The 54306-nt window shown below is 68.7% G+C and carries 54 protein-coding genes, 1 tRNA gene and 1 riboswitch (1 of these 56 only partly in view); of the genes, 30 read left to right on the top strand and 25 right to left on the bottom strand.

What is annotated here, in order from left to right; translation table 11 throughout:
• Positions 1 to 9 precede the first annotated feature (9 nt).
• The 9 genes from D6860_RS11550 to purU all read left to right on the top strand — a co-directional run bounded on the left by D6860_RS11550 (position 10) and on the right by purU (position 10581).
• Positions 10 to 903, top strand: coding sequence for a class II glutamine amidotransferase (locus D6860_RS11550; protein WP_076625161.1), 894 nt, complete (start codon positions 10 to 12; stop codon positions 901 to 903).
• A 44-nt stretch (positions 904 to 947) separates the two neighbouring features.
• Entirely contained in the window at positions 948 to 1613 is a 666-nt protein-coding gene (locus D6860_RS11545) for a GltB/FmdC/FwdC-like GXGXG domain-containing protein (RefSeq protein ID WP_371683196.1), read from the top strand.
• A gap of 11 nt (positions 1614 to 1624) precedes the next feature.
• A complete protein-coding gene (locus D6860_RS11540) occupies positions 1625 to 2950 on the top strand; it encodes an FMN-binding glutamate synthase family protein (RefSeq protein ID WP_017468711.1) in 1326 nt (441 codons plus the stop codon).
• A 155-nt stretch (positions 2951 to 3105) separates the two neighbouring features.
• On the top strand, positions 3106 to 4410 hold the full coding sequence (glnT, locus tag D6860_RS11535) for a type III glutamate--ammonia ligase (RefSeq protein WP_076625160.1): 1305 nt from the start codon (positions 3106 to 3108) through the stop codon (positions 4408 to 4410).
• A gap of 270 nt (positions 4411 to 4680) precedes the next feature.
• The gene (locus tag D6860_RS11530) at positions 4681 to 5931 is read left to right on the top strand and encodes a sarcosine oxidase subunit beta family protein (protein ID WP_076625159.1); all 1251 of its coding nucleotides are present in this window, start codon (positions 4681 to 4683) and stop codon (positions 5929 to 5931) included.
• Positions 5932 to 5938: 7 nt separating this feature from the next.
• On the top strand, positions 5939 to 6217 hold the full coding sequence (locus D6860_RS11525) for a sarcosine oxidase subunit delta (RefSeq protein WP_017468666.1): 279 nt from the start codon (positions 5939 to 5941) through the stop codon (positions 6215 to 6217).
• The gene (locus D6860_RS11520) at positions 6214 to 9144 is read left to right on the top strand and encodes a sarcosine oxidase subunit alpha family protein (RefSeq protein ID WP_076625158.1); all 2931 of its coding nucleotides are present in this window, start codon (positions 6214 to 6216) and stop codon (positions 9142 to 9144) included. Before D6860_RS11525 ends, D6860_RS11520 begins: the two co-directional genes overlap by 4 nt.
• Complete coding sequence (locus D6860_RS11515; protein WP_076625157.1) at positions 9137 to 9700, top strand: sarcosine oxidase subunit gamma; 564 nt, start codon at positions 9137 to 9139, stop codon at positions 9698 to 9700. The genes D6860_RS11520 and D6860_RS11515 overlap by 8 nt, the downstream gene beginning before the upstream one ends.
• Positions 9697 to 10581 (top strand): formyltetrahydrofolate deformylase, encoded by an 885-nt coding sequence (gene purU, locus D6860_RS11510; protein ID WP_076625156.1) that lies wholly within the window; start codon positions 9697 to 9699, stop codon positions 10579 to 10581. Before D6860_RS11515 ends, purU begins: the two co-directional genes overlap by 4 nt.
• A gap of 186 nt (positions 10582 to 10767) precedes the next feature.
• Here the strand turns inward: purU and D6860_RS11505 are convergent, their stop codons facing one another.
• Positions 10768 to 11706: a hydrogen peroxide-inducible genes activator gene (locus D6860_RS11505; RefSeq protein ID WP_076625155.1), complete on the bottom strand. Its 939-nt coding sequence runs from the start codon at positions 11704 to 11706 to the stop codon at positions 10768 to 10770.
• 180 nt (positions 11707 to 11886) lie between these two features.
• Between D6860_RS11505 and katG the strand changes: the two genes are divergently transcribed.
• Positions 11887 to 14082, top strand: a complete 2196-nt coding sequence (gene katG, locus D6860_RS11500; protein WP_076625154.1) for a catalase/peroxidase HPI — start codon at positions 11887 to 11889, stop codon at positions 14080 to 14082.
• Positions 14083 to 14619: 537 nt separating this feature from the next.
• Here katG and D6860_RS11495 read toward each other — a convergent pair.
• The 4 genes from D6860_RS11495 to ectA are packed head-to-tail and all read right to left on the bottom strand — an operon-like array spanning position 14620 to position 18317.
• Complete coding sequence (locus D6860_RS11495) at positions 14620 to 16047, bottom strand: aspartate kinase (RefSeq protein WP_076625153.1); 1428 nt, start codon at positions 16045 to 16047, stop codon at positions 14620 to 14622.
• A 3-nt stretch (positions 16048 to 16050) separates the two neighbouring features.
• Entirely contained in the window at positions 16051 to 16443 is a 393-nt protein-coding gene (locus D6860_RS11490) for an ectoine synthase (RefSeq protein WP_017467352.1), read from the bottom strand.
• A 6-nt stretch (positions 16444 to 16449) separates the two neighbouring features.
• The gene (gene ectB, locus D6860_RS11485) at positions 16450 to 17724 is read right to left on the bottom strand and encodes a diaminobutyrate--2-oxoglutarate transaminase (RefSeq protein WP_017467351.1); all 1275 of its coding nucleotides are present in this window, start codon (positions 17722 to 17724) and stop codon (positions 16450 to 16452) included.
• Between the two features lie 53 nt (positions 17725 to 17777).
• Positions 17778 to 18317: a diaminobutyrate acetyltransferase gene (gene ectA / locus D6860_RS11480; RefSeq protein WP_076625152.1), complete on the bottom strand. Its 540-nt coding sequence runs from the start codon at positions 18315 to 18317 to the stop codon at positions 17778 to 17780.
• 266 nt (positions 18318 to 18583) lie between these two features.
• Between ectA and D6860_RS11475 the strand changes: the two genes are divergently transcribed.
• Complete coding sequence (locus D6860_RS11475) at positions 18584 to 19084, top strand: MarR family winged helix-turn-helix transcriptional regulator (RefSeq protein WP_076625151.1); 501 nt, start codon at positions 18584 to 18586, stop codon at positions 19082 to 19084.
• Positions 19085 to 19116: 32 nt separating this feature from the next.
• Here the strand turns inward: D6860_RS11475 and D6860_RS11470 are convergent, their stop codons facing one another.
• Positions 19117 to 20724, bottom strand: a complete 1608-nt coding sequence (locus tag D6860_RS11470; RefSeq protein ID WP_076625150.1) for a transcriptional regulator — start codon at positions 20722 to 20724, stop codon at positions 19117 to 19119.
• 196 nt (positions 20725 to 20920) lie between these two features.
• Here D6860_RS11470 and D6860_RS11465 point away from each other — a divergent pair, with 196 nt between their 5' ends.
• A complete protein-coding gene (locus D6860_RS11465) occupies positions 20921 to 22018 on the top strand; it encodes a phosphatase PAP2 family protein (protein ID WP_017467928.1) in 1098 nt (365 codons plus the stop codon).
• Between the two features lie 84 nt (positions 22019 to 22102).
• On the opposite strand, the gene D6860_RS11460 is transcribed toward D6860_RS11465, so the two are convergent.
• Complete coding sequence (locus D6860_RS11460; protein ID WP_076625149.1) at positions 22103 to 24124, bottom strand: S8 family serine peptidase; 2022 nt, start codon at positions 24122 to 24124, stop codon at positions 22103 to 22105.
• Between the two features lie 370 nt (positions 24125 to 24494).
• Between D6860_RS11460 and D6860_RS11455 the strand changes: the two genes are divergently transcribed.
• The 3 genes from D6860_RS11455 (at position 24495) to D6860_RS11445 (ending at position 26834) form a co-directional block, all read left to right on the top strand.
• Complete coding sequence (locus D6860_RS11455; protein WP_093412137.1) at positions 24495 to 25898, top strand: bromoperoxidase; 1404 nt, start codon at positions 24495 to 24497, stop codon at positions 25896 to 25898.
• Positions 25899 to 25983: 85 nt separating this feature from the next.
• Positions 25984 to 26391, top strand: a complete 408-nt coding sequence (locus D6860_RS11450; protein ID WP_076625147.1) for a c-type cytochrome — start codon at positions 25984 to 25986, stop codon at positions 26389 to 26391.
• A gap of 14 nt (positions 26392 to 26405) precedes the next feature.
• Positions 26406 to 26834, top strand: coding sequence for a L,D-transpeptidase (locus D6860_RS11445; protein WP_076625146.1), 429 nt, complete (start codon positions 26406 to 26408; stop codon positions 26832 to 26834).
• 9 nt (positions 26835 to 26843) lie between these two features.
• Here D6860_RS11445 and D6860_RS11440 read toward each other — a convergent pair whose 3' ends face one another.
• The 5 genes from D6860_RS11440 to D6860_RS11420 form a co-directional block, all read right to left on the bottom strand.
• Entirely contained in the window at positions 26844 to 27527 is a 684-nt protein-coding gene (locus D6860_RS11440) for a hypothetical protein (RefSeq protein ID WP_017469152.1), read from the bottom strand.
• A 59-nt stretch (positions 27528 to 27586) separates the two neighbouring features.
• On the bottom strand, positions 27587 to 28291 hold the full coding sequence (locus tag D6860_RS11435; protein WP_076625145.1) for a DUF1194 domain-containing protein: 705 nt from the start codon (positions 28289 to 28291) through the stop codon (positions 27587 to 27589).
• Positions 28292 to 28388: 97 nt separating this feature from the next.
• The gene (locus tag D6860_RS11430; protein WP_076625144.1) at positions 28389 to 29030 is read right to left on the bottom strand and encodes an adenosylcobinamide amidohydrolase; all 642 of its coding nucleotides are present in this window, start codon (positions 29028 to 29030) and stop codon (positions 28389 to 28391) included.
• A 255-nt stretch (positions 29031 to 29285) separates the two neighbouring features.
• Entirely contained in the window at positions 29286 to 31244 is a 1959-nt protein-coding gene (gene parE, locus D6860_RS11425; protein ID WP_076625143.1) for a DNA topoisomerase IV subunit B, read from the bottom strand.
• Between the two features lie 195 nt (positions 31245 to 31439).
• Complete coding sequence (locus D6860_RS11420; RefSeq protein WP_076625142.1) at positions 31440 to 32039, bottom strand: outer membrane protein; 600 nt, start codon at positions 32037 to 32039, stop codon at positions 31440 to 31442.
• A 423-nt stretch (positions 32040 to 32462) separates the two neighbouring features.
• On the opposite strand from D6860_RS11420, the gene D6860_RS11415 reads away from it, so the two are divergent.
• Complete coding sequence (locus D6860_RS11415; RefSeq protein ID WP_017468616.1) at positions 32463 to 32897, top strand: DUF4168 domain-containing protein; 435 nt, start codon at positions 32463 to 32465, stop codon at positions 32895 to 32897.
• A gap of 129 nt (positions 32898 to 33026) precedes the next feature.
• Here the strand turns inward: D6860_RS11415 and lepA are convergent, their stop codons facing one another.
• Positions 33027 to 34829 carry a translation elongation factor 4 gene (gene lepA, locus D6860_RS11410; RefSeq protein ID WP_076625141.1) on the bottom strand — a complete coding sequence of 601 codons (1803 nt, stop codon included), beginning with the start codon at positions 34827 to 34829 and terminating at the stop codon, positions 33027 to 33029.
• Between the two features lie 162 nt (positions 34830 to 34991).
• Here lepA and D6860_RS11405 point away from each other — a divergent pair, with 162 nt between their 5' ends.
• Together D6860_RS11405 and D6860_RS11400 are read left to right on the top strand one after the other, a co-directional pair.
• Positions 34992 to 35270: an acylphosphatase gene (locus D6860_RS11405; protein ID WP_017470228.1), complete on the top strand. Its 279-nt coding sequence runs from the start codon at positions 34992 to 34994 to the stop codon at positions 35268 to 35270.
• Positions 35271 to 35378: 108 nt separating this feature from the next.
• Positions 35379 to 35717 carry a hypothetical protein gene (locus D6860_RS11400; protein ID WP_076625140.1) on the top strand — a complete coding sequence of 113 codons (339 nt, stop codon included), beginning with the start codon at positions 35379 to 35381 and terminating at the stop codon, positions 35715 to 35717.
• Between the two features lie 18 nt (positions 35718 to 35735).
• Here the strand turns inward: D6860_RS11400 and hisD are convergent, their stop codons facing one another.
• A complete protein-coding gene (hisD, locus tag D6860_RS11395; RefSeq protein ID WP_076625139.1) occupies positions 35736 to 37031 on the bottom strand; it encodes a histidinol dehydrogenase in 1296 nt (431 codons plus the stop codon).
• A 76-nt stretch (positions 37032 to 37107) separates the two neighbouring features.
• Here hisD and D6860_RS11390 point away from each other — a divergent pair, with 76 nt between their 5' ends.
• Entirely contained in the window at positions 37108 to 38076 is a 969-nt protein-coding gene (locus D6860_RS11390) for a LysR family transcriptional regulator (protein WP_076625138.1), read from the top strand.
• Positions 38077 to 38199: 123 nt separating this feature from the next.
• On the opposite strand, the gene D6860_RS11385 is transcribed toward D6860_RS11390, so the two are convergent.
• Complete coding sequence (locus D6860_RS11385) at positions 38200 to 38961, bottom strand: alpha/beta fold hydrolase (RefSeq protein ID WP_076625137.1); 762 nt, start codon at positions 38959 to 38961, stop codon at positions 38200 to 38202.
• A 126-nt stretch (positions 38962 to 39087) separates the two neighbouring features.
• Here D6860_RS11385 and D6860_RS11380 point away from each other — a divergent pair, with 126 nt between their 5' ends.
• Positions 39088 to 39462 (top strand): hypothetical protein, encoded by a 375-nt coding sequence (locus tag D6860_RS11380; protein ID WP_076625136.1) that lies wholly within the window; start codon positions 39088 to 39090, stop codon positions 39460 to 39462.
• A gap of 16 nt (positions 39463 to 39478) precedes the next feature.
• Here D6860_RS11380 and D6860_RS11375 read toward each other — a convergent pair whose 3' ends face one another.
• Together D6860_RS11375 and D6860_RS11370 are read right to left on the bottom strand one after the other, a co-directional pair.
• A complete protein-coding gene (locus D6860_RS11375) occupies positions 39479 to 40171 on the bottom strand; it encodes an NUDIX hydrolase (RefSeq protein WP_076625135.1) in 693 nt (230 codons plus the stop codon).
• A gap of 31 nt (positions 40172 to 40202) precedes the next feature.
• A complete protein-coding gene (locus tag D6860_RS11370; RefSeq protein ID WP_371683195.1) occupies positions 40203 to 40652 on the bottom strand; it encodes a DUF983 domain-containing protein in 450 nt (149 codons plus the stop codon).
• Positions 40653 to 40965: 313 nt separating this feature from the next.
• Between D6860_RS11370 and D6860_RS11365 the strand changes: the two genes are divergently transcribed.
• The 4 genes from D6860_RS11365 to D6860_RS11350 all read left to right on the top strand — a co-directional run bounded on the left by D6860_RS11365 (position 40966) and on the right by D6860_RS11350 (position 43163).
• Positions 40966 to 41589, top strand: a complete 624-nt coding sequence (locus tag D6860_RS11365) for an EF-hand domain-containing protein (RefSeq protein WP_083697960.1) — start codon at positions 40966 to 40968, stop codon at positions 41587 to 41589.
• A 94-nt stretch (positions 41590 to 41683) separates the two neighbouring features.
• Positions 41684 to 42268, top strand: coding sequence for an RNA polymerase sigma factor (locus D6860_RS11360; RefSeq protein ID WP_179949477.1), 585 nt, complete (start codon positions 41684 to 41686; stop codon positions 42266 to 42268).
• The gene (locus tag D6860_RS11355; protein ID WP_229743241.1) at positions 42261 to 42641 is read left to right on the top strand and encodes a hypothetical protein; all 381 of its coding nucleotides are present in this window, start codon (positions 42261 to 42263) and stop codon (positions 42639 to 42641) included. Before D6860_RS11360 ends, D6860_RS11355 begins: the two co-directional genes overlap by 8 nt.
• Before the next feature lie 45 nt (positions 42642 to 42686).
• On the top strand, positions 42687 to 43163 hold the full coding sequence (locus tag D6860_RS11350) for a periplasmic heavy metal sensor (protein WP_229743242.1): 477 nt from the start codon (positions 42687 to 42689) through the stop codon (positions 43161 to 43163).
• A gap of 28 nt (positions 43164 to 43191) precedes the next feature.
• Here D6860_RS11350 and D6860_RS11345 read toward each other — a convergent pair whose 3' ends face one another.
• Complete coding sequence (locus D6860_RS11345) at positions 43192 to 44625, bottom strand: diguanylate cyclase (protein WP_076625130.1); 1434 nt, start codon at positions 44623 to 44625, stop codon at positions 43192 to 43194.
• Between the two features lie 111 nt (positions 44626 to 44736).
• On the opposite strand from D6860_RS11345, the gene D6860_RS11340 reads away from it, so the two are divergent.
• The 5 genes from D6860_RS11340 to D6860_RS11320 all read left to right on the top strand — a co-directional run bounded on the left by D6860_RS11340 (position 44737) and on the right by D6860_RS11320 (position 47570).
• Positions 44737 to 45018: a DUF3572 domain-containing protein gene (locus D6860_RS11340; RefSeq protein WP_076625129.1), complete on the top strand. Its 282-nt coding sequence runs from the start codon at positions 44737 to 44739 to the stop codon at positions 45016 to 45018.
• A complete protein-coding gene (locus D6860_RS11335) occupies positions 45015 to 45713 on the top strand; it encodes an HAD family hydrolase (RefSeq protein ID WP_076625128.1) in 699 nt (232 codons plus the stop codon). Before D6860_RS11340 ends, D6860_RS11335 begins: the two co-directional genes overlap by 4 nt.
• A 99-nt stretch (positions 45714 to 45812) precedes the next feature.
• Positions 45813 to 46427, top strand: a complete 615-nt coding sequence (locus tag D6860_RS11330; RefSeq protein ID WP_076625127.1) for a heme NO-binding domain-containing protein — start codon at positions 45813 to 45815, stop codon at positions 46425 to 46427.
• Positions 46424 to 47413, top strand: a complete 990-nt coding sequence (locus D6860_RS11325) for a GGDEF domain-containing protein (protein WP_076625126.1) — start codon at positions 46424 to 46426, stop codon at positions 47411 to 47413. Before D6860_RS11330 ends, D6860_RS11325 begins: the two co-directional genes overlap by 4 nt.
• Before the next feature lie 82 nt (positions 47414 to 47495).
• Positions 47496 to 47570, top strand: a tRNA-Gln gene (locus D6860_RS11320).
• 228 nt (positions 47571 to 47798) lie between these two features.
• On the opposite strand, the gene cobF is transcribed toward D6860_RS11320, so the two are convergent.
• The 7 genes from cobF to cbiE form a co-directional block, all read right to left on the bottom strand.
• Positions 47799 to 48569 carry a precorrin-6A synthase (deacetylating) gene (cobF, locus tag D6860_RS11315; protein WP_076625125.1) on the bottom strand — a complete coding sequence of 257 codons (771 nt, stop codon included), beginning with the start codon at positions 48567 to 48569 and terminating at the stop codon, positions 47799 to 47801.
• Between the two features lie 62 nt (positions 48570 to 48631).
• Positions 48632 to 49306, bottom strand: coding sequence for an energy-coupling factor ABC transporter permease (locus D6860_RS11310; protein ID WP_076625124.1), 675 nt, complete (start codon positions 49304 to 49306; stop codon positions 48632 to 48634).
• A gap of 70 nt (positions 49307 to 49376) precedes the next feature.
• Positions 49377 to 49530: riboswitch (cobalamin riboswitch) on the bottom strand.
• Between the two features lie 32 nt (positions 49531 to 49562).
• Entirely contained in the window at positions 49563 to 50282 is a 720-nt protein-coding gene (cobA, locus tag D6860_RS11305) for a uroporphyrinogen-III C-methyltransferase (RefSeq protein WP_017469095.1), read from the bottom strand.
• Positions 50279 to 51589 carry a cobyrinate a,c-diamide synthase gene (locus tag D6860_RS11300; RefSeq protein WP_076625123.1) on the bottom strand — a complete coding sequence of 437 codons (1311 nt, stop codon included), beginning with the start codon at positions 51587 to 51589 and terminating at the stop codon, positions 50279 to 50281. Before D6860_RS11300 ends, cobA begins: the two co-directional genes overlap by 4 nt.
• On the bottom strand, positions 51582 to 52382 hold the full coding sequence (gene cobM / locus D6860_RS11295; RefSeq protein WP_076625122.1) for a precorrin-4 C(11)-methyltransferase: 801 nt from the start codon (positions 52380 to 52382) through the stop codon (positions 51582 to 51584). Before cobM ends, D6860_RS11300 begins: the two co-directional genes overlap by 8 nt.
• Positions 52379 to 52753: a cobalamin biosynthesis protein gene (locus tag D6860_RS11290; protein ID WP_076625483.1), complete on the bottom strand. Its 375-nt coding sequence runs from the start codon at positions 52751 to 52753 to the stop codon at positions 52379 to 52381. The genes cobM and D6860_RS11290 overlap by 4 nt, the downstream gene beginning before the upstream one ends.
• Positions 52750 to 53946, bottom strand: a complete 1197-nt coding sequence (gene cbiE / locus D6860_RS11285; protein WP_076625121.1) for a precorrin-6y C5,15-methyltransferase (decarboxylating) subunit CbiE — start codon at positions 53944 to 53946, stop codon at positions 52750 to 52752. Before cbiE ends, D6860_RS11290 begins: the two co-directional genes overlap by 4 nt.
• Between cbiE and D6860_RS11280 the strand changes: the two genes are divergently transcribed.
• Positions 53945 to 54306, top strand: partial view of a cobalt-precorrin-6A reductase gene (locus D6860_RS11280; protein ID WP_076625120.1) — the 5' portion only. 388 nt of this gene lie beyond the right edge of the window; 362 of the gene's 750 nt are visible here — the first part of the coding sequence; the start codon lies at positions 53945 to 53947; the stop codon falls past the right edge of the window. The genes cbiE and D6860_RS11280 overlap by 2 nt on opposite strands.

Raw genomic sequence — 54306 nt, 5'->3', positions numbered from 1 at the left:
GAGACAACCATGTGTGGCATCGTAGGATTGTTCCTGAAGAAGGATGACCTCCGCCCCCGCCTGGGCGACATGCTGACCGACATGCTCATCACCATGACCGACCGCGGCCCCGACAGCGCCGGGATCGCGATCTACGGGGCGCAGGGCGAGGGGCACAAGATCACCGTCCAGTCCGACACCCCGGTCGAGGATTTCGCCGGGCTCGACATCGCGCTCGGCGAGGCCCTTGGGGCGCCCGTGGCGATGAAGCAGGCGGACACCCACGCGGTGCTCACCGTGCCCGGCGATGCCCTGAAGCCGGCGGCCGCCTTCCTCGAGGCGCGCGGCCTGCGCATCATGGGCGCCGGCGAGGCGATGGAGATCTACAAGGAGGTGGGGCTGCCGCGCGACGTGGCCGCGCGCTTCGACCTGCGCTCGATGGGCGGCACCCACGGCATCGGCCATACCCGCATGGCCACCGAAAGCGCCGTCACCACGCTTGGTGCGCACCCGTTCTCGACCGACGAGGACCAGTGCCTCGTGCACAACGGCTCGCTGTCGAACCACAACTCGATGCGCCGGCTGCTGACCGAGAAGGGCTTCGCGCCGAAGACCGAGAACGATACCGAGGTCGCCGCCTGCTACATCTCCTCGCGGCTGGCCGAGGGAGCCAACCTCGGCGAGGCGCTCGAGGGCACGATCCGCGATCTCGACGGCTTCTTCACCTTCGTCATGGGCACGAAAACCGGCTTCGGCGTGGTCCGTGACCCGATCGCCTGCAAGCCCGCGGTGATGGCCGAAACCGACGATTACGTCGCCTTCGGCAGCGAATACCGCGCCTTTGCCGACCTGCCGGGGATCGACACCGCGAAGATCTGGGAGCCCGAACCCGCCACCGTCTATTTCTGGGAGCGCGACGCATGACCGCCACCGCACAGGCCACCACCTCCGACGTGCAGACGCTCGACATGGCCGAGATCGAGCTGCGCGAGGTCAACAGCACCCTGCAGGGGGCGCCCGCCACCAACCGCACGCAGTTCGAGGTGCTCAACACCCGTGGCAGCCATGCCATCGCCGTGGGCCTCGACGCCGACATCGAGGTCACCGTGAAGGGCTCCACCGGCTACTATTGCGCCGGCATGAACAAGCAGGCCACGGTGCATGTCACCGGCTCCGTGGGCCCGGGCGTGGCCGAGAACATGATGAGCGGCACGGTGATCGTCGACGGCGACGCCTCGCAATACGCCGGCGCCACGGCGCATGGCGGGCTGCTGGTGATCAAGGGCAACGCCTCGTCGCGCTGCGGTATCTCGATGAAGGGCATCGACATCGTGGTGCATGGCAACATCGGCCACATGTCCGCCTTCATGGCGCAGAAGGGCAACCTCGTGGTGCTGGGCGATGCGGGCTCTGCGCTCGGCGACTCGGTCTACGAGGCCCGGCTCTTCGTGCGCGGCTCGGTGGCCTCGCTCGGCGCCGACTGCATCGAGAAGGAGATGCGCCCCGAGCATCTCGAGCTGCTGGCCGACCTGCTGGAAAAGGCGGGCGCCGACGCGAAGCCCGAGGACTTCAAGCGCTACGGCTCGGCCCGCAAGCTCTACCACTTCAACATCGACCACGCCGACGAATACTGAAGGACGCCGCCATGAAAGACACGCCCCAGACCATGCCGCGCCAGTCCTGGACCTTCTCCAACGAGGTGAACTCCGAGATCCGGCGCGCCGCCCATACCGGCATCTACGACATCCGTGGCGGCGGCGCGAAACGCCGGGTGCCGCATTTCGATGACCTGCTGTTTCTCGGCGCGTCGATGTCGCGCTACCCGCTCGAGGGCTACCGCGAGAAATGCGAGACCTCCGTCACTCTCGGCACCCGGTTTGCCAAGAAACCCATCGAGCTGAAGATCCCGATCACCATCGCCGGCATGTCCTTCGGCTCGCTGTCGGGTCCGGCGAAAGAGGCGCTCGGGCGCGGCGCGACGATGGCCGGCACCTCGACCACCACCGGCGACGGCGGCATGACCGAGGAAGAGCGCGGCCATTCCGAAAAGCTCGTCTACCAGTACCTGCCCAGCCGCTACGGCATGAACCCCGACGACCTGCGCCGCGCCGACGCCATCGAGGTGGTGGTGGGGCAGGGCGCCAAGCCCGGCGGCGGCGGCATGCTGCTGGGGCAGAAGATCACCGAGCGCGTCGCCGGCATGCGCGACCTTCCGCAGGGCATCGACCAGCGCTCCGCCTGCCGTCACCCGGACTGGACCGGACCGGACGACCTCGAGATCAAGATCCTCGAACTGCGCGAGATCACCGGCTGGGAAAAGCCCATCTACATCAAGGTCGGCGGCGCGCGCCCCTACTACGACGTGGCGCTCTCGGTGAAGGCCGGCGCCGACGTCATCGTCCTCGATGGCATGCAGGGCGGCACGGCGGCCACGCAGGACGTATTCATCGAGCACGTCGGCCAGCCGACGCTGGCCTGCATCCGGCCCGCCGTGAAGGCGCTGCAGGACCTCGGCATGCACCGCAAGGTTCAGCTGGTGGTCTCGGGCGGCATCCGCACCGGCGCCGATGTCGCCAAGGCGCTGGCGCTCGGCGCCGACGCGGTCTCCATCGGCACCGCCGCCCTCGTGGCCCTCGGCGACAACGACCCGAAATGGGAGCAGGAATACCGCGCCCTCGGCTCGACCACCGGCGCCTATGACGACTGGCACGAAGGCCGCGATCCCGCCGGCATCACCACGCAGGACCCCGAGCTGATGGCGCGGCTCGACCCGGTCGAGGCCGGGCGGCGCCTGCGCAACTACCTCAACGTGCTCACGCTCGAATGCCAGACGCTGGCCCGCGCCTGCGGCCACAACCACGTGCACAACCTCGAACCCGAGGATCTCTGCGCGCTCACCATGGAGGCCGCCGCGATGGCGCAGGTGCCGCTCGCCGGCACCGACTGGTATCCCGGCAAGCCCGGGTTCTGAGCCACGGCCACGACAACCGGCCGAACGGCACCGCTCTCCCCCGGCAGGCTGCTTCTTCTGGCTGAAAATATCCCGGGGGTCCGGGGGCAGCGCCCCCGGTGGATCGAAGCGCCGCAAGGCGCTTCGAAACCGGCACAACAGGGACACAAAGAACAATGACCGATCTCGCCGCCTTCGCCCGCGAAAAGGGCGTGAAGTACTTCATGATCTCCTTCACCGACCTGTTCGGCGGCCAGCGGGCCAAGCTCGTGCCGGCGCAGGCCATCACCGACATGGCACGGGATGGCGCGGGCTTCGCGGGCTTCGCCACCTGGCTCGACATGACGCCCGCGCATCCCGACATGCTGGCGGTGCCCGACCCCGAAACGGTGATCCAGCTGCCCTGGAAGCCCGAGGTCGCCTGGGTCGCCGCCAACTGCGTCATGGAGGACGAGGAGGTGCCGCAGGCCCCTCGCAACGTGCTGCGCGCGCTGGTGGCCGAGGCCGAAAAGGAGGGATTGCGCGTGAAGACCGGCATCGAGGCCGAGTTCTTCCTGCTCACCCCCGAGGGCACGAAGATCTCGGACGAGGCCGACACCGCCGAGAAGCCCTGCTACGATCAGCAGGCGGTGATGCGCCGCTACGACGTCATCGCCGAGATCTGCGACTACATGCTCGAGCTGGGCTGGGGCCCGTACCAGAACGACCACGAGGACGCCAACGGCCAGTTCGAGATGAACTGGGAATTCGACGACGCACTCGTCACCGCCGACCGCCACAGCTTCTTCAAGTTCATGGTCAAGTCGGTGGCCGAGAAGCACGGGCTGCGCGCCACCTTCATGCCCAAGCCGATCGAGGGGCTGACCGGCAACGGCTGCCACGCGCATATCTCGGTCTGGGATCTCGCGGGGGAAACCAATGCCTTCGCGGACCCCTCGAAGGAGCTGGGTCTGTCCGACAAGGGCCGCACTTTCCTCGGCGGCATCATGAAGCACGCCACCGCGATGGCGGCGATCACCAACCCCACGGTCAACAGCTACAAGCGCATCAACGCGCCGCGCACGCTGTCGGGCGCGACATGGGCGCCCAACACGGTCACATGGACCGGCAACAACCGCACCCACATGGTGCGCGTGCCGGGGCCGGGCCGCTTCGAGCTGCGGCTGCCCGACGGCGCGGCGAACCCCTACCTGCTGCAGGCGGTCATCATCGCCGCGGGTCTCTCGGGCATCCGCTCCAAGGCCAGCCCCGGGCCGCGTTACGACATCGACATGTATGCCGAGGGCCACACGGTGCGCGACGCGCCGAAACTGCCGCTCAACATGCTCGACGCGATCCGCGCGCTCGACGCCGACGAGGAACTGAAGGAGATGATGGGCACCGATTTCGCCGCCTCCTTCATCAAGAAGAAGCGCGAGGAATGGGACAGCTTCGTGTCGCATTTCTCGAACTGGGAACGCGAGCACACGCTCGACATCTGAGGGCGCGGGAACATGTCTGCAAGCCTCCGACGGGCTGAGGCGCCACCGCTGGCGGCCCGGGTCTTCCGGCCGGAAACGGGCCGCGGCCGACCTTGGGTGGGCGTCTGGTGCGATTGCTCGATGTGCAGCGGTCAGATCGCGGGTCACGCACGAGCCGCGCGGGCCGGCACCGTGACGCCCGCCCGGGGGGAAGGGCGGGCGTGGCCCGTCCTGCGGCCGGGCGCCAGGATGCAAACTATATCCCGCAACCTTCCGAAAGGGGGCTGACCCATGCAGTTCAACGGCCTCCGCGTCCTCTGGGAGGGGCTGACCGGTCACCGGGGCTGGAAACCGCTCTGGCGCGATCCCGAGCCGCAGCCCGAATACGACTTCATCGTCGTCGGCGGCGGCGGGCACGGGCTCGCCACCGCCTACTACCTTGCCAACACCTTCGGCGAGGCGCGCGTCGCGGTTCTTGAAAAGGGCTGGCTCGGCTCGGGCAACATCGGGCGCAACACCACGATCATCCGCTCCAACTACCTGCTGCCCGGCAACCAGCCCTTCTACGAGTTCTCGATGAAGCTCTGGGAGGGGCTCGAGCAGGAATTCAACTTCAACGCCATGGTGTCGCAGCGCGGCATCCTGAACCTCTGCCACAGCGACGGCCAGCGCGATGCCTTCCGGCGGCGTGGAAACGCGATGCTGCTCTCCGGCGCCGATGCCGAACTGCTCGGCGCCGAAGCGGTGCGGTCGATGTATCCGTTCCTCAACTTCGACAACGCCCGCTTTCCCATCAAGGGCGGGCTGCTGCAACGCCGCGCCGGCACTGCGCGGCACGACGGCGTGGCCTGGGGCTATGCCCGCGGCGCCGACCGCAAGGGCGTCGACATCATCCAGAACTGCGAGGTCACCGGCTTCCGCATCGAGGCGGGCGCGGTCCGCGGCGTCGAGACCTCGCGCGGCTTCATCGGCGCGAGGAAGGTCGGCGTCGCCGTCGCGGGTTCGTCCTCGCGGGTGATGGCAAAGGCCGGGATGCGCCTTCCGATCGAAAGCCACGTTCTGCAGGCCTTCGTCTCCGAGGGGCTGAAGCCGGTGCTCGACGGCGTCATCACCTTCGGTGCGGGGCATTTCTACGTCAGCCAGTCCGACAAGGGCGGGCTGGTCTTCGGCGGCGACATCGACGGCTACAACTCCTACGCGCAGCGCGGCAACCTGCCGGTGGTCGAGGACGTGATCGAGGGCGGCATGGCACTGATGCCGATGCTCGGTCGGGCCCGGCTGCTGCGCAGCTGGGGCGGCATCATGGACATGTCGATGGACGGCTCGCCGATCATCGACGCCACCCACATCGACGGTCTCTACCTGAACGCGGGCTGGTGTTACGGCGGCTTCAAGGCGACGCCCGCCAGCGGCTACGCCTTCGCCCATCTGCTCGCCACCGGCCGCCCGCATCCGACCGCCACCGCCTTCCGGCTCGACCGCTTCGCGCGTGGCGAACTCATCGACGAAAAGGGCGTGGGCGCCCAGCCGAACCTGCACTGAGGACATCATGCTGATTCCCCATCCGCTTCTCGGGCCCCGCGACGCACAGGAGTTCACCTATCTCGGCGATGCGTCGCTGCTCGACCGCCCCGACGGCATGGCCGAGGGCGCCGAAGCCGCGTTCTTCGACTACACCTACCTGCGCGACAACCCGGCCGGCCTGCACCGCGAGCTCTGGTTCCACGAGCAGGGCGACCGGTCGTGGCTCGTCGTGACGCGCGACACCACCACGCATGAGATCGTCTCGGCCGAGCTCGCCTCGGACGTGAAGCGGAGGGGCCAATGACCCGGCTCGCAGGCGGCGCGATCGACCGCGGCAGGACGCTGTCCTTCACCTTCGACGGCACGCGCTACGAGGGGCACCCGGGCGACACCCTGGCCTCGGCGCTGCTGGCGAACGGCGTGCGGCTGGTGGGGCGCAGCTTCAAGTATCACCGCCCGCGCGGCATCTTCACCGCCGGCTCGGAAGAGCCCAACGCGCTGGTGACGCTGGGGCAGGGGGCGCGCGCCGAACCCAACACCCGTGCCACCTGCGTCGAGCTCTTCGACGGGCTGACCGCCAGCAGCCAGAACCGCTGGCCGTCGCTCGGCTTCGACGCGCTGGCGGTGAACGACGCGCTGGCGCCGTTCTTCGCGGCGGGCTTTTACTACAAGACCTTCATGCAGCCGGCCGCGTTCTGGGAAAAGTTCTACGAGCCGATGATCCGCCGCGCGGCGGGCTTGGGCCGGCTTTCGACCGAACCCGATCCCGATGCCTACGACCGCGGCTACCTGCACTGCGATCTGCTGGTCATCGGCGGTGGCGCGGCGGGGCTCGCCGCCGCGCTCACCGCCGGGCGGAGCGGTGCGCGGGTGATCCTCGCGGACGAGGACTTCCGGCTCGGCGGGCGGCTGCTGGCAGAAAGCCACGCGCTCGACGATGCACCGGCCTCCGAGTGGATCGAGGCCGTCGCGGCGGAGCTTGCGGGCCTGCCGAACGTCCGGCTCATGCCGCGGACCACGGTCTTCGGCAGCTACGACCACGGCGTCTTCGGCGCGGTCGAGCGGGTGGGCGACCACATGCCCGCGCCGCGAGGCGTCCGACAGACGCTCTGGCGGATCACCACGCGGCGCTCGGTGCTTGCCGCCGGGGCGCTCGAGCGGCACATTCCGTTTGCCGGCAACGACCGACCGGGCATCATGCTCGCGGGCGCCATGCGGGCCTATGCCAACCGTTGGGCGGTGAGCCCGCAGGCCACACCTGCCGACCGCGTGGCGATCTTCACAAGCACCGACGACGGCCACCGCACGGCGCGGGACCTCGTGGCCCACGGGGTGCCGCTGCTGGGGGTGATCGACCCACGCGAGGACGCGCCGCGCTTCGGAGACTACCACGTCTTCCGCGGCGCGGTGGTCAGCGGCGCCAAGGGGCGCCGCGCACTGTCGTCCATCGAGATCACCCGGGACGGCCGCAGCGAGTGGCTGGAATGCGCGGCGCTTGGCGTCTCGGGCGGATGGAACCCGAACCACGCGCTGGCCTCGCATCATCGCGGCCGGCCGGTCTGGTCCGAGGCGCATCTTGCCTTCCTGCCGCCCGCCGAGCTGCCGTCGGGCATGTCGGTCGCGGGCGCGGCGGCGGGGCAGGGCACCACCCACGCCGCGCTGCGCTCGGGCGCCGAGGCCGCACGGGCGGCGCTCGATCTCGACCGTCTGCCGGAGCTGCCGGTGGCCGAGGACCGGCCCGCCGCGCAGGTCGCCCTCTGGCATGTGCCGGGACGCGGCCGCGCCTGGGTCGACTTCCAGAACGACGTGACCGTCAAGGACATCGCGCTGGCGCATCGCGAGAACATGCGCTCGGTCGAGCATCTCAAGCGCTGGACGACGCTCGGGATGGCCACGGATCAGGGCAAGACCTCGAACGTCACGGCGCTCGCGGTGATGGCGGAGCTGACCGGCAAGGGCATCCCCGAGACAGGCACGACGATCTTCCGCCCGCCCTACACGCCGGTGGCGCTCGGCGTGCTCGGCGGCGGCGACAGCGGCGCCCACTTCCGGCCGACGCGGCTCACGCCCACGCACCCCTGGGCCGAAGCGCGGGGCGCGGCCTTCGTCGAGGTCGGGCAATGGATGCGGGCGCAGTATTTCCCCCGTCCGGGCGAAACCCACTGGCGCCATAGCGTCGACCGCGAGGTGCTGGCGGTGCGCTCCGGTGTCGGGCTCTGCGACGTGACCACGCTGGGCAAGATCGACGTGCAGGGCGCGGATGCCGGCGCCTTCCTGCACCGGGTCTACGCCAACATGATGGGCACGCTGAAGGTGGGCCGCGTCCGCTACGGGATCATGCTGCGCGAGGACGGCTTCCTCTACGACGACGGCACCTGCGCGCGGCTGGCCGAGGATCACTACGTGGTCACCACCACCACCGCCAACGCCGGGCTGGTCTACCGGCAGATGGAATTCGCCCGCCAGTGCCTCTGGCCCGAGATGGACGTGCAGCTGATCTCGACCACCGACGCCTGGGCGCAGATCGCCGTGGCAGGGCCGAAGTCGCGGACACTGCTGTCGCGGATCGTCGACGATTTCGATCTCTCGACCGAGGCCTTCCCGTTCATGGGCTGCGCCGAACTCACGGTGTGCGGGGGCCTGCGCGCGCGGCTCTTCCGGATCTCGTTCTCGGGCGAGCTTGCCTATGAGCTCGCGGTGCCCGCCCGCTACGGCAACGCGCTGATGGCGCGGCTGATGGAAGCGGGCGACGACCTTGGCGTGACGCCCTACGGCACCGAGGCACTGGCGGTTCTGCGGATCGAGAAGGGCCATGCAGCCGGGGCCGAACTGAACGGCCAGACCACCGCGCAGATGCTGGGGCTGGGTCGGATGGTGTCGCGCAAGAAGGACTCCATTGGTGCGGTGATGTCACGGCGCGAGGCGCTCGAGGCCGACACCCGCCGGCTCGTGGGGCTGAGACCGCTGGACCCGCAGCAGCGCATTCCGGCGGGGGCGCATCTTTTCGTGACCGGCGCACCGCAGGCCACCGGGACCGACCAGGGCTGGGTGACTTCGGCCTGTTACTCGCCGCATCTCGAGAGCCACATTGCGCTGGGGTTCCTCGAGGACGGCGAGGCCCGGATGGGCGAGACCATCGTCGCCGCCAACCCGCTCGAGGGCGAGCAGGTCGAGGTGACCGTGGTGAGTCCGCATTTCATCGACCCGGAAGGAGACCGTCTGCGTGTCTGAGCTGGAACCGATCTCTGCGCTCGGCACGGCCGAGCCCCGCGTTGCCACCCGTGGCGCGCTCATGCTTCGCGAGAACGCGGACGTCGGGCTTGCCTCGCTGGCGCTGCGCCGGGGGGCCGCCGCGCCGCAGCCCTTCGGACTGGCGCTGCCCGGGCCGGGCGCATTCGTGGCGGGCGAGGGGGCGCAGGCCTTCTGGACCGGGCCCGGGCAGTGGATGATCCTGCGCGAGGGCGGGGCGGACCAGGACGTGGCGGCAGAACTCGCCGCCGAGGCGCCGGGCTGTTCGGTGACCGAGCAGACCGACGGCTGGGTCGCCGTCGAGATCGCCTCGTCGCAGGGCGCCGCGCCGGTCGAGAGGCTGCTGGAAAAGCTCGTGAACATCCCTCCCGCGTCGCTTTCGCCGGATCGTGCGACGCGGACGGTATTGCACCACATGAGCGTGTTCGTCATTCGTCGTTCGGAGGACCGGCTCGCGGTCCTCGGGATGCGCTCGGCGGCCGGGACGCTCTGGCATGTGCTCGACGCGGCCGCGAAACGACTGGAGACCAACGAATGAGCAAATTCGCCCTGACCGTGACCTGCCCCTCGACGCGCGGGATCGTGGCCGCCATCGCAACCTTCCTTGCCGAGAAGGGCTGCAACATCACGGACAGCTCGCAGTTCGACGATTTCGAGACCGGCAACTTCTTCATGCGCGTGAGCTTCCAGAGCGAGACCGGGGCGACGCTCGACGAGCTGCAGGCGGGCCTTGCCGAGACCGCCAAGACCTTCGAGATGGACTACGCGTTCCATGACGAGGCCGAGAAGATGAAGGTCATCATCATGGTCTCGCGCTTCGGGCACTGCCTGAACGACCTGCTCTACCGCTGGCGCATCGGAGCGCTGCCGATCGACATCGTGGCGGTGATCTCGAACCACATGGACTACCAGAAGCTGGTGGTGAACCACGACATTCCCTTCCACTGCATCCGCGTGACCAAGGAGAACAAACCGCAGGCCGAGGCGCGGATCATGGAGGTGGTCGAGGAAACCGGCGCCGAGCTCGTGGTGCTGGCGCGCTACATGCAGATCCTCTCGGACGAGATGTGCAAGAAGATGTCGGGCCGGATCATCAACATCCACCACTCGTTCCTGCCGTCGTTCAAGGGCGCGAACCCCTACAAGCAGGCCTTCGAGCGGGGCGTGAAGCTGATCGGGGCGACGTCGCACTACGTGACCGCCGATCTCGACGAGGGGCCGATCATCGAGCAGGACACCGTGCGGGTGACGCATGCGCAATCGCCCGAGGACTACGTCTCGCTTGGCCGAGACGTCGAGGCCTCGGTGCTGGCGCGCGCCATCCACGCGCACATCCACCGCCGGGTCTTCCTGAACGGCAACAAGACGGTGGTGTTCCCGGCAAACCCCGGCAGCTACGCCAGCGAGCGCATGGGGTGATGTCCGGTCCGGCCCTCCTGGGCCGGCAATCGCTCCGGGGGAGCGATTGAGGACATCACGGGCGGAGCCCCGGGGCGTCATGTCCGGTCCGGCCCTTGAGGGGCCTGCGCCATTTTCGCCTTTGACGATCTGGGTCTCGCGACAGTCACGCGCGGGCAGCACCGCCCTGCAGCCGCGCGCCGCGTTTCAGGCGTGGCGGCTCGGTAAATCGCCCGGAGGTTCCGCGACCTCGGGGCGGGTCTGCCCGGCCTGCCGGACGATCCCCGCGATGTGCGAGAGTTGCTCGGCCAGCGGGTTCGACTTGCGCCAGACCATGCCGATGGTGCGGGTGGGGCGCGGTTCGGGCAGCCGCGCGAGCGACACCTGCGCCGACCGGGTCTCGATCGGCAGCGCCATCTCGGGGACCAGCGTCACGCCGATGCCCGCGCCGACCATCTGCACCAGCGTCGAAAGCGAGCTGCCCTCCATCAGGTCGCGCGCCACGCTGGGGGACATGTTGCAGAATGACAGCGCCTGGTTGCGGAAGCAGTGCCCCTCCTCGAGCAGCAGCAGCCGCATTTCCTGCAGCGCCTCCGGATCGGGCACCGGCTTGTCGGCCTCGGTGACGTGGCGCACCAGCACGAATTCCTCGTCGAACAGCGCGACCTCTTCGAGCGATGGCTCCGACACCGGCAGCGCGACGATCGCGGTGTCGAGGCGCGACGCCATCAGATCCTCGATCAGCGTGCCGGTGACCGCTTCGCGCGGGCGCAGGTCGAGCGCCGGGTAGTCGCGGGCAAGCGCGGTGATCACGTCGGGCAGCAGGTAGGGGGCCACGGTGGGGATGACGCCGATGCGCAGCCGGCCCACCAGCGGGCTCTGCGAGGCGCGGGCAAGGTCGGTCAGGTCGTCCACCGAGCGCAGGATGTCGCGCACCCGGTCGGCGAATTCCTCGCCAAGGCCGGTGAGCCGGATCTGCCGGTGGCCGCGTTCCACCAGCGGCGCGCCGACCAGCTGCTCGAGTTCGCGGATCTGCATCGACAGCGCCGGCTGGCTGATGGCGCAGGTCTCGGCGGCGCGTCCGAAATGCCCGAGACGGGCGAGCGCATCGAAATAGCGCAGGTGTTTCATCGACAGATTCAGCATCAGGGGAACTTATCGGATGTGTAAGAAAATGCAATTGGGCATTATCGCACGGGGCTGCTAGAACGATTCTAGGAAAGGAGAGGTGCCGAGCTTCAGACCGCTGCCACGCGGCGGTCGGAGACGAGATGGCAGCCTCTCCGGGCCAGGAAATTGCACACCAAGGGACTTCCGGAGGACAAAATGGACGGACATACGGTCGAAGGCGACCTCAACGAAAGCAGCCGGGGCAAATGCCCGGTCATGCACGGCGGTCTCACCGCCCTCAGCACCACGGTGATGGACTGGTGGCCGAACGCGCTGAACCTCGACATCCTGCACCAGCAGGACGCCAAGACGAAGCCCTACGGCGCCGACTTCAACTATCGTGAAGAGCTTGAGAAGCTCGACGTGGAAGCGCTGAAGGACGATCTGCGCAAGCTGATGAACGACAGCCAGGAGTGGTGGCCCGCCGATTGGGGCAGCTACGTCGGCATGTTCGCCCGCGTCGCATGGCACGCGGCGGGCTCCTACCGTCTGGCGGACGGCCGCGGTGGCGGCGGCACCGGCAACCAGCGCTTCGCGCCGCTGAACAGCTGGCCGGACAACGTCAACACCGACAAGGGCCGCCGCCTGCTGTGGCCGATCAAGAAGAAATACGGCAACAAGATCTCCTGGGCCGACCTGATGATCCTGTCGGGCACCATCGCCTACGAGGTCGCCGGCCTGAAGACCTTTGGCTTCGCCTTCGGTCGCGAGGACATCTGGCACCCCGAGAAGGACACCTACTGGGGCGCCGAGAAGGAATGGCTCGCGCCGTCCGACACCCGCTACGGCGACGTGTCGAAGCCCGAGACCATGGAGAACCCGCTCGCGGCGGTGCAGATGGGTCTCATCTACGTGAACCCCGAAGGCGTGAACGGCGAGCCCGACCCGCAGAAGACCGCCGACCAGGTGCGCGAGACTTTCGCCCGCATGGCGATGGACGACGTCGAGACCGCGGCGCTGACCGCCGGCGGCCACACCATCGGCAAGTGCCACGGCAACGGCAGCGCCGACGATCTCAGCCCCGAGCCTGAAGCGGCGGGCCCCGAGTACCAGGGCATCGGCTGGATGAACACCAAGGGCCGTGGCGTCGGTCGCGACACCGTGGTGTCGGGCATCGAGGGCGCCTGGACCAAGGAGCCCACGAAGTTCGACATGGGCTGGTTCGAGATGCTCTTCGGCCACGAGTGGGAGCTGAAGAAGTCGCCCGCCGGCGCCTTCCAGTGGATGCCGGTCGACATCAAGGAAGAGGACATGCCGGTCGACGTCGAGGACCCCTCGATCAAGGTCATGCCGATCATGACCGATGCCGACATGGCGATGAAGGTGGACCCGGTCTACAACGAGATCTGCCAGAAGTTCATGGCCGACCCGAAGTACTTCGAGGATGCCTTCGCCCGCGCCTGGTTCAAGCTGACGCATCGCGACATGGGCCCCAAGGCGCGTTACTTCGGCCCCGATGTGCCGCAGGAAGACCTTGTCTGGCAGGACCCGGTGCCCGCCGGTTCGACCGACTACGACGTCGCCGCCGTCAAGGCGAAGATCGCCGACGCCGGCCTGTCGCTCTCGGACATGGTCTCGACCGCTTGGGACAGCGCGCGCACCTACCGTGGTTCGGACATGCGTGGCGGTGCCAACGGTGCCCGCATCCGGCTTGCGCCGCAGAAGGACTGGGCCGGCAACGAGCCCGAGCGCCTGTCTGCCGTGCTCGCCAAGCTCGAGCCGATCGCGGCCGAGACCGGTGCCTCGATCGCCGACGTGATCGTGCTGGCAGGTAACCTCGGGGTCGAGCGGGCGGCGAAGGCCGCGGGCTTCGACATCGAGGTGCCCTTCACGCCGGGCCGCGGTGACGCGACCGACGAGATGACCGACGCCGAGAGCTTCGAGCCGCTCGAGCCGCTCGCGGACGGCTTCCGCAACTGGCAGAAGGAAGACTACGTGGTGAGCCCGGAAGAGATGCTTCTCGACCGTGCGCAGCTCATGGGCCTCACGGCGAGCGAGATGACCGTGCTGATCGGCGGCATGCGCGCCATGGGCACCAACCACGGCGGCAGCGAGCTGGGCGTGTTCACCGACCGCAAGGGCGCGCTGACCACGGACTTCTACGACGTGCTGACCGACATGCGCTACCAGTGGGTCCCGGTTGCCGGTGGCACCTACGAGATCCGCGACCGCAAGTCGGGCGAAGTGAAATACACCGCTTCGCGTGTCGACCTGGTGTTCGGCTCGAACTCGATCCTGCGGGCCTACGCCGAGGTCTACGCCCAGGACGACAACGCCGGCAAGTTCGTGCAGGACTTCGTTGCCGCCTGGACCAAGGTGATGGACGCGGACCGCTTCGACGTGGCGGCCTGATCCCCGGACCGGGGCGGTGCGCCGCCCCGCTTCGTCCGAATAGGCGTTATGAGCCCCGCGCTGCCGTTTCCGGCAGCGCGGGGTTTTTCCTTGCATGGTCTCCGCGCGTGCCGCGCGGGGCAGGGGGCGCTGCCCCCTCTGCGGCTGCGCCGCATTCACCCCCGAGGGTATTTGGAAAGAGAAGAAGGGGTCGGGCAGCGCCGGGTGCGGAGTGGGTTGCCGGATGATGGAGCGGCGGTGCGCGGGCCGGTGTCCGGGGCGTTCAGCTTGGTAGGCGGCGGCTCGCTTTGGACTCTGGTGCGTGTTCGACCCCGACATGGGTGGCTTGCGGGCGTGCGCGTTGCTTGTGCTGCCGGTGGCTCGTCATGTGGCGTGGCGGCCGCGTCGTCGGCCATGGGTGTCGGGCGAGTGCGCCAAGGGGGGCGAGGCGTCGAGAACGCGCCGGTGCCTGCGGCCGGACGGAACGGCGGCTTGGACATGAAAAAGCCCGCCCCGCGGAGTGCGGAGCGGGCGGTGTGTCGGTCAGAAGGGCCTGGCTCAGGCGGCTTTCTGAATGGCCGGGCTGCTGTCCTCGATGAAGGTCTTGTGCAGCGCCTTGATGACCGGCTTGAGGATGTCGCGCTCGAGGATGAACTGCACGTCCACGTTGCGCGGCCCCTGGGTGGCACCGATCGCCTCGAGGCCGCCATCGGCGATGGCCACGAGCCCGCGCTGAAGGACCGACAGTCCGTTCAGGTCGCGACCGATGACCGAGGCCATGGCCAGGGTGCGCGAGGTGATCTGCGCCGAGGGGTAGTGCTTCTCGAGATCCTTCTCCACGCGGCGCATCGTGCTGAGCGAGGCATCCACGTAGTGCGTGATCGTGTTGGCGTTGGACACCTTGGACACGATGCGCACGTCGTGACGCGTCAGCACGTCGAGGATCGTGGCGTCATAGCCCTTCACGCCGACCATGTCCTGTTCGAACACTTCCAGCGCGATGATGTCGAGGCCGGTGACGATCTCGACCGCCGGGTTTTCGGCAGGCTTGTCGTCGATCAGCGTGCCCGGGTCCTCGGGCTCGAAGGCGTTGGTCACGCGCAGCGGCACGTCGGCCTGGCGCAGCGTCTTGGCGGCCTTCGGGTGGATCGCCTCCATCCCCATGTTGGAGAGCTGGTCCGCCACGTCGTAGTTCGTACGGCCGAGCTTGCGCACCGCCTCTGCACCGACGAGGTTCGGGTCGGCGGAGGACAGGTGGAACTCCTTGTGGATGATGGCTTCGCGCGCGCCGGTAAGGGCAGCGAGATGCGAGAAGGTGACCTCGGAGTAGCCGCGGTCGAACTCGCGCATCAGGCCTTCCTTGCACTGGGCGTAGCCGGTGACGATCGGCATCTCGCGCATCGGGTCGACGCCTTCCATGGCACCGAGGATGCGTTCCTCGAGGGTCACGTCGCCTTCGCCGCGCCAGCCGCTGAGGTCCACGAGGCGGGCATCGACGCCGGCGCGCTGAAGCATCAGCACGGTGACGAAGGCCGAATGCGCCTCGCCGAGACCGGAGAGCAGTTCACGGGTCTGCAGCATGTGCTCGGACAGGCGGAAGTGGCCGTAGGAGCACACGCGCGCCAGATCGATCAGGCAGTTGCGGGCCCCGTCGATGCGGGTGCGGACGAAATCCGTCGCCAGCTGCACGTCGCCGTCGTGGTCGAGCACCTCCTTGTGCGCTTCGATCATCGCATCGCCGACGCGGTTCAGCGCATCGTGCCACCCGTGGCTGTTGTCGGACGCGGCGAACTGGCCGTAGACGCCAGGCTCGCCGGTCTTCTTGTGCTCGAGCAGCAGGTTGGTGATGCCGCCGAAGGCGGAGACCACGAAGATGCGGCCGTAGAGATCATCGCCCTTGCGGTCACCGATCAGCAGCTCGTCGCGCAGTTCGTTGACGCGGGACATCGACGTCCCGCCGATCTTTTCAACCGTGTGCTGGGCCATGGCTTACGCCACCTCCTCGGCCGGGGCGTAGGAGCCGTCTTCGCGGTGCACCTCCTTGCCGGTGACCGGCGGGTTGAAGCAGCAGGCCATGTGCAGGTCTTCCTCGGCACGCAGCGTGTGCTTGTCGTGCAGGTTCAGCGCATACATCACGCCCGGCTTGATCTCGTGCGTCTCGCCGGTGGCAAGGTCGGTGATCGAGCCCTTGCCGGCCATGCAGTAGACGCTCTCGAAGTGGTGCTTGTAGTGGAACGTGTGCTCCGAGCCCGCCTCGAGGATGGTGATGTGGAACGAGAAGCCCATGCCATCGTCGGCCAGCAGCATCCGGGTGGAGGTCCACTGCGCGTCGGCCACGTGCTTGTCGGTTTTCTTGAGTTCGTTGAAGTCGCGAACGATCATGATGATTTACTCCGCTGCAATCTGGTTGTTCTCGGTCAGGGCGGCACGGGTGGCGTCGCGAAGGATCTCGAAGCCCTTCTCGAACTGCTCTTCCGTGGTGGTCAGCGGTGCGAGCACCTTGACCACTTCGTCGTGCGCGCCCGAGGTCTCGATGATGAGGCCACGCTTGAACGCTTCGGCACAGATCTTCTCGGCAAGGTCGCCCGAGCCGACGTCGACACCGCGCATCAGGCCACGGCCCTTGAGACGGGCACCGTCGACCATGTCGGCGATCGAGGTCAGGCCCATTTCGATGGTGCGGGCCTTCGACTTGAGCTCGGTCTGGAACGAGTCGTCCTTCCAGAACTTCTCGAGCGCCACGCGGGCGGTGACGAAGGCATGGGTGTTGCCGCGGAAGGTGCCGTTGTGCTCGGCCGGCTTCCAGACGTCGAGCTCCGGCTTGAGCAGCAGCGCCGCGAACGGCAGGCCCATGCCCGAGAGCGACTTGGCCATCGGCACCATGTCGGGCTCGATGCCCATCTCCTCGAAGGAGAAGAAGGTGCCGGTGCGGCCGATCCCTGCCTGGATGTCGTCGAGGATCAGCAGCGCGCCGTTCTTCTTGGCGAGCGCCGCGATGCCACGCAGCCATTCGGCGGATGCGGCGTTCAGGCCGCCTTCGCCCTGGACCGGCTCGACGAGGAACGCGGCCGGAGCGTCGAGGCCCGAGGACGGGTTCTCGAGCATGAACTCGATCTGGTCGAGCGTGTTCACGTCCGGGCCCATCGCGCCGTCGTAGGGAAGGTGGGTGACACCTTGTAGCGGCATCGCGCCACCGTTCCGCTTGCCGGCATTGCCGGTCGCGGCGAGTGCGCCCATGGTCATGCCGTGGAAGCCGTTGGTGAAGGCCACGATGTTATGGCGGCCGGTCGTCTTGCGCGCCAGCTTCATGGCGGCTTCGACGGCGTTGGTGCCGGTCGGGCCGACCATCATCACCTTGTGGTCCATGCCGCGCGGCTTGAGGATGATGTCCTCGAACGCGGTCAGGAAGGCCTCTTTCTGCTCGGTGTGCATGTCGAGACCATGGGTGACGCCATCGTTCGAGATGTGCTCGATGAGCGCCGCCTTCATGTCGGGGTCGTTGTGACCGTAGTTCAGCGACGAGCAACCGGCGAGAAAGTCGATGTAGTCGGTGCCCTTCTCGTCCGTGAGGATCGAGCCGCTGGCCTTCACGAAGCTGGTCGGAAAGCTACGGCAGTAGGAGCGCGCTTCGCTTTCGCGGCGCGTGTAGATATCGGGATTCATGAGACGTCCTTTCGTCTGATGTTCGTCAGGAAGTAGGGCCGGGCGGGCGCACCTCAAGCGGCGCGCAGCACTTCGGCCTCTTCCCGGGGCAGCGAGATCGTCACCATGTGCTCGGTGTCGTGCTGCCCGTCGAAGTGAATGTCCTTGACGTAATGGGGTTCATCGGTCAGCTCGCCGCCGATATTGCGGGCGAAGCTGCGGAAGAGACCCCAGGAAGCATCGTTGTCCTCGGTGATCGTCGTCTTGAGTTCCTTGGCGTCGGCGCACTCGTCGCGGTTCACCAGATGCGTCAGCATCTTGCGACCGAGACCAAGACCGCGCGCCTTGGAGCTCACGGCGACCTGCCACACGAAGAAGGCCTCCTGTCCGGGGATCATGTGACCCGAAATCCAGCCCACGACATCGCCATCGAGCTCGGCCACGACACAGGTGTCGCGGAAGTGCTCGGCCTGCACGATGTTGCAGTACATGGAGTTTTCGTCGAGCGGCTTGCACGCGCGCACGAGCTCCCAGATGGCGGCGCCATCGGTCGACTCAGGCTTACGGAGCACGAGTGCATCCTGTTTGCGGGGCGTGAAGCTGTCTTTCGGCATCGGGTGGTCCCTCTCTTTCGCTTTGGAAGATAAACTAGGGATGCCGCGGAAAAGTTTCAAGTGATAAAGTATTTTCGGCGGAAAAACGTCACCATTGGCCGCTTTATACTGATATTACTGGAAAAATTCGAAGGGCTTGAAAAATTTCTGTCCGGGGATATCCTTAGTGACACGAAACAAACCCGGTCGATGCTTCGATACTTGAAGGATTTGACCGATTCATGCAACCAAGGGCCATTCGCCAGCTATGAAAGGGCAGGGGTCCGATGGATCGAACGGATGAAAGCTTGATCGCATTGCGCCGCATATTGCGGGCCACCGAGCTCTATGAACGCGACCTCGCCAGTGCCGCGGGCGTCACGCCGGCAAAGCTGCGCGTGATGCAGATCGTACAGATGAAAGGCGGCAGCGCGACCCCCAAGGCGCTCGCGACCCAGATGGGCGTGAGCCAGGCCACGATCACGGGGCTGGTCGACAAGCTCGTCAAGGACAGCATGGTCAGTCGCGTCCCCTCCGAGCGGGACCGGCGGCAGATCAACGTGACACTCACGCCGCGCGGCCTCGAGACGCTCAGCCGCGCACCGGACGCGCTTCAGCAGCGCTTCGTGCGCGAGTTCGAACAGCTCGAGGACTGGGAGCAGGCACAGCTTCTGTCATCGCTCGAACGCGTTGCCACGATGCTTGACGCGCGCGACATCGACGCCTCGCCGGTTCTGACCGTGGGTGCGCTCGATACGGACAAGAGCGAGCGCAAGCGCGCCTCCTGAGCGGGGCGCGCCCATTCCATTTCAGTGAAAATCTAAAGCAGGGCGCGGATCGGTTCGAGAAGGCCGTTCCGTCTCAGCGTGCGCACCGGGTAACTCTCGTCGTTGACGATCTGGTCGAGGGTGAATCCCGGCTCGATCTTGGCGAGCTTCACCGCCGTCGCCTGCGCCTTGTCGAGCTGGCCGTCGAGCGCGTAGAGCGCGAGCAGGTGCCGGTGCGCCGGACGTGACAGTGGGGCCGAGCGCGCGGCGGCCTCGCCGGCCTCGATCGCCTCCTGTGCGCGGTTGCAGGCGATGGCGATGATGCAGTGCCCCATGTCCCACCACTGCCGGAAGGGCGAGTTGCGGGCGATCGCCCGGCCCCGTGCGGAGGCATCGAAGGCTGCGGCAAGATCCCCCTTCATCATGTGCGCCTCGGCAAGCGATTTCCACGCGAAGGCCGAGGCGGGGTTGCGGTCCACCGCCGTCTCGGCAAGGTCGAAGGCGCCGTAGGCATCGCGCTGCGCGGTGCCGCGCACCTTGCTGATGAGCGCGTGCACCAGCGGATTGTCCTCGGAGTCCTCGATGGCGCGATAGTTGAGCGCGATGGCCTCTTCGCGCAGCGCGTCGCGGTCGTCCTCGAGCAGCTCCATCAACTGGATCATCCGCACCATGCTGCTCCAGGCGAGGTAGATGCCGTTGCCGTCCAGCTCGTGCGCCTGCCGCAGCAGCGTGTAGGCCTCGCGCAGGGCGTCGCGCTCGAAGCTGAACATCCGGTACATGCTGAGCCGCGACAGCGCCGTCGCGCGGCTTTCGGGCCGGGCACTGTCGAGCACCTGCGGCAGCTTGCCGATGATGCAGTCCGCGGCCTCGAACACCAGCTTGGCGACCTGCTGTTCCGAGGTCAGCACGTCCTCGAGATGGCGCACCTTCTGCAGCTTGGAATAAAGGATCCGCCCGCTCGGCAGGTGTATGCCCTTCACGAAGACCGTGTGCCCGCCCTCGGATGCGAGGATGTCGCAGGTCACCGACAGGTCGGCGGGCGGCAGCTCGGCCGGAAAGTCCGGGTCATTGGCCTGCCGCCACGCGCGGATCTGCTCGCCGATGTTCTCGCCGATCTGGTTGGCGAGGATCTCGGCCATCAGGTCGCTTTCGTCGGTCGTGGCGCCGTGCGAGGCGGTGCTGCAGCTGATGAGAATGCCCTTGGCCTCGCGCGGGGCGGCGCGGGCGATCCGCGCCTGCAGGTCGGCGCGCTCCATCCGCAGCCATTCCTCGAACTCCGGGTCGCGGGCGTCCAGCCCCTCCAGAAGCTCGACGCGCGCATCGAGCGGCGGGCCGTCCTCGATCAGATCGACGCGCACGCGGGCCCGGTCCAGCGCGACCGAGGCGCGGTCGGCCTGAAGGATGTCGGCAAATGGGCCCAGCGCGCCGCGCAGCTTGCTCAGCGCCTGCCTCAGGTTGGCGCTGGCCTGCTCCGGGCCGAACTGGCTCCAGAGCTTGTCCTCGAGCCAGCGGCGCGGGCGCGTCATCTCGGGCGCAAGCGCGAGCAGGGCGAGCAGCGCCTGGTTCTTCGCCCCCTTGGGCGTGAGCACGCTGCCGTTGCCGCCCTCGGCGTGCAGCGGGCCAAGAACCGATATGCGGATCGGCAACGCGGTTTCGCTCATGCAGGTGTCCGTCTCGGGGAATGCTTCAGGCCGGAGCCTAGCATTGTGCCCCGAAGGCGGCAACGATCGTGAAACTTGCGTGAATCGCGATGGAATTTCCTTTCGCGCGTTGCGTCGGTTGGGCAGTATTCCGCCACTTTGACGTGAAATTCGTCGCTTTGACTATTTTGGGGCTGTCCGCCCGGGGAGATTGCAGATGCCGATTTACGGACATGAAGGCCACGAGGGCCATGAAGGTCACGAGGGACACGAAGGCCATGAGGGGCACGAAGGTCACGAGGGCCACGAGGGCGGCGGCGGATCCGGCGCGCTGAGCTCTGCGCTTGGCCGGGCGCGCGACGGCACGCTCGGTTACTGGGACGGCAAGCCCTCGCGCGACGTGAACCGGGTCGAGGGGCGCGAGGCCTGGCTGGCGGTGAAGCGGCTCGACACGGTGCCGCGCCGGGCGGTGATGGACCAGGCGATCCAGGGCCTGTTCGGCGTCAGCTTCGATCGCAGCGATGCGCCGAACGTCACCGGAGCGCTGACCTTGCAGGGCACGCCGCTGGTGACGCTCGAGCGCCCGAAGATGTCGGTGCTGCGCGACCACCAGCTGCCCTACCTGCGCGCGGCGGCGGACCTGCGCGGCGACCGGCTGACCGAGATCCGGGTCGAGACGAGCAACATCCAGTCGTTCTTTGCCGGGGTCAGCTACATGTCCTCGGGGGCGACGAAATGGTCGCTGGCGCTGACTCAGGCGATCTTCCGGCTCTGCACCCATGTCGAGATGCCGATCAAGCTGGGCTTCGACGTGCCGCGCCCGATCACCTTTGCCTACGAGGTGCAGCCGATCATCCAGACCCCCGGTCACGGCGCCTGGCCGAGCGGGCACGCCACCGAAAGCTTTGCCGGTGCCACGCTGCTCTCATTCCTGTTCCAGGACACCGACTGGGCTGAGCCTGCGCCCTTCGCGCCGCGCGAGCTGCTGGCGGCGCAGACCCCGCTCTACCGGCATGCCGAGCGCATCGCCATCAACCGCACCGTGGCGGGCGTGCATTTCCCGACCGACAGCATGGCGGGGGCGGTGCTCGGGGTGACGCTTGCCGAGGCGCTGGTCAACCTGCTCGAGGGCCGCGACAAGACCACCGCGCGCAGCTACCACGGCGCCGACTACGCCGGTGACTTCAACCTGTCGCTCCTCGATGCCGAGATCGACCCGGCGGGCGCGATCACCGAGACCGAGATCGACATCGACCCCGAGGCGGTGCCGGCGTGGCTGCGCGCGATGTGGGCCGAGGCGAAGACCGAGGCCTGAGGCGATCCGCGCAGGGAAAGGGATGCAGGGAAAGGGATCCTGGACCCGGGGCCGCGTGGCTCCGGGCCCATTTTGCGCCTCCCGTCAGGTCGATGGCTCCACGACGTAGTCGCCCAGCCGGGACCGCCGGTCGCGCGGCACCTCATGCAGCGCAAGAGCCGGGCTGGCCAGATCCGCCACATGCGGGCTGGTGGCATTGGCCTTGAGCGTCGTGGCAGAGAGCGCGAGTGCCCGGGTCAGGCGCCCCGCGGCGGCGCTCGTACCGTTGAGCGCGCGGCTGCTGCCGCTCAGTGTGCCGCTGGCCAGCACCCCGGCCCGAATGCGGCTGCGATCGGCGACGGTGGCGACGGTCGGGCCCTCGACCGACCAGTGTGCGCCTTCGCCGGTGTAGTCGGCGGGGGGCAGGTCGTCGTCTTCACGGCTGCATCGCGCGGCGCCGACCAGAAACACCTGCCGCGCGGTCGACGAGGCCAGCGCGTTGTGGCTTCCGGCGTGGCGGATGGCGCCCGGCGACGAAAGGGCGGAGTAGTCGAGATAACCGGCGCTCCAGTCGTGCGCGCCGGGGTCGTCGAAGTAGCTTTGCCGGGCCCGCGCCCGGTAACCGCTCAGGCTGTCGTCGCGCTGGATCTGCAGCACGAGGTTCAGCCGCGCGCGCGTCTCGTAGCGGCAGTGCAGGCGCCAGCGGCCCGCCGGTGCCAGCGGTTCGCGGTGGCGGGAGTCGGTCGGGCCGATGGCCAGAAGGTAGTGCGCGCGCTGCACGGTTTCGGAATCGAGCCTTCGCTCCGGCACGTGGTAGATCCGCGCCACTGCCTTGTCGCCCCGCATGAGGCTGCGCGTCTCGCCCGGCGCCACCTGAACGAACCCCGAGGCAAGCCCCGCCGGCGTCTCGAGCGACAGTGCCAGCCCGTCGAGGCTTTGGCCCGGGGCGGCGCGCAGCTCGAGAAAGCTCTCGGTCTGGTCGCCCGGCTGGATCCTCCAGTCGACCGCCTGCGTGTCATCGTCTTCGTCGCGCACGATGGCGAAGTCGAGCCCGGCCACCAGCCGCTTGCGGTAGTCGTTGCCGAAGGACCAGACCACCCGCACCGGCTGTTTCTTCACGCGCTCCCATTCCGCCGCCTCGCGGGCGAGCTGGTAGCTGGCGAAGCGCGAGCCGTCCTTGGGTCCGGCGAGCATCCCCAGCGACAGGTTGACGATGACCGGCGCGCGCGGATCTATGGCCTCGGCCTGCCGCAGGATCCAGCGCATCGCCTGCACGACGTAGCTCTCGAACCTGGTCCCCGAGGTGTCGGCCACCGCCTGCGGCGGCAGCTGGACCGCGAGCAGCGGCCAGTCGCGGGCAGGGTCGCGGGCGTCGTCGGGATCGGCTCCGGCGGCGAGGTCGAGCATATGGGTGCCGTGGCTGGTGCCGTGATCGGTCGAGCGCCGCGCGTCGTGGCGTGCCAGCCGGGCATTCTGATCGGCGTAGACCGCGGCTTCGTTGAGCGCGGGCCCGGCCTGCAAGAGCGTGTCGATCTCCTCGCGGGTCAGCACCTCGCCAAGGCAGGCGCGGCGGCTTCCGGCTTCGCGGCGTTCGAGGGCCTGAAGCCAGACCGCGTGGAAGCGGCTGTGCGTGCCCTTGCGGAACCGCGCGTTGAGAAAGCCGATGCCGTCGTCGACGATGGCGACGATGGGTTGCGCGGGTGTGCCTGCCTCCAGGGCCGCCGGGCCGGGCAGGGCATCGGTGTCGGGGATGCCCGAGGGATCGAGCGCGACGGGCGTGCCGGTGTCGAGAACGTCGAAGAGCGCGGCATGCTCCGCGTCGGGCGTGCCGAGGGCGCGGTAGAGGGCGTATTCGTCGGGAAGCCCAGCGTCGGGATCCGTGGCGGCACAGCGCCGCGCCAGCACCGCCTGCTCGAACGGCTCCATGAGCAACGGGGCGCGCTCGTCCTTTACCAGCCCGAGCAGCGTTTGCCGGGCCGTGCGGCCCGGCGTCTTCAGTCGCACGAAGATCGGCTCGAATACGGCATTCCCGACCGGGGGCTCGCGGCGCTGCCGCAACTCCCACGAGAAATCGATGTAGGGGTCGCGGAAATCGGACGCTTCGGCGTCGGTCCAGATCAGCGCCATGGCGGGCTCCTTGCAAAAGGTCTTGAAACTATGCGGCCAGCAAAGCCGTGGTTGACGCAACGGTCAAGCGACTGCGGCCCGAGAGAGCCAGGATTTGCGCGGTGTTCACGGAAACGGGCCGCGTTCGCCCTGTGCAGATCAGTGAAAACTTGTGGCGGTCACGCAGATTTTGCGCCGCGTTCACGCTGCGATCACGGGGCATGCGCAGGTTGCGTTTACCTTTGGTCAACATAAGCGCCCGGTGAAGCGGCGCGAGACGATTGTCAGGACAGGGAACGCAGCGATGCCCGTACCGAGTGATACACATGCCCCGCGCTTTCGCGTGATCGATGGTGGGCTCACCGCCGAGACTCCCCGGAGCGTAGAGCTAATGCTGCCGCCCGCGCCGCGCATGGGGCCCGAGGAACTGGCCGCCGAGCTTGCCGAACTCTACGCGCTGTCGCTGGTGCGCGACCTGCCGTTCCCGGTGATGGGCGATCCGCATTGCGAGATCTGGATCGAGGCCGGCACCCGGTTCACCCTGCATGAGTTGTTGTGCGAACTGCGTAGCCTCAGCTGGTTCGATGCGCCGGCACTGCCTTTGCCCGCCGGGTCGTTCAGCGCCACAAGGGGCAGCGCCGAGGCCGAGCACCGCCGGGGGCTGCGCCGCAACCACGATGGGCAGCTCACCCTGCGCACGCTGTTTCGCGGCGTGGTTGCCCGGAGCGGCGGGCCGCAGCCGAGGCTCTCGGCCTTTCACGATGCCGACGCGCATGCCGCGAACGATCCCGAACCCTGCGCCGCCCCGCCGGCCGACGCGCCGATGTCGCAGTGGCTCGACTGGGTGCAGCGCTGCTCGGGCGCGGCACTGGTCCCGCCGGGGCAGGAGGCCGCGTTCCGGCCCGGGCTTGCCACGCCGCGCGACCTCGTGGCGCGCGTGCGGGAAAGCCATCCCTGCCGGATCTACTACAACGCCACGCTGCGTCTGCTGGCACGGGGGGCGCCTCTCGATCCGGGCCTTCGGGCGGCGGGCGCGGCCGAGACCCTTTCGGCGCAGGCGATCCTGTCGCTGATGGCCGAGACCGCCGAGCTGGGCTTTTCCGCCGCGATGCGGATGCAGGGGCGCGCCGACCGGCTCAGCCGGCCCGGGGTCTCTGCCGCGCGGTTGACCGCGCTGGTCTCGGGCGATGCTAAGGGCGCGGATGACGCTGCGCACCGGGCCGCCGCCGAGGAACTCTCGGCGCGGGCGCCGCAGCTGCTGCACTGGGTCGACCGGCTCAACCGCGTGCAGGGGCGCGAGACCCGGACGGGCCCCGTGCTCCTTCTGCCGGCCATGAAGGAGGTCGCGTCCGCGCACCGGGCGGATTGCGCGGCACAGGCAGTCATCGCGGGCGCGCTCTCGACGCTGCTGAAGGCACTGTTCGACTCGCGCCCGCACCGTCGGTTGCGGATGGTGGGCGCGGGCTGCAGCGGCGTCGACGTCGCCGCCGAGGCCGACCGGCTCGCCGCCGACATCGCGCTTGCCCGGTCGGTCGCGGGCGGCTGGTTCCAGGCCGAGAACCACCGCGACCTGCGGCTCGGCGAGGCGCTGGCCTGCCAGGTTCTGCGGCACCGGCTCGAGCGGCACGGCGGCGCACTCGCCCTCGGGTTCACCGATTTCGACGGCAGCGAGGTCAGCCTCTCGACCCATGCCGCCAACGCCGGTCGCGTCTCGGCCAGCTTCCGCAGGGACGGGCGCCTTGCCCCCTGGCCGATGGAGGCGCTGCGCGGCAGCGGGCATCTCGCGGTGGTGTGATCGGGCGGCGCCGCTCCGGTTGACCGGGATCAAGGCGGCGGGCCGGGGGCGGTGCCACACTCGCCCGACATCACGGGAGGAACCGATGCGCACGACACTGACGCTTGCCTTGGCCCTCGCGGTCGTCGTCACGGGCGCTTCGGCGCAGGATGCCGACATCGGCCGCGGTCTCTACCACACCCATTGCGCCACCTGCCACGGGCTGGAAGGGCGCGGCGATGGCCCGATGTCCGGCGTGCTGCTCATCAAGCCGGTGAACCTGACCGAGCTCACCGCCGCCAACGGCGGAACCTTCCCGCTGGAGCGGGTGGTGAAGCGCATCGACGGGCGCGATCCGCTGGTCAGCCACGGCTCGCCCATGCCGGTCTACGGCGACTACTTTGAAGGCATCTTCGACGTGCCGATCAAGACCCCGGCAGGCCAGCCGGTCCTGACCTCGCGGCCGGTGGTGAACCTCGTGGCCTACCTGCTCGAGATCCAGAAACAGGAGTAGGGGACGGACCTACGATGAAAGCCGTCCTTTCCGCCCTGCTGCTGGCCCTCGCTGTCTGCCTGCTCGGTGCCCCCGCGCTGGCCGAGGCGCTGCGGGTCGAGATCGACCTTTCCGACCAGGAGATGTGGGTGATGCAGGACGGTATCGTGCAGCACGTCTGGCCGGTTTCCACCGCGCGCGAGGGCAAGGTGACGCCCGTGGGCACCTTCACGCCCTACCTGCTGAAGCGGATGCATTACTCGACCCTTTACGACAACGCGCCGATGCCGTGGTCGATCTTCTTCGCGGGGAACTACGCGATCCACGGCACGACCGCCGTCGACCGGCTGGGCACGCCTGCTTCGGCGGGCTGCGTGCGGCTCGCGCCCGAGAACGCGCAACTGCTCTTCGACGCGGTTCAGGCGGTGGGGCTCGCCCAGACGCGGATCGTCATTCACCGCTGACGCGCGATCTCAGCGGCAGATGCCAGAGGTCTGCATCCCGGACCACGGCACGAGGATATCCGGATCGTCGAGCGCCGCGTCGAGACCCGAAAGCGGCATCTCGGCACCGATCATGGCGTGCAGCCTTGCGGTGCGCGGTGCCTCGGGGTCGAGAAGACGGCAGCAGACGTATTCCTCCATGATTGCGCCCTGCTGCTCGTAGCCGTGGTCGAGGAAGCGGCTCTCCTGCTCGGGGTCGAACAGGTAGGGATCGTCGGACCGCCCGTGTTCGAACAGCGCCTTGAGCGGCGAATAGCCCGTGCGGTCGCGGTTCTGCCACTGCCAGACGTGCACCGCCTCGTGGGCGAGCAGCATGGCGTCGAGCAGGTCGACCCGCTCGGGGTAGGCCGCCATGAAATCCTCGCGGTAGAGGTCGTCGCGGTAGAACACCCGGTTGAACACCGTCATGGCGCCGGGGGCGACGGTGACCGTCTCGCCCCGCGACGGCGGCCAGATCCGCTCCATGCAGGTGAGGCGCGGCCGGATCGGGCGCTGGTAGGTGATCGACCCCGCCGCGAGCCCGTCGTGGAAGCGGATCCGCCCGGTGTCGAGCTGGTCGCCCTGGATGTCGCGCAGGAACGCGGTCTCGTTCCCGGTAAGCGGGCGGCCGCAGGCGGCGGTGAGCAGGCAGAGGCAGAGGATCAGGTGACGCATGGCGCGATAGGGACAGCTTGGCGGGCCGGACGCAAGCCCCGGAGCGGGGCGAAACGCTGTCAATCGAGCGCCGCGCGCCGCGTGGCGGGCAGCCCGGAGGTGGAAATCTCGAGGATGAGCTTGCGCTTCACGGCTTCCGCGAAGCGGTCGCGGCTGTGGGCGGTCTCCACGAAGGCGCCCATGCCGCCGATGATGCGTTCCTCGTAGAGCGCTTCGAGCCCGCCCTGCGCGCGGCCCGGATCGTCGGGGCGCAGGATCGGCAGCGCGTTGATCGTGACGCCCTCGGCCAGGACCATGGCGCGGGCGTCCTCGATGCGGGGGCCGGACCAGTTGTTGGCGCTGTCGCCCGAGAAGTCGATGACCCTGCGCCAGCCGTCGATGTCATTTTCCTCCATCAGCCGCAGCCCCTCGAGCAGTGCCGCGCCGATGGCGTTGCGCCCGTAGGCCTGCCGTGGCTGCACCAGCAGCGCCCCGGCGAAGTCTGCCGCGTCCTCGGCGCCGCGGATCCGGGTCCAGTCGACCACCTGCGCCTGGTTCGCCGCCCATTCCACGTAGGTGACGGCGATCTCGCCATAGGCGGTGTTGCCGATGGCGGCGAGCACCTCGGGGTCGGTGATCGCCTGCGCGTAGCCTTCGCGCTGGAACATCAGCTCGTCGGGGGTGATCGAGCCCGAGGCGTCGGCCAGCAGCACCAGTTCGAGGTCGGTGTCCTGCGCGGCGGCGGGCGTGGCCAGCAGGGCGAGGGCGAGGCAGAGGCGGCGCATCCGGGTCTCCTTGGCAGGTCCGGATCAGGCTAGCCTGCACTTCTGCATCTGCGAAGCGCCGGAATGCGAGGCTGGCGCGAATGTGAGCGGCGCGCGGCTACCAGCGCGCGGCGTCGCGCTGCCAGTCGGCAACGGCGCGGCGGGTGGCCTCGAAGACCGCGCGGCCGATGGCGTGGCCTGCGGCGGTGTGCTTGCCGCAATGCATCTCGTGGCCCTCCGGCGCGGCGACGGCGATGCAGTCGGTGCCCGTGCCGGTGGCCGCCCCCGAGGGCAGCGTGACGCCCGCTTCTAGCACGGCGGCGGTGCGCGCCTCGGCCACGAGGCTCAGCGCCTCGATCCGGGCGGGCAGGGTGAGCCCGGCCGAAAGCCGCAGGGCGATGTTGATCGTGCCCCAGACCTTCCAGGTCTGCGGCAGCCGCGTGCCGATGCGCTCGGCGTTGCTTAGGCCGGCGGTGACCACGGCGGTTGCGGTGATGCCGTCTTGGGTCTCGGTCGCGGTGACATGCGCGTCGAGCTTGCGCGAGGTCAGGAAGCACACGGCCCGCCGGTCCTCGCGCTGCGCGAGTTCCCTGGCGAGCCAGTCGGTCACGTCGAGATCCTCGGTCAGATCCGCGTTGCGCACCTCGCGCCAGAGGATGCGCTCTGCCGTCACCAGCCCGCCGTTATGCGGCGCCCAGCTCAGGACCGGCATGGGCTGGCCGAGCGCGAAGCTGAGCCATGGGGCGGAAAGATCGAGCATCGTGGCGCCTTGCGTGGTGTGCAAGACGTTGAAGCCCGTCGGCGCGCCGGATGCAAGCGGAGAGCGGTCGCCGGTGCTGCGTTCGGCGCCATCGTCATGCCGGAGTCATGCCTTCGGCATGACCCGCCCCCCGGGCTGGCGATTTGGCTGGGATAAATCGAGAGGCTCGCCGGTCGGATCGCAACCCCGCGGGCCGACGATGGCGCGGCTCACTCGTCGTTCAGGACCGTCCTTCGCTGGGCGAAGGAACTGGCCTCACACGTCCAACTCTTCCACGAACCGCGCGTTTTCCTGGATGTATTGGAACCGCAGCTCGGGCTTCTTGCCCATGAGGCGTTCCACGAGGTCGCCCGTTTCGCCGGGTTCGTCCTCGTCGATGGTGACCCGGATCAGCTTGCGGGTGGCCGGGTCCATCGTGGTCTCCTTGAGGTCCTTGGCGTCCATCTCGCCGAGACCCTTGAAGCGCTGCACGTCGATCTTGCCCTTGCCGCCGAGACCCTTGGCCATCATCTCTTCCTTTTCCACGTCGTCGGCGACGTAGATCCGGCGCGCGCCCTGCGTCAGGCGGTAGAGTGGCGGGCAGGCGAGGTAGAGGTGGCCGCCGTCGATCAGCGGGCGCATCTGGGTGTAGAAGAAGGTCATCAGCAGCGAGGCGATGTGGGCCCCGTCGACGTCGGCGTCGGTCATGATGATGATCTTCTCGTAGCGCAGGTCGTCGATGCTGAACTTGGTGCCCAGTCCGACGCCGAGCGCTTCGCAGAGATCGCGGATCTCGGCGTTCGACGTCAGTTTGTTCGACGCCGCGCCCAGCACGTTGAGGATCTTGCCCTTGAGCGGCAGCAGCGCCTGGGTCTCGCGGAAGCGCGCGCCCTTGGCCGAGCCGCCGGCCGAGTCGCCCTCGACGATGAACAGCTCGGTGCCCTCGCGGTTCTTGTTGGTGCAGTCGGTGAGCTTGCCGGGCAGGCGCAGCTTCTTGGTGGCCGACTTGCGGGCGGTCTCCTTTTCCTGCCGGCGGCGCAGGCGCTCTTCCGCGCGCAGCACGAGGAAATCGAGAATGGCGCCGGCGGACTTGGTGTCGGCGGCAAGCCAGTTGTCGAAGTGGTCGCGGACCGCGCCCTCGACCAGCCGCTGCGCCTCGGTGGTGGCCAGCCGGTCCTTGGTCTGGCCGACGAACTCGGGCTCGCGGATGAAGCAGGACACCAGCGCGCAGCCGCCGGTGATGAGGTCGTCGCGGGTGATCTGCGACGCCTTCTTGTTGTTCACCAGCTCGCCGTAGGCACGGATGCCCTTGAGGATCGCGGCCCAGAAGCCGGCCTCATGGGTGCCGCCCTCGGGGGTGGGAACGGTGTTGCAGTAGGACTGGATGAAGCCGTCGCGCGAGGGCGTCCAGTTGATCGCCCATTCGACCTTGCCCGGGGTGTTGAACTTCTCCTTGAAGTCGACGGTGCCGGCAAAGGGCCGTTCGGCGTAGGTGGACGAGCCCCCGAGCGTCTCGGTCAGGTAGTCCGACAGGCCGCCGGGGAAGTGGAAGGTCGCCTCGGTCGGCGTCTCGCCGTCCTCGATCGCCGACTTCCAGCGGATCTCGACACCGGAGAAGAGATAGGCCTTGGAGCGGACCATCTTGAACAGCCGTGCCGGCTTGAAGCGGTGCGAGCCGAAGATCTGCTCGTCGGCGTGGAAGGTCACCGTGGTGCCGCGCCGGTTCGGGGCGCTGCCGATCTTCTCGACGCCGCCCTGCGGCAGCCCGCGCGAGAAGCGCTGTTCGAAAAGCTCCTTGTTGCGCGCCACCTGCACGACCATCGAATCCGACAGCGCGTTGACCACCGAAGCCCCGACGCCGTGCAGGCCGCCCGAGGTCTCGTAGGCCTTGCCCGAGAACTTGCCGCCGGCGTGCAGCGTGCAGAGGATCACCTCGAGCGCGGACTTGCCGGGGAACTTCGGATGCGGGTCGATGGGGATGCCGCGACCGTTGTCGCGGATGGTGATGGCGTGGTCGGCGTGCAGCTCGACCTCGATGCGGTTGGCATGGCCCGCGACCGCCTCGTCCATGGAGTTGTCGAGCACCTCGGCCACCATGTGGTGCAGGGCCCGCTCGTCGGTGCCGCCGATGTACATGCCCGGGCGCTTGCGCACCGGCTCCAGACCCTCGAGCACCTCGATCGAGGAGGCATCGTAGGACGCGTTATCGGTGGCTGCGAGAAGGTCTTCGGCCATGGGCTGCTGCTCGTTTTCTGATCTCGTTGAGTGCAGGCGAGTATGGCAGAGCCGCAGGGCGGGGGAAAGCCCTCGGCGCGGGTTCCGCCGGGGGCAGGGGACGATCCGCGCGGCCTGGTGCGGCGGGTGATCGTCCGGGAGGCGGGCAGGGCGCCCGCGGGCACGTCCGGGGTCTCCGGACGTGCCCTTGCCGCATCAGAAGCGGTAGTTCAGGCCGACGGTCGCCGTGGTGGCGCCGACGTCGAGATCATCGGCGTCGAAGTCGTTGAACTCGTTGTAGGTGACTTCGCCGCTCACGGTCACGTTGTCCGCGACGAAGGTCTCCATGCCCGCGCCGACGTAGTAGCCGTCGGAGCTGCCGGCATCGAGGCTGCCGCCATCGGTGGTGGCGTGGGCGTAGCCGCCGGTGCCGTAGACCATGCTGCGGCCGAGGTCGTAGCCGACGCGGCCGCCGACCTTGGCCATGCTGTCGAGGTCGCCGGCGTCGCCGAGGTCGATGTTGGTGCCGTCGTACTCGACGCCGCCACCTGCGACCCAGTTGCCGAAGTCATGGTCGTAGAACGCGCGCAGGCCATAGACTGCACCGTCCGAAGGCTCGTCCTCGGCGCCGTCCGGGTCGGCGTAGCCGTAGCCGAGTTGCAGGCCGGTGGATGCGCCGGTCCAGTCACCGCCGAGCTGTGCGGGCGCCGGGGTCACCGGAACGGTCGGTGCCGGTTCGGGCGAGGGGGCGGTCATCGAACCCGCGAAGACAGGGGTGGCGAGGAACGGGAGGAGGATAAGCGGTTTGAGAGTCATTGTGTCTGCTCCTTTGTCATTCTGTCCGGTGCCTTTCACGGCCCGGCGACTGGGGAGGTAACGACGCGCCGGGCGAGATGCTCCACACAGGCCGGTCACAACTTTTTGCTGTTGCGGAACAGCGACGGATTCCGGGGTTTTTCGCTGTATCGGCAAAGGTTTGCCGGCATGTGAGCAGCTGCCGGCAGGGAGTGGCCGGCTTCACGCAACGTCAATGGAACCAGACTGCCCGAACGCCCGGAAAGCGGCGTCGGCGGGGCCATGCCGGCGGGGATGGGCGGTTTCGGCGGGCTCCCGCTTCACGCAGCGTCAGGCGGGCCGAACCCCTTTGAGCGGCGCGCGGAGTTTCCTACGTCTTGGGCGACGGCGCGGGATGAGCCCGCGTCAGAGGACAGAACGCCGGATATTCCGGAAGGAGATCGCATGAAACTCAACGGCACCCTGCTCAAGTCCACCGTGATCGCGGCCCTCGTCGCCGCCCCCATGGCGCCGGTCATGGCCCAGACGGCCGAAACCGACGGCGCGACCGAGCAGACCGCGCCCGCGACCGAGGCCGCAAACTTCTCCGAGGCCGAGCTGAGCTCGTTCATCGACGCCGCAATGCAGGTGCAGGCGGTCCAGCAGGACTACATGACCCGCATCCAGGAAACCGAGGCCGACGAGGACAAGCAGGCGCTCGTGCAGGAAGCACAGGCCGAGATGACCAACGCGGTCAAGGAGACCGACGGCATGGACCTCGAGACCTACAACGAGATCGGCCAGGCGGCACAGTCCGACCCGGAACTGAACCAGCGCATCCTCGCCATGGTGCAGACGCGCCAGGGTGAAAACGGCGAGGCGGAAACCAAGACCGAGTAAGGTCTGCCCGCTGCCTGAAAACACGAAAGCCGCCCCTCGGGGCGGCTTTCTTTTTGTGTTCTATGGTCCAAGTCCGTTCGGATGACGCGCAGCGCCGGGACGACGCAGCCGCAAGCGACTGCAATGTGGTCAGCTGTCCATCTTCAGGGCCGAGATGAAGGCTTCCTGCGGGATCTCGACCTTGCCGAACTGGCGCATCTTCTTCTTGCCGGCCTTCTGCTTTTCCAGAAGCTTCTTCTTCCGGCTGGCGTCGCCGCCGTAGCACTTCGCCGTCACGTCCTTGCGCATGGCGGACAGGGTCTCGCGGGCGATGACCTTGCCGCCGATAGCCGCCTGGATCGGGATCTTGAACATGTGGCGCGGGATCAGCTCCTTGAGCTTCTCGCACATGGCGCGGCCGCGCATCTCGGCGCGGTCGCGGTGCACCATCATCGCCAGCGCGTCGACGGGCTCGTCGTTCACCAGGATCGACATCTTCACGAGATTGTCCTCGCGGTAGCCGATCATCTCGTAATCGAAGGACGCGTAGCCCTTGGTCACCGATTTCAGGCGGTCGTAGAAGTCGAACACCACCTCGTTGAGCGGCAGGTCGTAGACCGTCATCGCCCGGCCGCCGACATAGGTCAGGTCGAGCTGGATGCCGCGCCGCTCCTGGCAGAGCTTCAGCACGTCGCCGAGGTATTCGTCCGGCACCATGATGGTGGCCTTGATGCGCGGCTCCTCGACGTGGGCGACGGTCGACGGGTCGGGCATGTCGGCGGGATTGTGCAGGTCGCGCCGCTCGCCGTCCTTGGTGTAGAGATGGTAGATCACCGAGGGCGCGGTGGTGATGAGCTCGATGTTGTATTCGCGTTCCAGCCGGTCGCGGATCACCTCGAGGTGCAGCAGCCCGAGGAAGCCGCAGCGGAAGCCGAAGCCGAGCGCCGCCGAGGTCTCCATCTCGTAGGTGAAGGAGGCGTCGTTCAGCGCCAGCTTCTCGATGGCGTCGCGCATGTCCTCGAAGTCGTTGGCATCGACCGGGAAGAGGCCGCAGAAAACCACCGGCACCGAGGGTTTGAATCCCGGCAGCGCGGTTTCGCAGGGCTTCTTCTCGTGGGTGATCGTGTCGCCGACGCGGGTGTCGCGGACCTGCTTGATCGAGGCGTTGAGGTAGCCGATCTCGCCCGGTCCGAGCTCTTTCACGGCGGTCATCGCGGGGCGGTAGACGCCGACGTCGTCGACGTCGTAGGTGCCGCCGGTCTTCATCATGCGGATGCGGTCGCCCTTCTTCAGGGTGCCGTCGATGATCCGCACGATGACGATCACGCCGAGATACTGATCGTATTTCGAATCCACCAGCATCGCCTTGAGCGGCTTGTCGCGGTCGCCCTCGTCCGGGGGCGGCAGGCGATTGACGATGGCTTCCAGCACGTCGGGGATGCCGACGCCGGTCTTGGCCGAGATCAGGCAGGCCTCGGAGGCATCGATGCCGATCACGTCCTCGATCTGTTCCTTCACGCGGTCGGGTTCCGCCGCCGGCAGGTCGACCTTGTTCAGCACCGGCACGATCTCGTGGTCGGCGTCGATGGCGGTGTAGACGTTGGCGAGCGTCTGCGCCTCGACCCCCTGCGTGGCGTCGACCACCAGCAGCGAGCCCTCGACGGCCTGCATCGAGCGCGCGACCTCGTAGGCGAAGTCGACGTGGCCGGGGGTGTCGATCAGGTTCAGGACGTAGGTTTCACCGTTTTTCGCCGGATACTCGATCCGCACGGTGTTGGCCTTGATGGTGATGCCCCGTTCCCGCTCGATGTCCATCGAGTCGAGAAGCTGTTCCTGCATGTCGCGTTCGGCGACGGTGCCGGTGAGCTGGATCAGCCGGTCGGCCAGGGTGGATTTCCCGTGGTCGATGTGGGCAACGATGGAGAAATTACGGATATGCGCGAGATCGGTCATGATTTGCTGGATATGCTGTGGAACAGGGGGCCGGTCAAGGTAAGTTCTGCGGTTGCGTCCGGCTGTCTGCACCTTCGTGCCGCCTCAGGCTTGGCAGGGACGCCGCGCGCCATACCTCTGCGCCGGGCGACATGGCAAGCTTGATGGCAAGGGAGAGCGCGCATGCGGATCGAAACGGTGGTGGTGACGGGCCGGGTGCAGGGCGTCTGGTTCCGCGGCTGGACCGAAGGCGAGGCCAGGCGGCTGGGGCTCACCGGCTGGGTGCGCAACCGCGCCGACGGCACGGTCGAGGCGCTGATCGGCGGTGAGGAAGACGCCGTGGCAGAGATGCTGCGGCTGTTTCACGAGGGGCCTCAAGCGGCCCGTGTGAGCGATGTCTCGCATGCGCCGGCCGAAGCCGATGCGCTCGAGGGCATCCATGGCTTCAGCGTGCGGCGCTGACGTCCGAGTGAATTGAATCGGTGCCCGATTTCGGGCATCTTGTCGGGAAGCTCCGGAACAGGAGGCGCAAAGCCCCGCAGGAGCATCGAGCGGAAGGACGACAGGCGCATGAGAACGATTTCCATGGTGATGGTGCTGGCGGTCGTGGCCGGCTGTGGCGGCGGCGGAGCGGACGACTACCGGGTCTCGCGCATGGCGAGCGGGCCGATCAGCAAGGCGTGCATTTCCTCGGATCGCAAGGCCCGCAACCCGCGGCTCTGCGGCTGCATCCAGGCGGCGGCGAACATCGAGCTTTCGGGCTCGGACCAGCGCAAGGCGGTCCGCTTCTACCGCGATCCGCACCGGGCGCAGGAAGTGCGCCAGTCCGACCGCTCGTCGGACCGCGCCTTCTGGGACCGCTACAACGATTTCATCGACCGCGCCGAGAACATGTGCACCGGCCTCTGAGGCCGGCGCGCAACTGTTTCACAGGCCGCCGAGCCGGGCCTCCGGGCCGGTCAGCCGGTCTTCGGCGGCGCGGGCATGGCCTTCCATGCCCTCGGCGCGGCTGATGCCGGCGCTGGCGCGGGCGAGCTCGGGCAGGGCGCGCGGCTCGACACGCTGCCATGTCACGCATTTCAGGAACTTGTGCACCGACAGCCCGCCGGTGTAGCGCGCGGCGCGGCCCGTCGGCAGCACGTGGTTCGGCCCCGCCGCCTTGTCGCCGAAGGCCACCGTGGTCTCGGCGCCGAGGAACAGCGAGCCGTAGGCCGACAGCCGATCACGCCACCAGTCGAGCGCGGCGCATTGCGCGTGCAGGTGCTCGGGCGCGTAGACGTCGGCCTGCGCCGCCATCTCCTCGCGGTTCTCGGCCAGCATGACCTCGCCGAGCGCCTCCCAGGCCGTCGCGGCGGCCTGTCGGTTGGGCTCGGGCAGCGTCTCGATGATCCGGGGCACCTCGTGCAGGACGGCCTCGGCCAGCGGGCGGTGGTCGGTGACCAGCCAGACCGGCGAGGTGCCGCCGTGTTCGGCCTGGCTCACGAGGTCGAGCGCGACGCGGCGCGGGCTCGCGGTAGCATCGGCGAGAATCATCGAATCCGTCGGCCCCGCGACCATGTCGATGCCCACCGGACCGAAGAGCTGGCGTTTCGCCTCGGCGACGAAGGCATTGCCGGGACCGGCAAGCAGGTCCGCCTCGGGCAGGTCGAAGAGACCGAAGGCCAGCGCGGCGATGCCCTGCACCCCGCCCATGGCGAGCAACCGGTCGACGCCGGCGACGTGCATCGCGTGCAGGATCGCCGGATGCGGGCCGTCCTTGCCCGGCGGCGTGCAGGCGGTGACCTGCGGCACGCCCGCCGCTCGCGCGGTGGTGATGGTCATCAGCGCCGAGGCGATATGCGCGTAGCGTCCGCCCGGCACGTAGGCCCCGGCGCAGGTGAGCGGCAGCAGCCGCTGGCCCGCCACAAGGCCGGGACGAAGCTCGGTCTCGAACTCGGTGATCGACGCCCGCTGCGCCTCGGCGAAGGCGCGGATGTTGGCATGGGCATAGGCGATGTCCTCGCAGAGCGTCACCGGCAGGCGTCGGTGTGCGCCGGCGAGTGCCTCCTGCGACAGTTCCGGCGTGCCGTCGCCGCTCCAGCCATCGAGCCGACGGGCATAGTCGCGCGCCGCCTCCTCGCGACCGGCGCGCAGGCGGGCGAGCATGATCGCGACGGTGTCTGCAGTGTCCGAGGCATCCTGCGGTGGCAGGCCGGGCGCGGCTTTGAGGTGGTGAATGGGCATGGGTTGGACTTGACCTGAGAGGTGTGGAGTTTCAGAAAAGGTGAATATCGGAGCAGCGCGCGAGGAGAGCGGCCGAATGCTGATGAAGGGGGTGACCCTGCGCGGGCTCGAGGTCTTCGAAGCGCTGGCGCAGACCGGCTCGGTGGCGCAGGCGGCCGAGATGACCGGCCTCAGCCAGCCCGCCGTGAGCCAGCAGATGCGTAACCTCGAAGCCGCGCTCGGCACCGATCTGGTCGACCACGGCCGCCGCCCGATGCAGCTCACGCAGGCGGGGCGCTCGTTCCTGCTGCGCACCCAGTCGGTGCTGAGCCAGCTGCGGCTGGCGCAGAACGAGTTGACGGTGATGGACCTCACCCACCTCAGCACGCTGAACCTCGGGGTGATCGACGACTTCGACAACGATCTCACGCCGCAACTGGTCACCATCCTTGCCGAGAACATGACCCGCTGCCGCTTCAAGCTGACCACGGCGCCGAGCCACGAGATTGCGCAGGCGATGCGCGAGCGGAAGCTGCACATCGCCATTGCCGCCAGCTCCGGCGAGGTGCTCGACGGAGTGGTCGAATACCCGCTGGTGCGCGACCCGTTCATGCTGGTCTGCGCCCGTGGCGCGCTGGCCGACGCGGGCGGTGCCGCGCAGCTGATGCAGGGGCTGCCGCTGCTGCGCTACGACCGAGAGCAGCTCATCGGGCGGCAGATCGAGACCCACCTGAACCGCCAGAAGCTCACCTTTCCGGAGCGTTTCGAGATCGGCGCGCACCTGTCGCTGATGACGCTGGTCGCGCGCGGGGTCGGCTGGGGCATCACCACGCCGCTCGGCTACATGCGGGCAGGGCGCTTCCATGACCGGATGGAGGCGCACCCGCTGCCGTTCCGCCCCTTCACCCGGACGATCTCGCTTTTCGCGGCCTCCGACTGGACGGACCGTGTGCCGCGCGACGTGGCGCGGACCATGCGCAAGCTGGTCTCGGATTGCGTGATCGCGCCGGCGCTGCGGCAATTGCCGTGGCTCGAGGGCGACTTGCGGGTGCTTGCGGGCGACTGAGCGACTGGGCACGGGCGGCCTCCTTTCCCTTTCGAGAAAAGGGGCGCCCGGGCCGGGCATCAAGCCGCGCGGGGGCTCATTTCGGAACTGGACCCGGCAGTTTCGGAAAAACCGAAACTGTGGTCAGGTCGCCTCGAGGTAGGCGCGCACCGCTGCCTCGAATTCGCGCGGTTTCTCGGCGTGCAGCCAGTGGCCCGCGCCGGGGATCTTGGCGAAGCGCGCGGCGGGAAAGAGCGCGCGAATCCGCTCGCGATACTCGGGCTTCACGTAATCGCTCTCTGCCCCCGACAGGAACAGCGTCGGCCCGTCGAACTGCCCGTCGATCTCGGGGAAGCCGATGATCTTGGGCATTTCCTCGGCCAGCAGGTCCAGGTTCAGCTTCCAGCGCTTCTCCTTGATGTCGAGCGACTGGGTGAAGAAGGCCTGAAGGGTCGGCTCGGGCACGGTCCGGGCAAGCTGGGCGCTGGCATCCGAGCGCTTCTCGACCGTCGAAAGGTCCACGCCGCGCATCGCCTCGATATACTGGATCTGCGAGTGATCGTAACCGACGGGCGCGATGTCCGCGAGGATCAGCCGGTTGACGAGGTCGGGCCGGGTCAGCGCCAGCACCATCGCCGCCTTGCCGCCCATCGAGTGGCCGAGCACGTCGGCGCGGCCGCCGTGTGCCGCGATGACCTCGGCCAGATCCTCCGCCATGTCGAAATAGCTGTGGCTCTCGGTCCAGTCCGAGTCGCCGTGGTTGCGCTGGTCAACGGCGATCACCTGCCGCTCATCCGAGAGGCGCTTGGCGATGACTCCCCAGTTGCGGGCCGAGCCGTAGAGCCCGTGGACGATGAGCAGAGGCGGTTCGGCACCCGGCGTGCCGTGCAGGATGGTGTTCAGCATGGTCTTTTCTTAGGAGAGCGCGGCGCGGAAGGGAATGCCCCTCGTCGCGCGTTGTCGCGCGTTTCTCCGGGCGCGCCGCGCCGGTGTCGTATTGCGCCGCGCCGCGTGAGCCCGTAGCCTTGGCCCATGACCAGTGATCACGACATCGGCGGCGCCGTCGCGCGGCTCGACCGGCTCTTCGAGGACAGGCTGCGGCTCAAGCGTGGCGACTTCGACGCGCGTGCAAAGCGGGCGCGGGGGATGCTGCCCCGACGCCTGCGGCGGGATCTCTCTGCGTTGCTCGAGGCGCGCAAGGTCGCGGGGCATCCGAAACTCGCGCGGATGCTCGACGGTGCTTCCCTGCATGCCGCGTCATCGCGGCTCGAGGCATACATCAAGTCGGTCGATATCGCCGATCGGCGGCGCGGGCGGCTGCTCTTGCTCCTGAGCGGGATCATGCTGAACCTGCTGATCATCTTCGCGCTGGTGATGGCGGTGCTGCTCTGGCGCGGCCTCGTCTGAGCCAGGGCCCCGGGGCTCAGTCCTGCATCGGGCGCCCGTAGAGGCGCAGGAAAAGGCTTTCCTCGTCATCGTTGCGGAAGAAGGGCACCGACGCAGGTGGGCGTTCGTCATGCGCGCGGGCGGCGACCTCGGCAAGGACGACCTCGGTGATGAACGGCATGTCGATGGAGCGCAGGGCGTCGAGACGAATCCACTGAAGGTGGCTCAGCTCGTCGGAGGCGGCGGAGAAATCATCGGGATCCGAGGCCAGCGCCTCGGCATCGGCAAGGAAGAAACGCGCGTCGAACCGGCGGGTCCGACCCGGCGGGGTGATGGCCCGGAACACGAATTGCAGCCCCGAGGCGTCGGGCCGGTGGCCGGTGGCGGCGAAACCGTGCCAGTCGCCGGGCGGGGCGGGCCAATCGCCCGGCGTGCCCAGAATCAGCCCGGTTTCCTCCCACAGTTCGCGAATCGCGGCCACGGCCAGCGCATCGGCCACCCCGGACGGCGCGTCGTCCTCGAGCCGGGCACGGCAGAGCGGTGTGAGCGGTCGCGTGAGCGGCACCTCGGCGTCGGCGGCGTCGACGGCGCCGCCGGGGAAGACGAACTTGTTCGGCATGAAGGCCGCCTTGGCGCCGCGTTGGCCCATGAGCACGCGCGGAGCGGTGTCGCGATCCCTCAGCACGATCACCGTGGCCGCGTCGCGGATTGCCGTCTTGTCGATGCTCATCTCTCCTCCCGCCGTGGCAGCGTCCGCGCGGTCACGAGAAGCCGTGCATCCGTCGCGCCCACTGGAAGCCCACGATCGCCCCCTTCAGCCTGGGCAGAAGATAAAGCGACAAGCCGATGCAGCCAATCGAGAAAATGGTGATGAGGGTCAGCGGCTCGGGGCGCCATGTGACGAAGGCGATATGCAGCGCCGGCGCCATGAGGTGCCCGACGAAAAGGATCGTCAGGTAGGCCGGCCCGTCGTCGGCGCGGGCGTGGAAGAGTTCCTCGCGGCAGACCGGGCAATGGTCGCGCAGCTTGAGATAGCTGCGCAGGATGTGGCCGGTGCCGCAGTTCGGGCACCGCCGGCGAAAGCCCTTGCGGATGGCAGGCCAGGCGTCGCGCGTGTCTTGCGGCTCGGCGCTGGTGTGGACTGGCCCGTCGAGCGGCGCGGCGGCCGGATCGGTGGGGCGCGGTGTGTCGGTGTGCTGCTCGGTCTTCATCATGTCTGGAACTGGGTCGCCTTGGATCATCCGCGCAGCCTGCCGCAGGGAGCGCTGCACAGGAAGTGGGCAGACTGTCCTTGCGGCGCCATGTCGCAAAGACGGGTCGCGCGTGCATCTTTCCACTTATAGATGGCGCCCCCCGGTGTGTGCGGCAACCCCCACCGTGGAGACGGGCTCGCACGGGCCTGCTCGGAGATCTGCCAAAAAAATGCGACGGAACTGCGCGGCTGCTGCGTGGAAAGAGCAGATCGACAGCCAGAGAGGGCGTCGATGGTTTCGCGACAGACAGGAGATCGCAGCAATGAAACGCATGACCAGACTTCTCACGGGCGCCGCGCTTGTCGTCATGGGGGCAACCAGTCTCGCGGTTGCGGCCCCCGATACCAAGGGACCGCAGGCCGGCAACGGCCAGACCGGCCGTCCGCAGATGGCGCAGATGATGTTCTCGCGGCTCGACGCGGATGGCGACGGCGCCATCACGCAGGAGGAGCTTTCGGCGGTCGGCCCGGCCGCGGCCTTTGACAAGGCGGATGCCAACGGCAACGGCATGCTCGAGGGCGATGAGCTCACAGCCTTCCACGAGGCGCGCAAGGTCGAGCGCGAGGCGCGTCGGCAGGCGATGATGCAGCAGCGGATGCTCGACCGGTTCGACACCGACGAGGACGGCACGCTCAGCCTCGAGGAACTGCAGGCCAACGACCGTGGTCCGGCTGCCATGTTCGACCGGCTCGATGCCGATGACGACGGCACCGTGACGCAGGAAGAGATGGCGGCCGCCCAGCAGCAGATGCACAAGCGCCCCGGCGGGATGCGCGACGGCGACGGGCGCCATGGCGGCGAGCGGTTCGACCGTCACCACGGTGACATGCGTGGCCCGCGCGGCGAGCATCACCGCATGGACGGTGAGCGCATGCCCTACTGGCGCCACGACTGAGCCCTTCGCGACGGGGCAGGGCGGCGGCATCGTGCCGCCGCCCGCGCCCGTTGCGCGGCGCCGGCCTTCGGGCTAGCGCATGTGGATGGACCGGATGCCATACGACGCCATGAGCGACTGCAGTGACGAGGACTTGCTCGGTGCCTACGCGGCGGGGGAACCTGCCGCCGCGCGGGCGCTGACCGTGCGGCTGGGGCCCAAGGCCTTCGGTCTCGCGATGCGGATGCTCGGCGACCGGGCCGAGGCCGAGGACGTGGCGCAGGAAGCGCTTCTGCGGCTGTGGCGCGCGGCACCCGGCTGGCGGACCGGCGAGGCGAAGGTCTCGACATGGCTCTACCGGGTGGTGTCCAATCTCTGCATCGACCGCATCCGGCGGCGGCGCGGCGGCAGCGTCGACCTCGACGCGGTGGCAGAGCCGCTGGACCCGGCACGCTCGGCAGAGCAGGAATTGCAGGAGACCGCCCGCGGCGCGGCGCTTCAGGCGGCGCTCGACACGCTGCCCGAGCGGCAGCGGCAGGCGGTGGTGCTGCGGCATCTCGAGGGGCTGTCGAACCCCGAGATCGCCGGGATCATGGAGATCGGCGTGCGCGCGGTGGAAAGCCTCACCGCGCGGGGCCGCAAGGCGCTCGAGGGGCTTCTCGCCTCGCGGCGCGCAGAGTTGGGATATGACGATGACTGACAAGCGCAAGGCGGAGGAAGGGGCACTCGCCCCGTGGTTCGAGGCCGGCCGCGCCGAGGCGCCGGCAGCGTCGGAGGACTGGCTCGCGCGGATGGAGCGCATGGCGCTGGACGAGATGCCCGCGCCGCGTCCCGCCGCTGCGCCCGAAACCCCTGCGGCACAGGTACGGCGCGGCGGCTGGCTGCGCGAGACCCTCGGGGCGCTCGGCGGCTGGCCGGCGATGGCGGGGCTGGTCGCCGCCTGCGCCACGGGCATCTGGTTCGGCGCCGCCGACCCGTCGGGCCTCACCGATCTTCTTGATGCCGCCTCGGGCGACACGATCACCGCGCTCGAGCCGGCGAGCGGCTTCGATTACGCCATGCTGGGACTTTGAACGATGGCCGACACGCACTCCGGAACACCCAAGATGAGCCGCGGCATGCGGATACTGCTGCTTGTCTCGCTCGCGGCGAACCTTGCCGTGGTGGGGCTTGTGGCAGGCATGCTGCTGCTCGGCCCCGATCATCCGCACCGGCGGCCTCCGCAGGGGCATGACTTCGTCTTCCCCTATACCCGCGCATTCAGCGAGGATCAGCGCCACGAACTCGGCCGGCGGCTGCGCGGCGCCTTCGACGAGGATCGCGCCGAGCGGCGGTCGGAGCAGCGTGAGGGCGGCTATCTCGACGGCTACCGCGCGGCGCTGGGCATGCTGCGGGCCGATCCTTTCGACGCCGAGGCATTCCGTGCCACGCTCGCCGACCAGGGCGCCGCCGCGCGGCGACGTCAGGAGGTCGGACAGCAGGTCTTCATGGATTATGTCGAGGCGATGTCCGTCGACGAGCGCCGCGCCTATGCAGAACGTCTCGAGGCCGAGATCGGGCGCATGGCCGAACGGTTCGATCACGCGCGCCACTGAGGTGCCGGCGGGGTGCCCCGACCTGTTCTCAGGGCCGGGCCGATGCCGCCCTTGGCAGGTCCGGCACCAGCTCTGCTGGCGCCGCGACAGGCGGCGCGTCTGCCATGACGACCCGGTTGCGGCCCGCCCGCTTGGCGGAATAGAGCGCCCGGTCAGCCCGCACGAAGAGCTCTTCGGATGTTTCCTGGCGCGCGCGGGAGGCCAGCGCAACCCCGAGGCTCGCGCTCACCGGAACGAGGTCTCCGCAGCCCGATACATCGATGGCGAGGTCGGCAATGCGGGCGCGGAGGCGCTCTGCGGTCCGTAGCGCGCGCGGCGCGTCGGTGTCGGCAAGAGCGACAAGGAATTCCTCCCCGCCGATCCGCGCCACGAGGTCGGCCATGCGCAGCCCCTCGGTCAGCCGGCGCGCCACCTCGACCAGCACGGCATCGCCGCCGGCATGACCGTGACGGTCGTTGATCTGCTTGAAATGGTCGAGGTCGAGAAGGATCAGCGCGTGCTCGCGATGCTGGCGCGCCGCGCGCTCGGCAAGGCGGGCGAGGTGGGGCAGTGCATAGCGGCGGTTGTGGAGGCCGGTGAGCGGGTCGGTCACAGCCGCCCGAAGCCCGCTGCGCATCGTGTCCCGCAAGCGGTCGGCGCTGCGCTTGCGCGCGATCTGCCTCGGCAGCCTGAGCATCAGCTCCTCGGGGTCGAAGCCCTCGGCCAGCACGTCGTCGGCGCCGAGGTCGAGCGCACTCGTCGCGGCGCTGCGGCAGTCCGGCCGGGTGGCGTAGAACAGTGCGGCGCGCCGGGACTTCGGTCCGCCCCGCAGCTGGGTCAGCAGCGACAGCCCGGCGCCCGGGCGGCTGCCGGTGTCCGCGATCACCATGACCTCTGGCGGGGTCGGGCCGTCGCGCAGCGCCTGCTCGGGGTCGAGGATTTCGAAACGGTGCGGCTGGCGTGCGTGCAGTGTCACGAGTGCCGGGCGCAACGGAATATCGGCCTGCACCGGGACCAGTGCGATCCGGGCCGGACGCTCGAACGCCCGTGGCGGCTCGGCCAGCCCGAGCGCGCGCCGGGTGTCCTCGCGCAGGCGCAGCTCGTCCTCGGCGTGGCGCGCGCGCAGGAGATTGCGCAGCCGGGCCAGAAGCGCCAGTTCATCGACCGGGCGGGCGAGCACGTCGTCGGCGCCAGCCGCGAGCAAGCGCAGGCGCGTCGCGCGGTCCGGGGCCGGATGCAGCAGGATCACCGGCGTGTCGGAAAGGCCCGCCGTTCCGCGCAGCTTCCGGCAGAGCGTTTCGCCGTCGGTATCTGGCAGGTCGGTTGCGGCGATCACCAGATCGGGCCGTTCGCGGCGGGCCACTTGCAAAGCCTCTGCCCCCGAGCCCGCCTGTGCGACCTCGTAGTAGGCCGAGGAGAGCCTGACCCTCAGCACGATCCGGTTCGTCGGAACGCCGTCTGCGATGAGTATCCGTCCTGTCATTGCACCTTTCTCGACGATCAGCTACGCAAATGACCGATCACGCGCGCCTTTCTGCAGGTGCAGTCTTCCTGCAGAACGGTTAAGAAACTCTTTCGGATTTGAGGCAAACGGATGCTGTCGCGGGAAGCCGCTGAACTGATCGGCCTTCAGGCCGTCGCATGGCTGGCGGGCAACGACGAGTTGCTGCCGGTGTTTCTCGGGGCGACCGGGGCCGCGGAGGACGATTTCCGCGCGGCGCTCGAAGACCCGTCCTTCCAGGGCGCGGTGCTGGATTTCATCCTGATGGACGACGCCTGGGTCGGTGCCTTCTGCGAGGCGCAGGGCATGACCTACGATCAGCCCGCCGCGGCGCGCGCGATGCTGCCCGGCGGCGGCGAGGTCCACTGGACATGAGCCTGCGCGCCGACGCGGTGCTCTTCGACAAGGACGGCACGCTTTTCGAATTCGGCGCGACCTGGAACGCCTGGGGTCGCGATGCCCTGCGCGATCTCTCCGGCGGCGATGGCGATGCGCTCCTGGCGCTCGCTGCGGCCTCGCGGTTCGATCTCGAGCGTGAAGTCTTTCTGCCCGACAGCCCGATCATTGCCGGTACCAACCGCGAGGCCGCCGAATGCCTTGCCGGCGCGCTGCCGCATCTCGTGGCGGACGAGGTCGAGCGTTACCTGATGCTCGCCGCCGCCGAGGCGCCTCTTGTCGAGGCGGCGCCGCTCGTGGCGCTGATGGCGCGGCTCGACGGGCTGGGCCTGCCGCTGGGCGTGATGACCAATGACGCCGAGTTCGCCGCGCGCGCCCATCTGCGCGCGGCGGGCATCGAGCAGGCGTTCCGCTTCATCGCCGGTTTCGACAGCGGTCACGGGGCCAAGCCGGACCCGGCGCCGCTGCTGGCCTTCGCACGGGCGGTCGGGATGGTGCCGGAGCGGATCGTGATGGTGGGCGACAGCCCGCACGATCTCACCGCCGGGCGGGCGGCGGGGATGCAGACCGTCGCGGTGCTGACCGGTCCGATCGCGGCCGAGGTGCTCGCGCCCCATGCTGACGTCATCCTGCCGCACATCGGTCATCTTCCCGACTGGCTCGGCGCGGCCTGAGGCGCGCCAGCTCCGGGAGGAAACCCGTCCTGCCTGAAGCCTTCGTAAACCCTTTCCTGCAAGGGTGGCGGAGGACAACAGGCAAGCGGAAAACGCCAGATGCATGGGCTGATCGCCAGGACACTCCAGTGCTTCCTGCAGGATACCTACGGGCACCCCGCATGGCAGGATATCACCACCGCCGCGATCTTCGAGGCGGGCGATTTCGAGGCCATGCTCGACTATGACACGCGCACCGTCGAAGGCGTGCTCGATGCCGCCGTCGCGCATCTCGACAAGCCCCGCGACGCCATGCTCGAGGATATCGGAACATATCTCATCACCCACCCGCACAACGAAGGTCTCCGGCGCCTGATGCGGTATGGCGGGGTCGATTTCATCGACTTCCTGCACTCGCTCGAGGATCTGCCGGGGCGGGCGCAGCTGGCGGTGTCGGATCTGGTGCTTCCCGAGCTCGAGCTCTCCGATTCCTCTCCGGGCCAGTTCCTGCTCTCATGCCTGCGTAGCCAGCGCGAGATGCCCGGCTTCGGGCACGTTCTGGTGGGGGTGCTGCGCGCCATGGCCGACGATTACGGTGCGCTCGTCACGCTCGATCACCGTGGCGTGCTCGACGGGGCCGAGATCATCGACATCACCGTGGTCGAGGCCAGCTTCAGCGAGGGGCGGGCCTTCGAGCTCGGCGCGGTGCTCCCGCCGCGCCAGGTCGTGTCATGAGCCTGCCCGGACGCACGCTCGAGGTGATGTGCCCGATGCACCTGCAGATCGGCTCCGATGGCCGTGTCCGGGGGGCCGGGCCCACGCTTCGCAAGCTCACGGGCGAGCGGCGCCTTGCGGGCGTGCCGTTCGACGAGGTCATCGACATCTACCGCCCGAAGCGTGTCCGCAACCTGCGCGACCTGCGCGCGCTCGAGGGGCGCAAGTTGCAACTGCGCCTCCGCAACGGGCCGGGCCGCGCGCTCAAGGGGCTGGCGATGCCGGACGGGGAAGGGGGCGTTTTGCTCAACCTCTCCTTCGGCATCGGCGTGGTTGAGGCGGTGCGCAGCCATGCGCTTACCAGCACCGATTTCGCCGTGACCGACCTCGCCATCGACATGCTCTATCTCGTCGAGGCGAAATCCGCCGCGATGGAGGCCTCGCGCACGCTGAACCTGCGGCTGCAGGGGGCGATGCTCGCAGCGGAACAGCGGGCCTATACCGACTCGCTCACAGGGTTGCAGAACCGTCGTGGGCTCGACCGGGCGCTTCAGCGCCTCGTCCGCGCTGCCGAGCGCTTTGCGCTGCTCCACGTCGACCTCGATTTCTTCAAGCAGGTGAACGACACCCGCGGCCACGCCGCGGGGGACCGGGTCCTGCAGAGGGTCGGGCAGATCATGCTCGAGGTCACCCGGAGGGAAGATCTCGTCGCGCGCATCGGCGGCGACGAGTTCGTGATTCTGCTCGCGGGGGTCACCGACCGCACGCGACTCGCCGAGCTCTGCGAGCGACTCGTCGGCCGGATTGAGCAGCCGATCGCGCTCGACACCGAGGTCTGCCGGATTTCGGCAAGCATCGGCATCGTGCGAAGCGACCCCGAGATGGCGTCGTTCTCGGACACCAAAACCCTGCTCGGACGCGCCGATACCGCGCTATACACGGCCAAGCGAAACGGTCGCGCGCAATACGCGTTTCACGAAGATGGCCCGCCGAAGGCGGCGCTCTGAGGCGAGATGAAAAATCTGTATCTTTTTTGCGAAACCGGGGCTTGCGCCCCCCGGAATCGTATCGTAATACCCGCGCCACGGTTGGGGTGTAGCCAAGTGGTAAGGCAACGGTTTTTGGTACCGCGTACCGCAGGTTCGAATCCTGCCACCCCAGCCAGTTCTTCCTAACATACCGTGATGGCGTCACTTCTTCCCTTCGGGGCGGAAGAATGCCCCACTGACTGCCCCGCTCCAGTGGGCCCCTCTGGCGTGCTTTCATGCGCCTGCTGAGTGGTGAGGGAAGGCTTCGATGGAAGCCCCTGTCGAGGCGAGATCAGGGAGGGGGATGCCTAGAAAAGCCCAAGGTCTGGTCGCCTCAGCCCTGTTCCCGCAACGGGCCACCCGGCTACCGAGCGCGTCGCAGTTGCGACGCGCCCTCCGGGCAACACAGCCGCCGCAGCAGGTAGGTGTCCATGATCCAGCCGTGCCGGGCGCGCAGCTCGGCACGGCGCTCCATGATCCGGCCCCCGACCTTGGCCAGCGATCCGGCCTCGAGCGCCTGCGCCTCGGATCCGAGATAGGCGCCCCACCAGATCTGCAGCCCTTCGGGGTCAAGGCCCTGAAAGCTGCATTCGGCGTCCAGCATCACCACCACCGTTTCCTCGTCTTCCGGCCAGCCATGGTCGCGCAGCTGCCGTCCGGTGGTGATCTTGACCGGTCCGTTCACCGTGTTGAGCGGGATCGCGTGGGCCGCCGTCAGCGCCTGTATCGCGGTGATCCCGGGCACCACCCTCAGACGGGGACGGGGCACCATCCGTTCGGCGATCCGTAGCGTGCTGTCGTAGAGCGCGGGATCTCCCCAGACCAGCAGCGCCACCGGCCCCGGCGGTGCGCTCTGCATCGCGGCGACCCAGCGCCGGGCAATCTCGTCGTGCCATTCGATGACCCGTCGATTATAAGGCAGGGCGGGATCGCGCACCGGGTAATCAAAGCTTCGGACTTCGGCCTGCGCCCCCGAGGCCTCGATGATCCCGTATCGCAACGCGGCAAGCGCGTCCTTTCCCTCGCCCTTGTGGGGCACGAGGATCACCGTTGCATCGCGCAGCGCCTGCAGTCCTTCGAGCGTGACATGCGCCGGGCTTCCGGTGCCGATGCCGATGAGCCAGAGATCGTCCATCCGTGTCATTCCTGCATGCAAAAGCCGGAGCCCCGATTGAGGGGGCTCCGGCGGCAATGGCTTCAGGCCGCGTAGAGACGCGGGGTGAACAGGCGGGCGATACCGCTGTCACGGGCGGACTTGGCCGCAGCGAGGGCTGCCAGATCGGCCAGCGGCTCGATCAGGATCACCATCATGTAGGCCGCGCCGAAGGTGCCGACCGACGCCAGCGTGCCAACCGAAACGCCCTGGCCGTAGAAGGCCCAGAACGCGACCCAGGCGACAACGCCGCCCTGGTAGATCGCCGAGAGTTTCAGCACGTCCGCATAGCGCAGATCGACATAAGCGGTGCCCGGTGCGACGACGCGGCGGGCCAGAGCGGAGGCTGCGAACAGCGGCACCAGAAGCGTGGTGACGTTGACGAAATACATCGGCAGGTCGGTCGGCGCAAAGAACATCCCCTGGATCAGCAGGCCGAGCGCCAGCCCCAGCGCCGCAGGGGCGGTGCCCAGCAACAGGAACAGGGTCGAGCCGAGGATGAAGTGCACCTCCGAGATGCCCACCGCGAAATGCGGCAGCAGCTCGAAGAAGACAAAGGTGCCGATGGCCGCGAGAACAGTGCGCGGCAGCAGCGACAGTGCACCGCCCGCCTTGACGTCCTGGACGACCTCCTTTGCGGTATGGCCCGCCGCGCCCGCCGCCGTGGCAACCGCGAACATCATCTTGGCGCCGTCGACGACGCCGGGTTCGATATGCATTGATATGTCCTTTCTCGTTATGCTGCCCCACCGGCAGCGCTGGCCCCTTTGCGGGGCGGTTGAGGTGCCGAAGGGCAGGTCTCCTGACTCGCGTCTCACCGCGCCTCGGCCCTTCCCGGCAGGGTTGCCAGTGGGATGATCCTCGGCGCTCTTCGCTTACAGTTGCGGGGGCAGTCCGGGCCTTTCACCCGGTTCCCTGCGGCCGCGCATGGCGGCGCACCCTCTCGGCGGTGGCCCCTTGCGGGGCCGGGTCGTTTCACTCCTCTGCCAAAGGTCCGAACAGGATGAGCCCGGCCTTGTCGCCGGGCTCGTTCGCAAGCCGCGCGGCCAGGCTCGCGACGGTATGGCGCGAGATCTGCTGGTCGGGGCGGCTGACGGATTCCGCCAGCATCGCGGGCGTCTCGGGGGGCAGCCCCTCTGCGATCAGGCGCGCGGCAAGGCCGGGGAAGGTGCGTTTGCCCATGAAGATCGCCGTGGTCGCCATCGGGTCGGCCAGAGCCGCGATATTGGCATCCTCGGGCAGCGCGCCGGTCAGGTCGTGGCCGGTGGCGAATTGCACCCGCCGCGCGGTCAGCCGCCGGGTCAGAGGGATGCCCGCCGCTGCCGCCGCCGCACAGGCCGAGGGCACACCGGGGATGATCTCGTAGTCGATCCCGGCCTCCCTGAGCGCGGTCAGCTCTTCCTCGAGCCGGCCGAAGATGCCGCCGTCGCCGGATTTCAGCCGCACCACGCGCTGACCGACCCCGGCATACTCCACCAGCAGGCGGCTGACGTGATCCTGCCGGGGCGAGGGCCGCCCGGCACGTTTTCCGACGCCGACGAGGTCCGCCCCCTCACGCGCGTGTTCGAGGATCGGACCGGCCGAGAGATCGTCGTAGAGAACCGCATCGGCGCGGCCCAGGCGGTCCACGGCCTTGAGTGTCAGCAACTCGGGATCGCCGGGGCCGGAGCTGACGAAACTGACGAAACCGCTCATGACGGGGTCTCCCGGGAAATGAGGTGAAAGAAGGTGCCGGTGACGTTGCCGCGCACCGAACCCGTCTCGGGCACGGGCGCGCCGTCGGCGTCGCTGACGCTTGCCAGTGGTGCGTCGGGCTGTTCGAGAATGGTCGAGTAGTGGAACTCGTGCCCGCGCAGCGCCGCGCCGGGGGCGCTTCCGGGCATCGGCGCGCTCAGCACCGCGCGGCGATAGCCGAGGTGGAACTTTCGCTTTTCGTAGCTGGTCACGAGACCGAGCAGCCCGGCCATCTCGTGCCGCGTGCCCTCCTTGTCGATCAGCCCGGCGCCAAGCGCCATGTAGCCGCCGCACTCGCCATGAACGGGGCGGGTCTCTGCGAAGGCCCGCAGCCCCGCGCGGAAACTCCCGGCTGCAGAAAGCTGCCCGGCATGCAGCTCGGGGTAGCCGCCGGGCAGCCAGACCAGATCGGCATCGGCGGCAGGGGACTCGTCGGCCAGTGGCGAGAAGGGCAGGATCTCGGCGCCCGCCGCGTGCCAGCCTTCCAGCAGGTGCGGATAGGTGAAGGAGAATGCCGCATCGCGGGCAATCGCGATGCGCTGCGCCGGGGGGCGGGGCAGGGCGCCTGGAGCCGGCAGCGCATGGCCGCGCGCCGCCGCCCGGATCGCGCCAATGTCCACGTGTTCGCGCAGAAAGGCGGCATAGCCTGCGATGGCCTTGTCGAGGTCGGGATGCTCGACCGCCTGGATCAGCCCCAGATGCCGCTCGGGCAGCGCCAGATCGCCGCGCCGGGGCAGCACGCCCAACACCGGCAGCCCGGCGCGGTCCATCCCGGCCCGGGCCAGCCGCTCGTGCCGGGGCGAGGCGCAGCGGTTGAGGATCACGCCCGCAAAGGGCAGCTCGGGCATGTATTGCCGGAATCCCAGCGCGGTGGCGGCGGCGCTCTGCGCCTGTCCGCTGACGTCGATCACCAGCACCACCGGCCAGCCCATCGAAACCGCCGTCTCGGCGCTGCTGCCGAAGCCGCGCAGGCCCTTGGTGGCGACCCCGTCATAGAGCCCCATCGACCCTTCCGCGACGCAGATATCTGCCCCCGCCGCCTGCGCCGCGATGGCGTGCCAGAGCCGGTCGCCCATCGCCCAGCCGTCGAGGTTGAAGCTGTGCCGCCCCGCCGCCGCAAGGTGGAAGGCCGGGTCGATGTAGTCGGGCCCGGACTTGAAGGGCTGCACCTTGACGCCGTCCTCGGTCAGCGCCCGGAGCAGGCCCAGCATCACCGTGGTCTTGCCGGTCCCCGAGGCGGGGGCCGAGATCATCAGCCCGTCAGCCATCCTGCGGCTCCGGGGTCCAGTCCTGCCACGGGCTGTCTGCAGTTTGCGGCCTGTAGCGCCGGTCGTAGTCGGCGGCATAGAGGCAGCTCTCGGCAAACCCCTCGCCGCCGAGCGCCGGGCCGACGAGGATCAGCGCGGTGCGGGTGATGCCGGCGTCGAGACGGGTTTCGATGTCCGCGAGCTTGCCGCGAATGATACGCTCGTCCGGCCAGCTGGCGCGAAAGACCACGGCAACAGGGCAGTCCGCGCCATAAGCGGGTGCGAGGTCACGCACCACTGCGGCGATGTTCTGGATCGACAGGTGAATCGCCAGCGTCGCACCGGTGGCGGCGAAATTGGTCAGCGTCTCGCCCTCGGGCATCGAAGAGGCCCGCCCCGGCGTGCGGGTCAGCACCAGCGATTGGGCGAGGCCAGGCAGCGTAAGCTCGGCCCCCAGAGCGGCGGCGGCGGCGGCAAAGGACGGAACGCCCGGCGTCACCGACACAGGGATTCCTTCGGCCTTCAGGCGACGCATCTGCTCGCCCATGGCGGACCAGACCGAAAGATCGCCTGAATGCAGCCGGGCCACGTCCTGACCCCCGTCATGGGCCGCGCGGATCTCGTCGATGATCTCGTCGAGGCTCAGCGGCGCGGTGTTGACGATGCGCGCACCGGGCGGGCAATGGGCAAGGATCGCCTCGGGCACCAGCGACCCGGCGTAGAGGCAGACCGGACACGAGGCGATGATGTCGCGGCCGCGCAGGGTCAGCAGGTCGGGCGCGCCGGGACCGGCGCCGATGAAGTGAACGGTCATGTGTCCTGTCCTTCGAGATCTTGCAGGGCGAGCGCGCAGCTCGCCATGCGGTCGGATGAAAAGACCCGCGGCCCCAGGAGCCGCGCACCGGGGCCTGCGGCAGCCAGGGCGGCGGCCTCGGCCACCGAGCCGGTGCCGCGTTCTGCCAGCACGCGGGACGAGGCGGTCAGCGTGACCTGGGCCGTCAACGCGTCGGGGGGGATCGCCTGGGCGGGCAGCGCCTCGGCTTGGGCAAAGTCGATGAAGGCGCGGGATGTGGCCTTGTCCTCGGCGGTGGCGATCCGCTGCGGACGCTGGCCCGCGCGGGCGAGGGCGTCGCGCAGGCTCTCCGGTCCCGCGCTGGTGCGAAATCCGAACCCCGCGACGATCATGGCACGGCGCTCCATTGCAGGATCGGGAAGGCGGTCTGCCAACCACGTTTCGAGCCGAGCGCGCGCGTTTCCGACAGCTGCACCCGCAGCAGATCACCGCCATGCGCCGCCTGGGCCGCGATCAGCAGCGCTTCGGTTTCCAGCGTCACCGCGTTGGCAACGATCCGCGTGCCGCGTGGGAGGTGGGTGGTCAGCCAGCCGAGCAGGGCCGCATCCAGCCCGCCGCCGACGAAGACCGCCTGCGGCGTCTCCAGCCCCTTTAGCGCCTCGGGCGCCGAGCCGGGCACCACGCGCAGCCGTTCGACTCCAAGCCTCGCGGCGTTGGCGGTGATGCGCGCAGCCCTGTCGGGGCGCGGCTCGATGGTGGTGGCCGTCAGCGAGACATCGGACAGCAGCCATTCGATGGCGATGGACCCCGAGCCACCGCCGATGTCCCACAGATGCTCGAAGGGCCGGGGCGCCAGCGCCGAAAGGGTCAGCGCGCGCACCGGGCGCCTGGTGATCTGGCCGTCATTGTCGAACCAGTCATCCGCCCGTCCCGAGGCGAGCGGCAGCACCCGGCCCTTGCCGGCCACCTCGACGCCGACACAGACCGGCGCCTCGTGCGATCCGGCACCCGCATCGGCGCGCTGGCGTGTAAGACGCTCGGACGGACCGCCGAGGCGTTCCATGATGTGCAGGTCCGACGCGCCGAACCCTTCCTGCGCGAGGTATCCCGCAAGCTGCGCCACCGCGGCGCCGTCGCGCAGCAGCACCAGCATCCTGCGCCCCGGCGCCAGGACCGGGCGCATCCGTGCCAGCGGTGCGGCGTGCAGCCCGAGACAGACGGTGTCCTCGAGCGGCCAGCCCAGCCGGGCGGCGGCCAGCGCGAAACAGGATCGCCCGGGCAGAGCGCGCCAGTCTCCGGGCGACAGCCTGCGCGCCAGCACCGCGCCCGCGCCGAACCAGAACGGATCGCCCGAGGCCAGCGCCACAACCTGCCGGCCGCGCAGGCCAAGCAACTGCTCCACCCCGTCGGCAAAGGGCACAGGCCATGCGATGCGTTCCGCGCCGCCCTCGGGCAGCAGCGCAAGATGGCGGGGCGGTCCCATGACCACCTCTGCGGCATCCAGCGCGCTTCGGCTTGCAGCGCACAGCCCGTCCGGGCCATCCTCTCCGACACCGACGATGGTCAGCCACGGAGCCTCAGACATGACCAACCTTCTCGTGCTGGGCGGCACCACCGAGGGCACCCGCCTTGGCCGCGCCCTTGCCGAGGCCGGGGTGAACGGCACGATCTCCATGGCAGGGCGCGTGGCGAGCCCGGCGGCACAGGCTTTGCCGCTGCGGGTCGGGGGATTCGGCGGGGCGGAGGGGCTGGCGCGTTACATCGCGGAAAACCGCATCACCCATGTCATCGACGCCACCCACCCCTTTGCCGCCCGGATGAGCGGCAACGCCGTGGCCGCTTGCGCGCAGACCGGTGTGCCGCTGATCGCGCTCACCCGCGCGCCTTGGCAGGCGGAAGAGGGCGACCGCTGGACCCATGTGCCGGACATCGCCAGGGCGGGCCG

Origin of the sequence: Salipiger sp. D13, from assembly GCF_003703915.1 — a bacterium.
GTDB lineage: Bacteria > Pseudomonadota > Alphaproteobacteria > Rhodobacterales > Rhodobacteraceae > Salipiger > Salipiger profundus.
This window is presented reverse-complemented; position numbering and strand designations above follow the sequence as displayed.

What these genes read in the sequence shown, in the direction of transcription:
- D6860_RS11550 (WP_076625161.1), top strand. Translation starts at nt 10, where the DNA reads ATGTGTGGCATCGTAGGATTGTTCCTGAAGAAGGATGACCTCCGCCCC.
- D6860_RS11545 (WP_371683196.1), top strand. Translation starts at nt 948, where the DNA reads ATGGCCGAGATCGAGCTGCGCGAGGTCAACAGCACCCTGCAGGGGGCG.
- D6860_RS11540 (WP_017468711.1), top strand. Translation starts at nt 1,625, where the DNA reads ATGAAAGACACGCCCCAGACCATGCCGCGCCAGTCCTGGACCTTCTCC.
- glnT (WP_076625160.1), top strand. Translation starts at nt 3,106, where the DNA reads ATGACCGATCTCGCCGCCTTCGCCCGCGAAAAGGGCGTGAAGTACTTC.
- D6860_RS11530 (WP_076625159.1), top strand. Translation starts at nt 4,681, where the DNA reads ATGCAGTTCAACGGCCTCCGCGTCCTCTGGGAGGGGCTGACCGGTCAC.
- D6860_RS11525 (WP_017468666.1), top strand. Translation starts at nt 5,939, where the DNA reads ATGCTGATTCCCCATCCGCTTCTCGGGCCCCGCGACGCACAGGAGTTC.
- D6860_RS11520 (WP_076625158.1), top strand. Translation starts at nt 6,214, where the DNA reads ATGACCCGGCTCGCAGGCGGCGCGATCGACCGCGGCAGGACGCTGTCC.
- purU (WP_076625156.1), top strand. Translation starts at nt 9,697, where the DNA reads ATGAGCAAATTCGCCCTGACCGTGACCTGCCCCTCGACGCGCGGGATC.
- D6860_RS11505 (WP_076625155.1), bottom strand. Translation starts at nt 11,706, where the DNA reads ATGCTGAATCTGTCGATGAAACACCTGCGCTATTTCGATGCGCTCGCC.
- katG (WP_076625154.1), top strand. Translation starts at nt 11,887, where the DNA reads ATGGACGGACATACGGTCGAAGGCGACCTCAACGAAAGCAGCCGGGGC.
- D6860_RS11495 (WP_076625153.1), bottom strand. Translation starts at nt 16,047, where the DNA reads ATGGCCCAGCACACGGTTGAAAAGATCGGCGGGACGTCGATGTCCCGC.
- D6860_RS11490 (WP_017467352.1), bottom strand. Translation starts at nt 16,443, where the DNA reads ATGATCGTTCGCGACTTCAACGAACTCAAGAAAACCGACAAGCACGTG.
- ectB (WP_017467351.1), bottom strand. Translation starts at nt 17,724, where the DNA reads ATGAATCCCGATATCTACACGCGCCGCGAAAGCGAAGCGCGCTCCTAC.
- ectA (WP_076625152.1), bottom strand. Translation starts at nt 18,317, where the DNA reads ATGCCGAAAGACAGCTTCACGCCCCGCAAACAGGATGCACTCGTGCTC.
- D6860_RS11475 (WP_076625151.1), top strand. Translation starts at nt 18,584, where the DNA reads ATGGATCGAACGGATGAAAGCTTGATCGCATTGCGCCGCATATTGCGG.
- D6860_RS11470 (WP_076625150.1), bottom strand. Translation starts at nt 20,724, where the DNA reads ATGAGCGAAACCGCGTTGCCGATCCGCATATCGGTTCTTGGCCCGCTG.
- D6860_RS11465 (WP_017467928.1), top strand. Translation starts at nt 20,921, where the DNA reads ATGCCGATTTACGGACATGAAGGCCACGAGGGCCATGAAGGTCACGAG.
- D6860_RS11460 (WP_076625149.1), bottom strand. Translation starts at nt 24,124, where the DNA reads ATGGCGCTGATCTGGACCGACGCCGAAGCGTCCGATTTCCGCGACCCC.
- D6860_RS11455 (WP_093412137.1), top strand. Translation starts at nt 24,495, where the DNA reads ATGCTGCCGCCCGCGCCGCGCATGGGGCCCGAGGAACTGGCCGCCGAG.
- D6860_RS11450 (WP_076625147.1), top strand. Translation starts at nt 25,984, where the DNA reads ATGCGCACGACACTGACGCTTGCCTTGGCCCTCGCGGTCGTCGTCACG.
- D6860_RS11445 (WP_076625146.1), top strand. Translation starts at nt 26,406, where the DNA reads ATGAAAGCCGTCCTTTCCGCCCTGCTGCTGGCCCTCGCTGTCTGCCTG.
- D6860_RS11440 (WP_017469152.1), bottom strand. Translation starts at nt 27,527, where the DNA reads ATGCGTCACCTGATCCTCTGCCTCTGCCTGCTCACCGCCGCCTGCGGC.
- D6860_RS11435 (WP_076625145.1), bottom strand. Translation starts at nt 28,291, where the DNA reads ATGCGCCGCCTCTGCCTCGCCCTCGCCCTGCTGGCCACGCCCGCCGCC.
- D6860_RS11430 (WP_076625144.1), bottom strand. Translation starts at nt 29,030, where the DNA reads ATGCTCGATCTTTCCGCCCCATGGCTCAGCTTCGCGCTCGGCCAGCCC.
- parE (WP_076625143.1), bottom strand. Translation starts at nt 31,244, where the DNA reads ATGGCCGAAGACCTTCTCGCAGCCACCGATAACGCGTCCTACGATGCC.
- D6860_RS11420 (WP_076625142.1), bottom strand. Translation starts at nt 32,039, where the DNA reads ATGACTCTCAAACCGCTTATCCTCCTCCCGTTCCTCGCCACCCCTGTC.
- D6860_RS11415 (WP_017468616.1), top strand. Translation starts at nt 32,463, where the DNA reads ATGAAACTCAACGGCACCCTGCTCAAGTCCACCGTGATCGCGGCCCTC.
- lepA (WP_076625141.1), bottom strand. Translation starts at nt 34,829, where the DNA reads ATGACCGATCTCGCGCATATCCGTAATTTCTCCATCGTTGCCCACATC.
- D6860_RS11405 (WP_017470228.1), top strand. Translation starts at nt 34,992, where the DNA reads ATGCGGATCGAAACGGTGGTGGTGACGGGCCGGGTGCAGGGCGTCTGG.
- D6860_RS11400 (WP_076625140.1), top strand. Translation starts at nt 35,379, where the DNA reads ATGAGAACGATTTCCATGGTGATGGTGCTGGCGGTCGTGGCCGGCTGT.
- hisD (WP_076625139.1), bottom strand. Translation starts at nt 37,031, where the DNA reads ATGCCCATTCACCACCTCAAAGCCGCGCCCGGCCTGCCACCGCAGGAT.
- D6860_RS11390 (WP_076625138.1), top strand. Translation starts at nt 37,108, where the DNA reads ATGCTGATGAAGGGGGTGACCCTGCGCGGGCTCGAGGTCTTCGAAGCG.
- D6860_RS11385 (WP_076625137.1), bottom strand. Translation starts at nt 38,961, where the DNA reads ATGCTGAACACCATCCTGCACGGCACGCCGGGTGCCGAACCGCCTCTG.
- D6860_RS11380 (WP_076625136.1), top strand. Translation starts at nt 39,088, where the DNA reads ATGACCAGTGATCACGACATCGGCGGCGCCGTCGCGCGGCTCGACCGG.
- D6860_RS11375 (WP_076625135.1), bottom strand. Translation starts at nt 40,171, where the DNA reads ATGAGCATCGACAAGACGGCAATCCGCGACGCGGCCACGGTGATCGTG.
- D6860_RS11370 (WP_371683195.1), bottom strand. Translation starts at nt 40,652, where the DNA reads ATGAAGACCGAGCAGCACACCGACACACCGCGCCCCACCGATCCGGCC.
- D6860_RS11365 (WP_083697960.1), top strand. Translation starts at nt 40,966, where the DNA reads ATGACCAGACTTCTCACGGGCGCCGCGCTTGTCGTCATGGGGGCAACC.
- D6860_RS11360 (WP_179949477.1), top strand. Translation starts at nt 41,684, where the DNA reads ATGCCATACGACGCCATGAGCGACTGCAGTGACGAGGACTTGCTCGGT.
- D6860_RS11355 (WP_229743241.1), top strand. Translation starts at nt 42,261, where the DNA reads ATGACTGACAAGCGCAAGGCGGAGGAAGGGGCACTCGCCCCGTGGTTC.
- D6860_RS11350 (WP_229743242.1), top strand. Translation starts at nt 42,687, where the DNA reads ATGCGGATACTGCTGCTTGTCTCGCTCGCGGCGAACCTTGCCGTGGTG.
- D6860_RS11345 (WP_076625130.1), bottom strand. Translation starts at nt 44,625, where the DNA reads ATGACAGGACGGATACTCATCGCAGACGGCGTTCCGACGAACCGGATC.
- D6860_RS11340 (WP_076625129.1), top strand. Translation starts at nt 44,737, where the DNA reads ATGCTGTCGCGGGAAGCCGCTGAACTGATCGGCCTTCAGGCCGTCGCA.
- D6860_RS11335 (WP_076625128.1), top strand. Translation starts at nt 45,015, where the DNA reads ATGAGCCTGCGCGCCGACGCGGTGCTCTTCGACAAGGACGGCACGCTT.
- D6860_RS11330 (WP_076625127.1), top strand. Translation starts at nt 45,813, where the DNA reads ATGCATGGGCTGATCGCCAGGACACTCCAGTGCTTCCTGCAGGATACC.
- D6860_RS11325 (WP_076625126.1), top strand. Translation starts at nt 46,424, where the DNA reads ATGAGCCTGCCCGGACGCACGCTCGAGGTGATGTGCCCGATGCACCTG.
- cobF (WP_076625125.1), bottom strand. Translation starts at nt 48,569, where the DNA reads ATGGACGATCTCTGGCTCATCGGCATCGGCACCGGAAGCCCGGCGCAT.
- D6860_RS11310 (WP_076625124.1), bottom strand. Translation starts at nt 49,306, where the DNA reads ATGCATATCGAACCCGGCGTCGTCGACGGCGCCAAGATGATGTTCGCG.
- cobA (WP_017469095.1), bottom strand. Translation starts at nt 50,282, where the DNA reads ATGAGCGGTTTCGTCAGTTTCGTCAGCTCCGGCCCCGGCGATCCCGAG.
- D6860_RS11300 (WP_076625123.1), bottom strand. Translation starts at nt 51,589, where the DNA reads ATGGCTGACGGGCTGATGATCTCGGCCCCCGCCTCGGGGACCGGCAAG.
- cobM (WP_076625122.1), bottom strand. Translation starts at nt 52,382, where the DNA reads ATGACCGTTCACTTCATCGGCGCCGGTCCCGGCGCGCCCGACCTGCTG.
- D6860_RS11290 (WP_076625483.1), bottom strand. Translation starts at nt 52,753, where the DNA reads ATGATCGTCGCGGGGTTCGGATTTCGCACCAGCGCGGGACCGGAGAGC.
- cbiE (WP_076625121.1), bottom strand. Translation starts at nt 53,946, where the DNA reads ATGTCTGAGGCTCCGTGGCTGACCATCGTCGGTGTCGGAGAGGATGGC.